The organism is Belliella kenyensis (assembly GCF_022549675.1).
In the GTDB taxonomy this organism is placed as follows: domain Bacteria; phylum Bacteroidota; class Bacteroidia; order Cytophagales; family Cyclobacteriaceae; genus Belliella; species Belliella kenyensis.
In genome coordinates this window covers 1-57,671 of the sequence record NZ_JAKZGR010000009.1, presented here as the reverse complement: position 1 = coordinate 57,671, position 57,671 = coordinate 1, and the positions used below count along the sequence as shown (strand labels likewise).

43 protein-coding genes (1 of these 43 running past the window's edge) are annotated in these 57,671 nt (G+C 38.3%); 13 read left to right on the top strand and 30 right to left on the bottom strand.

The window, feature by feature from the left end; translation table 11 throughout:
• Both nqrF and accD read right to left on the bottom strand, forming a co-directional pair.
• On the bottom strand, positions 1-1,274 hold the 5' portion of the coding sequence (gene nqrF, locus MM214_RS10725; protein ID WP_241295268.1) for an NADH:ubiquinone reductase (Na(+)-transporting) subunit F. Its footprint begins 31 nt before the window's first position; the window shows 1,274 of its 1,305 coding nt (coding positions 1-1,274); it begins with the start codon at positions 1,272-1,274; its stop codon lies off the left edge, out of view.
• Between the two features lie 144 nt (positions 1,275-1,418).
• Positions 1,419-2,261: an acetyl-CoA carboxylase, carboxyltransferase subunit beta gene (accD, locus tag MM214_RS10720; protein ID WP_241295265.1), complete on the bottom strand. Its 843-nt coding sequence runs from the start codon at positions 2,259-2,261 to the stop codon at positions 1,419-1,421.
• Between the two features lie 254 nt (positions 2,262-2,515).
• On the opposite strand from accD, the gene MM214_RS10715 reads away from it, so the two are divergent.
• Positions 2,516-4,144, top strand: coding sequence for a carbon starvation CstA family protein (locus MM214_RS10715; protein ID WP_241295262.1), 1,629 nt, complete (start codon positions 2,516-2,518; stop codon positions 4,142-4,144).
• Positions 4,145-4,406: 262 nt separating this feature from the next.
• Here MM214_RS10715 and MM214_RS10710 read toward each other — a convergent pair whose 3' ends face one another.
• From MM214_RS10710 to MM214_RS10670, 9 genes are all read right to left on the bottom strand, one after another.
• Positions 4,407-4,691: an addiction module antidote protein gene (locus MM214_RS10710; protein WP_241295259.1), complete on the bottom strand. Its 285-nt coding sequence runs from the start codon at positions 4,689-4,691 to the stop codon at positions 4,407-4,409.
• Positions 4,692-4,693: 2 nt separating this feature from the next.
• The gene (locus MM214_RS10705) at positions 4,694-4,993 is read right to left on the bottom strand and encodes a type II toxin-antitoxin system RelE/ParE family toxin (protein ID WP_241295256.1); all 300 of its coding nucleotides are present in this window, start codon (positions 4,991-4,993) and stop codon (positions 4,694-4,696) included.
• Between the two features lie 129 nt (positions 4,994-5,122).
• Entirely contained in the window at positions 5,123-6,238 is a 1,116-nt protein-coding gene (locus MM214_RS10700) for a hypothetical protein (protein WP_241295253.1), read from the bottom strand.
• Positions 6,239-6,791: 553 nt separating this feature from the next.
• Positions 6,792-7,331, bottom strand: a complete 540-nt coding sequence (locus tag MM214_RS10695; RefSeq protein WP_241295249.1) for a hypothetical protein — start codon at positions 7,329-7,331, stop codon at positions 6,792-6,794.
• 386 nt (positions 7,332-7,717) lie between these two features.
• Positions 7,718-8,872, bottom strand: a complete 1,155-nt coding sequence (locus MM214_RS10690) for a DUF4221 family protein (protein WP_241295246.1) — start codon at positions 8,870-8,872, stop codon at positions 7,718-7,720.
• A gap of 304 nt (positions 8,873-9,176) precedes the next feature.
• Complete coding sequence (locus MM214_RS10685; RefSeq protein WP_241295243.1) at positions 9,177-9,359, bottom strand: hypothetical protein; 183 nt, start codon at positions 9,357-9,359, stop codon at positions 9,177-9,179.
• 153 nt (positions 9,360-9,512) lie between these two features.
• Positions 9,513-12,563: a translation initiation factor IF-2 gene (gene infB, locus MM214_RS10680; protein ID WP_241295240.1), complete on the bottom strand. Its 3,051-nt coding sequence runs from the start codon at positions 12,561-12,563 to the stop codon at positions 9,513-9,515.
• Positions 12,564-12,630: 67 nt separating this feature from the next.
• Complete coding sequence (gene nusA, locus MM214_RS10675; RefSeq protein WP_241295237.1) at positions 12,631-13,878, bottom strand: transcription termination factor NusA; 1,248 nt, start codon at positions 13,876-13,878, stop codon at positions 12,631-12,633.
• Positions 13,879-13,883: 5 nt separating this feature from the next.
• Positions 13,884-14,354: a ribosome maturation factor RimP gene (locus MM214_RS10670; protein WP_241295234.1), complete on the bottom strand. Its 471-nt coding sequence runs from the start codon at positions 14,352-14,354 to the stop codon at positions 13,884-13,886.
• A gap of 418 nt (positions 14,355-14,772) precedes the next feature.
• Here MM214_RS10670 and MM214_RS10665 point away from each other — a divergent pair, with 418 nt between their 5' ends.
• Genes MM214_RS10665 through rodA form a run of 5 tightly spaced genes read left to right on the top strand, consistent with a single transcriptional unit; the run spans position 14,773 to position 20,231 of the window.
• Positions 14,773-15,801 carry a rod shape-determining protein gene (locus MM214_RS10665; protein ID WP_241295231.1) on the top strand — a complete coding sequence of 343 codons (1,029 nt, stop codon included), beginning with the start codon at positions 14,773-14,775 and terminating at the stop codon, positions 15,799-15,801.
• 7 nt (positions 15,802-15,808) lie between these two features.
• Complete coding sequence (gene mreC, locus MM214_RS10660; RefSeq protein ID WP_241295228.1) at positions 15,809-16,642, top strand: rod shape-determining protein MreC; 834 nt, start codon at positions 15,809-15,811, stop codon at positions 16,640-16,642.
• The gene (locus tag MM214_RS10655) at positions 16,635-17,156 is read left to right on the top strand and encodes a rod shape-determining protein MreD (RefSeq protein ID WP_241295225.1); all 522 of its coding nucleotides are present in this window, start codon (positions 16,635-16,637) and stop codon (positions 17,154-17,156) included. The genes mreC and MM214_RS10655 overlap by 8 nt, the downstream gene beginning before the upstream one ends.
• The gene (gene mrdA, locus MM214_RS10650; protein WP_241295222.1) at positions 17,156-18,955 is read left to right on the top strand and encodes a penicillin-binding protein 2; all 1,800 of its coding nucleotides are present in this window, start codon (positions 17,156-17,158) and stop codon (positions 18,953-18,955) included. The genes MM214_RS10655 and mrdA overlap by 1 nt, the downstream gene beginning before the upstream one ends.
• A 1-nt stretch (position 18,956) precedes the next feature.
• Positions 18,957-20,231, top strand: coding sequence for a rod shape-determining protein RodA (gene rodA / locus MM214_RS10645; RefSeq protein WP_241295219.1), 1,275 nt, complete (start codon positions 18,957-18,959; stop codon positions 20,229-20,231).
• Positions 20,232-20,286: 55 nt separating this feature from the next.
• On the opposite strand, the gene MM214_RS10640 is transcribed toward rodA, so the two are convergent.
• Genes MM214_RS10640 through MM214_RS10615 form a run of 6 tightly spaced genes read right to left on the bottom strand, consistent with a single transcriptional unit; the run spans position 20,287 to position 26,350 of the window.
• Positions 20,287-21,624, bottom strand: a complete 1,338-nt coding sequence (locus MM214_RS10640; RefSeq protein WP_241295216.1) for a DUF58 domain-containing protein — start codon at positions 21,622-21,624, stop codon at positions 20,287-20,289.
• Positions 21,624-22,625 carry an AAA family ATPase gene (locus MM214_RS10635; RefSeq protein ID WP_241295213.1) on the bottom strand — a complete coding sequence of 334 codons (1,002 nt, stop codon included), beginning with the start codon at positions 22,623-22,625 and terminating at the stop codon, positions 21,624-21,626. Before MM214_RS10635 ends, MM214_RS10640 begins: the two co-directional genes overlap by 1 nt.
• Positions 22,612-23,826 carry a DUF4350 domain-containing protein gene (locus MM214_RS10630; protein ID WP_241295210.1) on the bottom strand — a complete coding sequence of 405 codons (1,215 nt, stop codon included), beginning with the start codon at positions 23,824-23,826 and terminating at the stop codon, positions 22,612-22,614. The genes MM214_RS10635 and MM214_RS10630 overlap by 14 nt, the downstream gene beginning before the upstream one ends.
• Entirely contained in the window at positions 23,823-24,548 is a 726-nt protein-coding gene (locus MM214_RS10625; protein ID WP_241295207.1) for a DUF4129 domain-containing protein, read from the bottom strand. The genes MM214_RS10630 and MM214_RS10625 overlap by 4 nt, the downstream gene beginning before the upstream one ends.
• A gap of 1 nt (position 24,549) precedes the next feature.
• Positions 24,550-25,395 (bottom strand): hypothetical protein, encoded by an 846-nt coding sequence (locus MM214_RS10620; protein WP_241295204.1) that lies wholly within the window; start codon positions 25,393-25,395, stop codon positions 24,550-24,552.
• Positions 25,361-26,350, bottom strand: a complete 990-nt coding sequence (locus MM214_RS10615) for a stage II sporulation protein M (RefSeq protein WP_241295202.1) — start codon at positions 26,348-26,350, stop codon at positions 25,361-25,363. Before MM214_RS10615 ends, MM214_RS10620 begins: the two co-directional genes overlap by 35 nt.
• Before the next feature lie 33 nt (positions 26,351-26,383).
• Here MM214_RS10615 and MM214_RS10610 point away from each other — a divergent pair, with 33 nt between their 5' ends.
• Positions 26,384-27,100, top strand: a complete 717-nt coding sequence (locus MM214_RS10610; protein ID WP_241295199.1) for an RDD family protein — start codon at positions 26,384-26,386, stop codon at positions 27,098-27,100.
• A 123-nt stretch (positions 27,101-27,223) separates the two neighbouring features.
• Here MM214_RS10610 and MM214_RS19145 read toward each other — a convergent pair whose 3' ends face one another.
• The 6 genes from MM214_RS19145 to MM214_RS10585 form a co-directional block, all read right to left on the bottom strand.
• On the bottom strand, positions 27,224-27,370 hold the full coding sequence (locus MM214_RS19145; protein ID WP_353959780.1) for a DUF6625 family protein: 147 nt from the start codon (positions 27,368-27,370) through the stop codon (positions 27,224-27,226).
• A gap of 21 nt (positions 27,371-27,391) precedes the next feature.
• On the bottom strand, positions 27,392-28,543 hold the full coding sequence (locus tag MM214_RS10605) for a hypothetical protein (protein WP_241295196.1): 1,152 nt from the start codon (positions 28,541-28,543) through the stop codon (positions 27,392-27,394).
• Between the two features lie 201 nt (positions 28,544-28,744).
• Positions 28,745-31,489 carry a M14 family metallopeptidase gene (locus tag MM214_RS10600; protein ID WP_241295549.1) on the bottom strand — a complete coding sequence of 915 codons (2,745 nt, stop codon included), beginning with the start codon at positions 31,487-31,489 and terminating at the stop codon, positions 28,745-28,747.
• Between the two features lie 3 nt (positions 31,490-31,492).
• A complete protein-coding gene (locus MM214_RS10595) occupies positions 31,493-32,116 on the bottom strand; it encodes a hypothetical protein (protein WP_241295193.1) in 624 nt (207 codons plus the stop codon).
• 32 nt (positions 32,117-32,148) lie between these two features.
• Positions 32,149-33,735 carry a SusD/RagB family nutrient-binding outer membrane lipoprotein gene (locus tag MM214_RS10590; protein ID WP_241295190.1) on the bottom strand — a complete coding sequence of 529 codons (1,587 nt, stop codon included), beginning with the start codon at positions 33,733-33,735 and terminating at the stop codon, positions 32,149-32,151.
• A 12-nt stretch (positions 33,736-33,747) separates the two neighbouring features.
• Positions 33,748-36,930, bottom strand: a complete 3,183-nt coding sequence (locus MM214_RS10585) for a SusC/RagA family TonB-linked outer membrane protein (protein ID WP_241295186.1) — start codon at positions 36,928-36,930, stop codon at positions 33,748-33,750.
• Between the two features lie 501 nt (positions 36,931-37,431).
• Between MM214_RS10585 and MM214_RS10580 the strand changes: the two genes are divergently transcribed.
• The 3 genes from MM214_RS10580 to MM214_RS10570 all read left to right on the top strand — a co-directional run bounded on the left by MM214_RS10580 (position 37,432) and on the right by MM214_RS10570 (position 40,137).
• Positions 37,432-38,262, top strand: a complete 831-nt coding sequence (locus MM214_RS10580; RefSeq protein ID WP_241295182.1) for a universal stress protein — start codon at positions 37,432-37,434, stop codon at positions 38,260-38,262.
• Between the two features lie 10 nt (positions 38,263-38,272).
• A complete protein-coding gene (locus MM214_RS10575) occupies positions 38,273-39,517 on the top strand; it encodes a cation:proton antiporter (RefSeq protein WP_241295180.1) in 1,245 nt (414 codons plus the stop codon).
• A 125-nt stretch (positions 39,518-39,642) separates the two neighbouring features.
• On the top strand, positions 39,643-40,137 hold the full coding sequence (locus MM214_RS10570) for a DUF4168 domain-containing protein (RefSeq protein ID WP_241295177.1): 495 nt from the start codon (positions 39,643-39,645) through the stop codon (positions 40,135-40,137).
• Between the two features lie 170 nt (positions 40,138-40,307).
• On the opposite strand, the gene MM214_RS10565 is transcribed toward MM214_RS10570, so the two are convergent.
• The 3 genes from MM214_RS10565 to MM214_RS10555 all read right to left on the bottom strand — a co-directional run bounded on the left by MM214_RS10565 (position 40,308) and on the right by MM214_RS10555 (position 47,778).
• Positions 40,308-41,936 carry an LVIVD repeat-containing protein gene (locus MM214_RS10565; RefSeq protein WP_241295174.1) on the bottom strand — a complete coding sequence of 543 codons (1,629 nt, stop codon included), beginning with the start codon at positions 41,934-41,936 and terminating at the stop codon, positions 40,308-40,310.
• Positions 41,937-42,042: 106 nt separating this feature from the next.
• Entirely contained in the window at positions 42,043-44,316 is a 2,274-nt protein-coding gene (locus MM214_RS10560) for a glycine-rich domain-containing protein (RefSeq protein WP_241295172.1), read from the bottom strand.
• Positions 44,317-44,892: 576 nt separating this feature from the next.
• Positions 44,893-47,778, bottom strand: a complete 2,886-nt coding sequence (locus MM214_RS10555; protein WP_241295169.1) for a T9SS type A sorting domain-containing protein — start codon at positions 47,776-47,778, stop codon at positions 44,893-44,895.
• 508 nt (positions 47,779-48,286) lie between these two features.
• On the opposite strand from MM214_RS10555, the gene MM214_RS10550 reads away from it, so the two are divergent.
• The 3 genes from MM214_RS10550 to MM214_RS10540 are packed head-to-tail and all read left to right on the top strand — an operon-like array spanning position 48,287 to position 51,025.
• Positions 48,287-48,595: a helix-turn-helix domain-containing protein gene (locus tag MM214_RS10550; RefSeq protein ID WP_241295166.1), complete on the top strand. Its 309-nt coding sequence runs from the start codon at positions 48,287-48,289 to the stop codon at positions 48,593-48,595.
• A 2-nt stretch (positions 48,596-48,597) separates the two neighbouring features.
• Complete coding sequence (locus MM214_RS10545; protein ID WP_241295164.1) at positions 48,598-49,977, top strand: DNA cytosine methyltransferase; 1,380 nt, start codon at positions 48,598-48,600, stop codon at positions 49,975-49,977.
• The gene (locus MM214_RS10540) at positions 49,961-51,025 is read left to right on the top strand and encodes a hypothetical protein (protein ID WP_241295162.1); all 1,065 of its coding nucleotides are present in this window, start codon (positions 49,961-49,963) and stop codon (positions 51,023-51,025) included. The genes MM214_RS10545 and MM214_RS10540 overlap by 17 nt, the downstream gene beginning before the upstream one ends.
• 242 nt (positions 51,026-51,267) lie before the next feature.
• Here the strand turns inward: MM214_RS10540 and rho are convergent, their stop codons facing one another.
• The 4 genes from rho to MM214_RS10520 form a co-directional block, all read right to left on the bottom strand.
• Complete coding sequence (rho, locus tag MM214_RS10535; protein WP_241295160.1) at positions 51,268-53,169, bottom strand: transcription termination factor Rho; 1,902 nt, start codon at positions 53,167-53,169, stop codon at positions 51,268-51,270.
• Between the two features lie 190 nt (positions 53,170-53,359).
• Positions 53,360-54,049, bottom strand: a complete 690-nt coding sequence (recO, locus tag MM214_RS10530) for a DNA repair protein RecO (protein ID WP_241295157.1) — start codon at positions 54,047-54,049, stop codon at positions 53,360-53,362.
• Positions 54,049-56,259 carry a type IX secretion system anionic LPS delivery protein PorZ gene (porZ, locus tag MM214_RS10525; RefSeq protein WP_241295154.1) on the bottom strand — a complete coding sequence of 737 codons (2,211 nt, stop codon included), beginning with the start codon at positions 56,257-56,259 and terminating at the stop codon, positions 54,049-54,051. Before porZ ends, recO begins: the two co-directional genes overlap by 1 nt.
• A 32-nt stretch (positions 56,260-56,291) precedes the next feature.
• A complete protein-coding gene (locus MM214_RS10520) occupies positions 56,292-56,876 on the bottom strand; it encodes a thymidine kinase (protein ID WP_241295152.1) in 585 nt (194 codons plus the stop codon).
• Between the last annotated feature and the right edge of the window lie 795 nt (positions 56,877-57,671).

The following is a 57,671-nucleotide window of genomic DNA, read 5'->3' as shown; positions in this document are numbered from 1 at the left end:
TCTTGAGGAACACCCATATCATCTAGCAACTTCAATACTGCTGCGTTCATCAATGGAGGACCACATAAGTAGAATTCAACCTCGTCTGGCTCAGGGTGATCTTTCAGGTAGTTATCATACAATACTTGGTGTATAAATCCTACATAACCATCACCTTCTTTGTCCTCAAGCGACTTTTTAACCTTCCAGTTATCTTCAGGAAGTGGCTCAGAAAGACCAATGTGGAAGGCGAAATTAGGGAAATCTTCTTCAATCGCTCTGAAATGAGGCACGTAGAACAATTCCTTCTTAGATCTACCACCATACCAGTAAGACACCTTTCTGTCAGATTTCTCTGTGTGGAACAAGTGGAAGATATGAGATCTCAAAGGAGCCATCCCAGCACCACCACCGATATAAATCATCTCTCTATTTGTAGGATTGATGTGGAATTCCCCATAAGGCCCTGAAATAGTTACTTTGTCACCTGGCTTCTTAGAGAATACATAAGAAGAGCAAACACCAGGATTTACATCCATCCATTTGTTATTTGCACGATCCCACGGTGGAGTAGCAATCCTAATAGTAAGCATCACGATGTTACCTTCAGCAGGGTGGTTGGCCATGGAGTAAGCTCTGAATAGCTCCTCATCATTTTTCATTACCAAGTCCCATAGACCGAATTTATCCCAGTCGCTTTGATAAACGTCAGCTGGGTGACCCAACTCTGGATGTGGAGTGATATCCATATCCTTGAAATTCACTGTGACAGATGGAACATCTATCTGAATATAACCACCAGATTCGAAATCAAGAGTCTCACCCTCTGGAAGTTTTACTTTAAATTCTTTGATAAATGTAGACACGTTGTAGTTGGAAATAACTTCGCATTCCCACTTCTTAATTCCAAAAATTTCTTCTGGAACTCTGATTTTCATGTCTTGTTTTACTTTGACCTGGCAAGAAAGTCTGACCTTTCCTTGCTTCTCAGCTCTGCTCAAGTGACCTTCTTCTGTTGGAAGAACTTCACCACCACCGTCTTCGATCACACACTTACACATGGCGCAAGTACCTCCACCACCACAAGCTGATGGCAAGAAGATTTTTTTGTTACTCAAGGTGTTCAACAAGGTCGAACCTGCTGAAGTCACAATAGGATTGCTCTCATCACCATTGATGATGATCTTCACATCTCCAGATGAAACCAGCTTAGACTGAGCAAACAAAAGGATAAAAACGAGTAGCAGAATAATCAAAGTAAATGCTACTATCGAGGTAATAATTACTGAACCCATTTATTAGATTGATTTTTACTTTTTTATTTTTCAGTATTTCAGACCCACTTAGGGAATACAAATATATTTATTAATAGATAAAATCGACCATATTCGTAACGAATTTTGACTATTTATCTGGTATTTAGCTATAGGTACAACTGATTAGTTGTTCAAGAGGTTTAGCAAAGTAGTCAATCTGTTCTTCAACTGCCTCCTATCGATGATAAAATCCAAAAATCCATGTTCAAGTACAAATTCAGAACTTTGGAATCCTTTTGGTAAATCTTTACCGATAGTTTCTCTAATCACTCTTGGCCCTGCAAAACCTATCAATGCTCCTGGCTCAGCTATATTAAAATCACCTAACATGGCATATGAAGCGGTCACCCCTCCTGTAGTAGGATCGGTCAAAAGTGAAATGTATGGAATCCCTGCTTTTTCTAGCAAAGCTAGCTTGGCAGAAGTCTTAGCCATCTGCATCAAGCTGAATCCAGCTTCCATCATTCTGGCTCCACCTGATTTGGAAATCATCAAAAATGGTATTTTCTCTTTTAACGAATAGTCTATCGCTCTGCCTATCTTCTCTCCTACCACAGAACCCATCGACCCTCCAATAAAATTAAAGTCCATACATGCTACGACTAGGTCAATCCCATTCATTTTTCCTACCGCCGATCTGACTGCATCATTGAGTTCAGTCTTGCTTATAGTAGCATCAATTCTTGAGCTGTATGGCTTGGTATCCACGAATTTCAATGGATCACCTGACTTCATATTTGCATCTAGCTCTTTGAATTTATTACCATCAAACAATATCTCAAAGTACTCTTTAGAGCCTATTTTGACATGATAATCATCGTCAGGACATACATAAGAGTTTTGCTTAAGCTCTCTGGTATGAATGATATTTCCTTTTGGTGTTTTGAACCACAAGCCGTCAGGAGCATCCTTCTTTTCCTCCGTAGAGGTCTTTATTCCTTTATCTGTTCTTTTAAACCAAGCCATATATTTCTTTAAGTTTTCACCTTAAAATGAAATTCAAGGATTACAAATTTATAGGTAATATCCATTAAATAAAATCCCCAAGTCAAGTATGTACATCAAAACATCATTAAATTACTAAAAATCAACCTATTGAACTATCATCAAAGATTATTAAAACTGGAAGTAATTAATCAATACACAAGAACATTTTATTGAACTTTTGACAATTACCAAATAAAGGAGATATTCATATTCTAAATCACACCATTTTCTATATGAACAGTACACTTTCTTTACTTATAGTCTCGGGATCAATCTTACTGATTGCCTATTTTGTATATGGCAAGTATGTTTATAGAAAATTTGGACTGAACAACCAAAAGCCTTCTCCTGCTCATACCTTAAAAGACGGCATAGATTACATCCCAAGCAAACCCATTGTGGTGCTGGGACATCATTTCGCATCAATCGCTGGGGCAGGCCCAATCGTTGGGCCTATCATTGCATTGACTTTTGGCTGGATCCCCGCAGTGATTTGGATATTGGTGGGCGGCATATTCTTTGGGGCAGTGCACGACTTAGGAAGCATGGCTGCTTCTTTGAGAAATGAAGGAAAATCCATAGGTGTCATCATCCAAAATACGATAGGCTATAGAGGAAAGCAACTTTTCATTCTCTTTAGCTTCTCAACATTGATCCTGATTATTGGTGTGTTTGCAGATATCATTGCCAAAACCTTTGTCAGTAATCCAGGGGTCGCCTCAGCGTCTTTGCTATTTATCCTTCTGGCTGTAGCATTTGGAATAGTAAGCAAACTGATCGGTGACAAGAAGCTTGCATTTGTAGTGATTTCTGTAATCGGAATAGCTTTGATGTATTATTTTGTCTATTTAGGAATGCAAATCCCCATGGCTATAGATTATCAAATGTGGATATATATCCTCTTGGCGTATGCTTTTATCGCATCAGTGGCACCTGTATCTATGTTGCTTCAGCCTCGTGATTACTTGAATAGCTTCTTACTTTATGGACTGATCATCGCTGCAGTGGTAGGTGTAGTTATAGCAAATCCCGCAATAGTCATGGACTCAGAAGTGCATATCAGCTCAGAAAATCTTGGGTACATATTTCCTGTACTGTTTGTCACGATAGCTTGTGGCGCTATCAGTGGATTCCATTCACTGGTTGCTTCTGGCACGACTTCCAAGCAACTTGACAAAGAAAGTGATGCCAAAATAGTGGGTTTTGGAGGGATGTTGATAGAATCCTTTCTTGCCATTATCGCCATCGCAGCCGTGATTGTGTTATCAAGAGCAGAGTACTTGGAGAAAATAGAAACTTTAGGCCCTGTACCTTTATTTGCTAATGGCCTAGGCAATATTATTTCAAGCTTGGGCATCTCAGAAGACTTTGCAATTGGCTTTGTGGCATTGACAGTCTCTGCATTTGCACTGACAACCTTAGATACTTGTACCCGACTAGCAAGATTCACGCTGCAAGAATATTTTGAAGATATTAAGAATCCCATTGGGGCAAAGGTAGCCCAAAACAGGTATCTATCCACTTCAGTAGTTGTCACGCTTGCTGTTTTGCTATTGGGATCGGGAGGATTCAGCATCCTCTGGCCGATATTTGGATCTGCTAATCAGCTGCTCGCAGCTTTAGCCTTACTGACGATTTCAGTATGGTTGATGAAGCAAAAAACCAATGCCACATTTGTCTTGATTCCGATGTTTTTTATGTTCACGGTGACATTGACTTCTTTGGCATTGTTTGCTTGGAAAAATTATCAAGATCAGGTCTATGTACTCGCCGGAATTGCTATTGTGCTATTTCTACTTTCTTTTGCGCTTATTTTCCTGGCAGTGAAGAGTATAAGGAAGGAGATAGGTTTGAAAAGCTGATCATTCTTTCAAAAAATCACATTTTAGTATATTCAGAGGCTTGTCAAAAGAGATCGAAAAACCTAACACTTCGCCCTTTTAAGTAATATGTAAGAGAAAAACAACTAGAATAATCTCCAGACACTTTATATGAAACTACCACCTACATCTAGGAAAACTAAAGGGCGGTTTGTTATATAAAGCAAACCGCCCTTTAAAATTAAACTAGTGAACAAAACTTTTAAACTGACACTTATCCATTTATTTCAGATTCATCTCAACATCAACTTGTAGTTGGATGAACTTGAATTTGTCCGCCAATCGCTTTTAAAACTTTCATTATCGTAGCAAATTGCGGTTTTGCTCCATCAGATAATGCTTTGTATAAACTCGGTCTGCTCATTCCAGTTTCTTCGGCAATTTTTGTCATTCCGATTGCTTTTGCAATATGTCCAATTGCATTAATCACATCAGCGTTGTCCCCTTCTTCTAACACTGTGTTAAGATATTCCGCAATCATTTCCTTACTGTCTAAATAATCCGCTATTTCAAATTTTGAAGTTCCCATTTTTAACTATTTAATTTTCCCCAAATCGCTTTTGCTTTATTTATGTCATTTTGCTGAGTAGATTTATCTCCACCTAATAAGAGAATGATTATCTTTCCATTTTTTTCTTTAAAATACACTCGATAACCTTTTGCGAAATTCACTTTCAACTCTCGAATCCCATCTCCAACTGATTCGCAATCACCAAAATGTTCATCATTCTCTAATTTCTGAATTCTAAACAAAATCTTCGATTTTGCTTTGAGGTCTCTTACCTTCCTTAACCATTTGTCAAATTCAGTGGTTTTCTCAATAAAAAACATAACGATTGTATCTAATTGGATACAAATTTAAACTATTTCTCTGGATAAATTCAATTTGAATTGATATTTATTGCGGTATCAATTATAATACTCCATCACTCTGATTTTAATTTAGCGTTACACTGTAAATCAATCAACACTATTAAATACCCCTTTCACTCTCTTGGGAATCCTCCAAGCCAAATTTACATTGATCAGGTAATCTGCGAAGGCAGCATCTCCATGCCTGCGATTGTCTGGGGTAGAATCTGCTATATCTGTCAGGCTTCTGGTACGGTTTCTTACCAAAGCGATGGGGACATTGACTGTAGTAGTGAAGTTTCCAAGCATGTAGCTCACACCAGGCTCTACTGAAATGATGTATCCAGGCCTTCTAAATCCATCACTTGCTCCTAACAAATCTCTCACTGGCACACCTTCAGCTCTTCCCCCTAGAGAAAGTCCCAAGCCATGCGCAAAAGATATTGGCTTGAATACACCTGCTCTGAATGCGAATTGGTCAGGTACACTCATGATAGCTTCTGAAGCTCGAGCCCTATTTGTCTGGGTTCCATTCGTATTTCTTGGATTGAACATGTAGAAGCCATCATAGTACAAAAAGAAATTGGAAGGTAAATTCCAAATACCTTGGGTATCTACGATCAAGCCCCAGCCTCCATCACCAAGCTGAATGGACTGATCCACTGGCCTGACTTCTGGTGAACCTCCTGGGCCCACATTGTAGAAAGTACTTTGAGCATTATAATCTCCTGTTGGTAATTTGATCCCGAGGCCGATAGCTGTATTCCCTCTTTTAGCCTTTTCGCCAGGTAGCAACCAATAACCAGCCCCCACTCGCATATCAGCTAAGCCTTGAGAATAAGTCATGTGGCGAGAATTCCTTCCATGTTCATACAGTGAGCTTCTTTCATTGTAAGCAAAAGGTAATGAAACGACAGCATAAGCTCGATCTGTCAATGCATAGCTGATATTGAAATCCAGACCATGTGACCAGTTGATCACTTCTGTGTTGTTTGCAACCCTTTGAGGATGCTCTTCTCTTCCACTAAAGTGACGAAATGATCTGAAATATCGATAATTTGAACTGATGTTCCATTCGCCTTTCTCAAGAATATTCCCTTGACCGACAGCATTTCCAATGCCAGAAAATTGCCTGATTGCTACGCAGCCTTGAGCTTTAAGCTCAGAATGATATATTATAAGTATGGCTAATACTAATACGAGTGAATGTAATTTTTTTCTCATAAAATAAATATTGAATGTCAAATGGAGTAAAGCTTAGTGTGTATATCCGTAAAAAACACCAATGAAAAACTTAATCAAAGATTTTCAAAATACAGATACTGAATGAAAACATGTTCTGGTTTTCCAGAATAGATACAATCATAAGGTCAAATCTGCATGAAATCACTTCTCATTGGTGTAAATTCGGTTAATACCTAAAATCCACATGAGCATGTTGTAACCTATAAATTTATAGCAACAATAGACCTTCTAGGTTTCAATCGATTAATTCTAATAACTGATTGGTAGTCAATAAAAACTTTAAAGGTCTTTGGATTTCAGGTAATCATTAAAACATAGAATCATCCAAACCTATTTCAATAAAATCTACAGGACAATTCTTTTCGCCGAATCGAATAGAATTACCAATTGTATAAATGAATAGTACATGTAATATTACCTACAAAAAACAATGTCCAACAAACCCCTTTGATTAACATCATTCTAAGAAAGCATACACAAGTACAACCATACTTGAAGATTAGAAAGAAAATAGATTTGGATGATTAAAATGTCAAACTAACTCGGGAGGAGGAGTGATATTATTGATGTAAATCTGATAATCAGTTGAAAAAATGTAACCTATGAGAATCGTGATATCATCTAACCCAGCACTGAATGTATATGCATACTCAGGCTGTGTAAAATCTTTAACAAATAATTTCGACAAGGTGGAATTTCCATTTTCCGCCGGCACTTCATCAGTTATCAATGAAGCTACCCATTGCTTGACTACTGTGTCAAGCTTTTGCTTTGCAGTATCTGGGACATACACGATCTGCAGGGTATCATTTTGATATCTTTGCTTGATGGCTCGGTAATATTTACCATCTTTTTCAAATTTCGTATTGGTAGCTTGAAAATCAGCTTGATCAGCCATATAAGGAACCGACATGGGGACTTCCAGCATAGCCTCACCTTCTACCTCCGTATCAAAAATTTTATCCACCCAATGAGCTTCTAGAGAATGATTAAAAGAATAATAGAATCCATAATACCCAAAGTGGTACAACGAAAATACGCACAATAAAAATATGGCTATTACTTTTCTCAATTCGTAGGCATTTTTGGGTCACTAAATGTAGTGAACATTTTGTAAAAATTTATTGATGCAAAATTAAAATTTAAAAAAATCTTTAATTTCCATTTCTTGTTGAAATTGAGAAGACGGGGATAAAGGTTTAATTTTATCCTTAGGATGTAAACTATTATTTAAAAGTAATATGTATATACGGAACTTTGCCAGTAACATTGAGAAAATCCGATTTACCTAAATACCGATATTAATTGATATTTGATATTTGTGGATATTGACCATTAGCCACCGAATGAGTCAATAAATTGATTTACTGGCAAAGAAGCGTACAATCATAAAAAGTAAAATAGAAAGTTCACTTAAATTTCCTTCGACGAATGTCCATGTATAGTATTTTTTTGGTTCTAAAATCTTAAAAGGTAAAAATGAACTACATTTTCATCTGGATCTTCTTTACTAACATACAATCCTTCTTTTGCTATGAAATACATTGGAAATAAGTCCACTTCATTGATTTCAAAAATCACTTCCCCAATCTTTTTGTCATTTTCCAAATCATAAATAACTAACCCTTGTCTAACATTGTCTTTTATTTCTTTATAATTTGAAAACTGGTCTGGATTAATTGGGGGTATAACAGCTGCCCTATAGAGATATTTTTTATATAGATCTACGTAAACCCCTGTATATTTACCATTAGAATAAAGCATTTTATACCCATTGTCCGAGTTCACATCTGATTCTTTAACCTTACCTAAAGGCTTAACGAGTCTATGATTCACCCCAAAACTCTTAATTAATGAAAAATCTTTATCGTAAACATATACTTCTTCTTCTGAAGGAAAAGACTGATAAATATAATTATGCTTTACATCCTGAAAAAATTCTATTGCTGTAGAAAGATGAAAGTAATTGTTTCGATATTTTTCTGGAAAACCTATGCCGCTATTCACACTTCTATTTTGAAGATCAAGCTTTTGGGTGACTTTCATTTCATTATAATAATCCTTTTCATAAGGGTTTTTTTCACCTACTCCTTTAATGTAAAGTTGATCCCCTATCATTCCAGAAACACTCTTTGATGTGGGATGAGGTAAGATACTTAAACTTCCATTGGGGCTTTTTAGATCAAATCTATCAATTATTGAACCTGTTGAGTTGAGATGTAAAACCTTATATTGAAAACTGTTTACAATTAAAATGGTGTCTTCATTGATATAATGAAACCCATTCATACGTCCTATACCATTTGGCCCTTCAAGCTCAAATTCAATTTTATCAACCAAAGCTCCATTATTAATGTTAAAGAAAAATATCCTACCATTATTTTTTGCATCAGCAAATAGCAATAGCTCTTCATCATCCTTCTCATAAACTTGAAGGTTGCTTGAATAGGTAGAAGTTTCTTTTAAAGTAATTGTAAATTTGTAATCCAGTTTATATTTCAAGTATTCAAATGATTCATTTTTTTGATTTGAATCTGAATCTTCACTAATCTTGCTACCACATCCAATGCTAAATAATAAAACTAAGGAAATTGTAAAAATTAAGATCTTCATGTATTTGAAATTTGATTGAGAAGAAAAGAAAATCAAATTTAATTTCAAACTATTTTTATAATAAATTTTTCCCGTCTTATTTTCAATGATTTAAAAAAGTGTCATTTTATTCAATCTTTAAAAATCTAAGCTTAACATAACCTATTAAAACTTTCATAGCGGTAGCCAAAAACACTTATATTTTTAAGCCTTTGATGCAGTTTATAAAAAAATCGACCAATAACGATAATCTGCATGATTTTATTGGAAAATTCGCCTTTAGGTGTCATCGTGATTAATCATAATACCTAAAACCAACCTTAGCTTAGATAATCAAAATCAAGGCAATTAAAACAACCAAAGCCAAACCATACACCTTAATCACCTTCATCCGATTGAATCTATCCATGAACCAAAGAACCAATACAGGTCTATACAACCCTAGAATCAGAGATGCACCACTGTAAATGGCAAGTATAATTAGAAATATCCTTATTGCTTCTTTCATGAATCCAATTCATCATTTAGTTTAATATCGTAGCAAGATCCTATAAAAAATAATGCAAGTCCTTCTTGGTAGGAAAAGAGTTGACAAACTAGACCAAAAGTAAAAAAGGAACTTCCGAATGAAAGTTCCTTTTTGATATTTTTCAATTTATTATTATTTCTTTCTCTTGATTTCTTGCATCATGTAGCCTTCGATCGTATCGTCTATCAAGATATCGTTGAACTTCTTGATAGAAATACCACACTCATATCCTGCCTTCACTTCTGCTACATCATCTTTGAATCGCTTCAACTGATCGATCTCTCCATCATGTATAACGATACCATCTCTGATAACTCTGATTTTATTCTTACGTGTGATATATCCATCCGTCACATAAGAACCTGCTACAGTACCTACCTTAGAGATTTTGAACACTTCTCTCACCTGAATGTTACCAGTGATGACTTCTTCAAACTCAGGCTCAAGCATACCCTCGATAGCATCTTTGATCTGATTGATCGCATCGTAGATGATAGAGTAATGTCTGATTTCGATTTCTTCTTGTTCAGCAAGTCTCTTCGCATTGGAAGAAGGGCGCACTTGGAAGCCTAGGATGATCGCATCAGAAGCAGATGCCAAAAGAACATCTGACTCAGAGATCTGACCTACACCCTTATGGATGATATTGACAGACACTTCATCTTTAGACAACTTCAATAAGGAATCAGAAAGTGCTTCCACTGATCCATCCACGTCACCTTTGATGATGATGTTGAGCTCCTTGAAGCTACCGATTGCCAAACGACGACCGATTTCATCCAAGGTAATATGCTTCTTGGTTCGCATGCTTTGCTCACGAAGTATTTGTTCTCTTGAGTTAGCGATTTCTCTAGCTTCTCTTTCAGAGTCAAATACCTTGAAGGTATCACCAGCTTGAGGTGCACCAGCAAGACCGAGTACCTGTACTGGAGTAGAAGGCCCAGCTTCTTTCAGTCTTTTGCCTTTGTGATCAGTCATGGCTTTTACTTTACCATAATGCTGACCAGCAAGCATCACATCACCAACTCTCAAGGTACCTGCTTGTACCATAACAGTAGCTACATATCCACGCCCTTTATCCAAAGATGCTTCTACTACAGTACCTACAGCATTTTTGTTAGGGTTAGCTTTGAGTTCAAGAACTTCAGCTTCAAGCAATACCTTTTCGAGTAATTCGTCAATACCAGTTCCTACTTTGGCAGAGATATCTTGAGACTGGTATTTACCACCCCATTCTTCCACCAAAAGGTTCATATTCGCTAGCTGCTCCTTGATTTTGTTAGGATTAGCATTCGGTTTATCGATCTTATTGATAGCGAAAATCATCGGTACACCAGCTACTTGAGCGTGATTGATCGCTTCTTTGGTCTGTGGCATGATGTCATCATCAGCAGCTACCACAATGATTGCTACGTCAGTGATTTTGGCACCCCTAGCCCTCATCGCTGTAAAGGCTTCGTGACCTGGTGTATCCAAAAACGCAATTTTATCTCCATTGGTCGTAGTAACATCATAAGCACCGATGTGCTGTGTGATACCACCTGCCTCATCGCCTGTGATTTTTGATTTTCTGATATAATCAAGCAAAGACGTCTTACCGTGATCGACGTGACCCATGATCGTAACGATAGGTGCTCTATCCAATAGATCATCTGGGCTATCTACCTCTTCGATAGTGTTCTCTTCCTCATCCGGCTTGGTGAACTCTACCTCATAGTCAAATTCATCTGCAATGATGGTGATTGCCTCAGCGTCAAGCCTTTGATTGATAGATACGAACATTCCCAATGACATACAAGTTGAAATCACCTGATTCACAGATACATCCATTAGAGATGCAAGGTCATTCGCAGAGATAAACTCCGTTACTTTTAATATCTTGCCTTCTTCAAGTCCATCTTCAAATTCTCTATTTCTCTCGGCTTTCTTGTCCCTTCTGTTCTTTCCTTTTCCTCCAGATTTACCCCCACCTTGTAGTCTAGCAAGGGTTTGTTTGATCTGATCTTGAATTTCCTTTTGGGTAGGTTCTGCCTTTTGAACCCTATTTTGTTGAGGAGTACCTTTGCCACCTCTATTGCTTTGATTTCTTCTGTCACGAGGATTATTACCTCCTCCTTGTCCACCTTGACCACTTGGCGCACCTTGGCCACCGCCTTGACCAGCAGGTCTCGACTGTCCTCCATGCCCACCACTTTGAGGCTGACCAGGCTTATTTGGCTGTCCCTGTGGATTTTTATCTATTCTTTTACGAACCCTCTTCTTTTTGTCTTTATTTCTCTCATCGGAAGAAGCTACAGGTTTCCCCTTTTTCTTGGCTCTATCTACAGGAAGCTCGATTTTACCCAATACCGTAAGACCTTTCAGAGAATCTGCTTTAGCTTCAATCAATTGATTTGCTTCTGGAGCCGGCTTATCAAGTTTCTCTGCCTTTTCTTGAGGCTTTTCTTCAGCCTTCACTTGAGGTGGAGACTGAGGCTTAGGCTGTGGGTTAGGATTTGGTTTTTGAAAATCCTGTTTCGGCTTTGGTCTATCTTTTGGCGTATTTGCGTCAGTCGAAGTGGGAGTAGAAGCAGGTTTTTGTGATTTAGCGTTGTCGTGATGCTGAGGCTTCACAGCCTGAGGTTTGTTTTCTACTTTTTCTTCGACTTTCTCCGTAGAGATAGGTTTTTCTGTCATTTCCTTTGCCACAGGCTTAGGAGCTGGTTCTTCTTTCTTTACAGGCTCAGGCTTAATCTCCTTTTTAGGATTCAGATCAATCTTACCCAATACCTTAATTCCTGGAAGTTTTGGAGCTTCGACAGATTGCTTTGGCTCATCTTCCACTTTAGCAACTGGAGGCTCTGGCTTTGCAGGCTGCGGTGTTACTTCTTTCTTCTCCTCTTTGACTGGCTCTACCTTTTTGGCAGGCTCCGCCTTTGGCTCTTCCCGAGCCTCCGACTCAGCCTCGATTGTAAAAGTCTCATGGTGTCTTTTACCTATCGATAGATGAGAAGCCTCTTCCTTTTCTTGGGCAGAGGATTTGAATTCCTTCGCCAACATGTTGAATTGATCCATGTTGATTTTGGAATTTGGATTATTTTCGACTTCAAAGCCCTTTTTTGCCATAGAATCCACCAATGTAGAAATTCCTACATTGAGTTTTCTGGCAACTTGGCCAAGTCTCATCATTCTTTCTTCTGACATACGCTAAAAACCTATTTCTAATTCTTTGGCAAATATAAGACCTATATTTGGGTATTTAGGTCTTTATTTATTGTTCAAACTCTTGTTTTAATATTTTGAAGACCTCATCAATGGTCTCCTCCTCAAGTTCAGTCCTTCTCAAAAGGTCATCTTTGGTTAAAGAAAGTACACTTTTGGCTGTGTCCAAACCAGTTTTTTTCAATTCGTCAATGATCCATCCATCGATTTCATCTACGAATTCGTCTAATACTACATCCTCTTCATCTTCGATATCGTTCAGTTCTCTGAACACATCGATCTCATACCCCACCAATCTACTTGCAAGTCTGATGTTGAAACCACCTTTACCAATAGCCATGGATACTTGGTCTGGTTTCAAAAACACAGAAAGTCTCTTACGGTCGTGATCAGCACTGATAGAGGTTACTTTAGCTGGACTAAGTGCTCTTGATACGTAAAGCTCTAAGTTGTCCGTATAATTGATAACGTCAATATTCTCATTCTGTAGCTCACGCACTACTGCATGAATTCTACTTCCTTTCATCCCTACACAAGCACCTACTGGATCTATTCTGTCGTCATAGGACTCTACTGCGACCTTAGCCCTTTCTCCAGGCTCTCTCACAATTTTCTTGATGGTAATCAAACCATCGTAAACCTCTGGCACTTCATTTTCGAATAACCTCTCCAAGAAAATTGGAGATGTACGAGAAAGGATGATTCTTGGGTTACCATTTACCATTTCCACTTTGTGGACGATAGACCTCACGGTATCTCCTTTTCTGAATCGATCCTTGGGTATTTGCTCTCCTTTGGGAAGGATCAGCTCATTACCTTCGCCATCCATCAAAAGTACTTCTCTACCCAATATTTGGTACACTTCAGCTGCAATAATCTCACCTACAAGCTCTTCGTATTGATTGAAAAGTAGGTCTTTTTCTAGATCTTTGATTTTTTGGATCAAAGTCTGTCTAGCCATCATCACTGCTCTTCTACCGAATTCGATCAATTCGATCTTTTCATAGACCTCTTCACCAACTTCAAAGTCAGGTTCGATCTTACGAGCATCTGTCAAGCTGATTTTGTCAAAATCCCAAATATCCTCTGAGTTGTCGTCTACAATCTCTCTGATTCTTAGAATTTCGAGATCACCTTTGTCTGCATTGATCGTTACGTCAAAGTTTTCATCGGTCTCATATTTCTTGCGAATCATCGCTCTAAACACATCTTCCAGAATACGGATCATGGTAGGACGATCCACATTTTTTGATCTTGCAAATTCTGCAAATGACTCTATAAGAACTTTAGCATCCATTTTTTTTACTTAAAAGAGACTAGTACAATTGATTTCTTGATTTCTTCTAAAGAAATTTCCACTTCCTCTGTAGTGACTTTCTTTCCTTTTTCTTTCTTTTTGACGCTCAATTTGATCGTCGTGGGTTCTACTCCAAGAAGCTCTCCTTCGGCTTCTCTTCCATCTGTAAAGGTAACTTTCAAGTTCCTTCCAATATTTTTTTGGTATTGTCTACGTGAGCTAAGGGGATAATCTACACCAGGAGAGGACACCTCTAGCACATAAGCTGCATCGAGCAACTCCTTAGCCTCAATTTCTTCTCCCACTTGCCTGCTGACAAAAGCACAAGTATCAATCTGTATACCTTGATCAGCATCCAGTAAAATCTTGACTTGAGGTTTTCCTTTTCCTTCAATCACTTGAACATCTACGATGAAATGCTTTTCATCAGGCAGATGCTTTTCGACAATCTCCTCTATGGTTTGTTTTATGCTCATATTTTAGTGCTTACCATAATGAAAGAGGGGACTGTCGTCCCCTCCATATATTCGGCTAATACGTCACAAAGTTAATAAAAAAAATCCCATAAAAAAAAGAGTATTAAATTAGTAGGGTTTTGATGGCATTTTTTTTTGCTTATCAGCAAGGATTCATTCATTTTGAAAATACTGACAATCATTTAAAGAATCAGTTTTGCATAACCGAGCATTTAAGTTGATTCTGATAGACTTTGACACTCAAAAAACCCTCACTCATCCCAACTAATAGGCATACTGCAACAATGTTTTAAAAAAAATCAAGTTAATGATAAGAAATTGCAATTAAGATAATAATTTTGCTGTCCCACGTTTCATGTTATGCACCGATAGTGCTAACTTTAAACAAATTCTCAATTAAAATTCAATCAATCAAATAATGGGATTATTCGATTTTTTTTCCAGTGACATTGCTATAGATTTAGGTACCGCAAATACGCTAATCATACATAAAGATAAGATCGTCGTAGACGAGCCGTCTATAATTGCTATAGATAGAACTACCAATCGGGTATTGGCAGTGGGCAAGGATGCTATGAACATGCACGAAAAAACGCATGAAAACATCAAAACAATCAGACCACTGAAAGACGGGGTGATTGCGGACTTCTATGCCGCAGAGCAAATGATTAGAGGATTGATCAAAATGATCCCTGGTCATAAGAAAGGCATGTTTCCTCAATCTCACCGAATGGTCATCTGTATTCCTTCGGGCATCACCGAAGTAGAGAAAAGAGCTGTAAGAGATTCTGCGGAGCACGCAGGAGCTAAAGAGGTCTATATGGTGTATGAGCCCATTGCTGCTGCAATAGGAATAGGGATCGATATAGAGAAGCCAATGGGATCAATGATCGTAGATATCGGAGGTGGTACTACTGAAATCGCTCTGATTGCGCTATCAGGTATAGTAGCCGACCAATCGATAAGAGTGGCCGGTGATACCTTCACCAAAGACATCCTTGACTATATGAGAAGACAACATAACCTTCTTATAGGTGAAAGGTCTGCAGAAAAGGTCAAAATAGCCATTGGATCAGCACTTACAGAACTAGATGATGCTCCAGAAGATTATGAAATCAGAGGGAGAGATTTGATGACAGGCATACCAAAGGTCATCAAAGTATCCTACTCTGAAATTGCATTTGCTCTTGATAAATCAGTTTCTAAAATTGAAGAAGCCGTACTCAAAGCACTAGAGATTGCTCCACCAGAATTGTCTGCTGATATCTATGACAATGGTATTCATCTCACGGGCGGTGGTGCATTGCTCAAAGGACTTGACAAAAGATTACATCAAAAAACCAAGCTCCCAATTCATATTGCAGAAGACCCACTAAGGGCTGTAGTAAGAGGAACAGGAACCGCCTTGAAAAATATTTCCAATTTCAGAACCGTTTTGATGACTTAATGACTGAATGCAGCGCATTTTATTATTCTTATACAGTTTAAGGGCATTTCTATTATTTGTTTTATTGGAGGCAGTTGCCATTTGGTTAATTGTCTCCTTCAATTCACAGCAAGGGTCTGCATTTTTCAATAGCTCCAACAAGTTTAGTGGCAAGGTCTTGACTGCTCAAAAAAATGTGTCCGAGTATTTTTCCTTGGCCGATGTGAATGCACGATTGCTAGATACCAATGCAGAGCTACTTACTGAGCTTGAAATCTTAAGAAAACCTGCAGATAGCGCATATGTCTTTGTAGATAGTGTACTGGCTGCAAACTTTGAATTCAAAGGCGCAAAAGTAATAAACAACTCTATAAGGCTAAGTCAAAATCACTTGACTATCAACAAAGGGTCCAAACATGGTATAAAGCCTGGAATGGGCGTCTTCAATGGTGAAGGAGTGGTCGGAAGGGTCAAAGGTGTATCTACCAATTTTGCGACAGTGATTTCACTTTTGCATACAGAACTACTGATATCCTCAAAAGTAGATTCTTCTGAGGTTTTTGGTTCTATCAAGTGGGATGGTGTGAGTCCTCGCTATGCTAAAATGCTTTACGTTCCTAGACATGTGAAAGTAGCAGAAGGAGACAATATTGTGACCTCTGGGTACAACGCTATTTTTCCTGAAGGAATCAAAGTGGGCGTGATATCTGAGGTAAAACAAGGCTCAGACACCAACTACCTTGACATTATAGTAGAATTAGCAACTGACTTCACTAAAATATCTTATGTGTATCTCGTAGAAAATACCGTAGAGGCAGAATTAGATTCATTATACAAAAGTTCCGGGATCAGCAATGAATAGTAGTAGGGTTTTAGTATTGACAATAAGTTTTATTTTATTTTCATTGGTACAAATCATTGTTCTGAAGAACCTTGTGTTGTTTGGCATGGCCTTTTGTTTTCTACATGTTTTGTTTTTGCTTTTACTGCCTATAGAAACCAAAACCATCCCGAGTCTCTTCATTGGGTTCGTACTTGGATTATTTGTAGATTTATTTTATGATACTGTAGGTATACATACTGCTTCGATGCTAGTCATTGCATATTTGAGAAGTCCTTGGATCAAAGTACTTACTCCTACTGGCGGCTATGATGACAACATGCGACCTACGATTCTAAATGTTGGTATTGGCTGGTTTTCGACGTACAGTTTGCCTTTGTTTTTGATTTACAATTTAGTTTTCTTTTTTATCGAAAATTTAGGCACTGAATTATTCCTCCCTGTCGTTCAAAAGATCATAGCGAGTACTATTTTTGTATTCGTATTGAGTATAATTGTTCAACTGTTGTTTTACAGGCGAAGAAGGGGGATATAATGAACGAAAAAAGGCCCATTGTACTGATCATTGTTGTAGCATTGATTGGTGTCATTTTATTGACCAAATTATTTTTGATCCAAGTAGCAGATGACAGCTTTCTCAAAAGAGCTGAAAGAAACGCTGTGCAAAGACTTGTAGACCACCCTTACAGAGGATTGATATATGATCGTACTGGAAAAATTTTGGTGTACAACAATCCATTGTTTGACCTAATGATCATACCAAAGGAATTTTCTGTAAAAGATACCACCAGATTTTGTGAGATATTCAATATCACCAAGGAGCACCTTATCGAAAGCTACACAGCGGCTAGAAAATACTCTTCAGTGAAACCTTCTCCACTGATCAAGCAAATTTCTACAACTGAATTTGCAAAAATCCAAGACTTCTTGATTGATTACCCGGGGCTTTTTGTAACGACAAGATCAGTAAGGTCATACCCGCAGCCAGTAGCTGCGAATGCACTTGGCTATATCGGTGAGATCAGCGGTAGACAGCTGGAAAGAGATACAGCAAAATATTACAGGCAGGGAGATTTTGTTGGCTTGGCAGGACTTGAAGGCTTCTATGAGAAGGAGCTTCGAGGAGTCAAAGGAGTCAAGTACAAAATGGTAAATGTACGAGGTGTAGACAAAGGATCTTTTAAAAACGGGGATTATGATACGACCTCCGTCGCAGGAATCAACCTTACTTCTACTATTGATTTGGAACTTCAGAGGTATGGTGAAATGCTCATGGCTGGCAAAGTAGGGTCTGTAGTAGCTATCGAGCCAAAAACAGGTGAGATTTTAGCCATGATTTCGGCACCTACTTATGATCCAAATTTACTTACCGGCTCTAAGTTTGGTACAAATTACCTTGCTTTGAACAGAGATGACAAGCTTCCATTGTACAATAGACCCATCATGGCTACATACCCTCCCGGGTCAATCTTTAAGATAGTACAATCTCTAATTGGTCTTCAAATGGGTATTTTAACACCCAATACCACATACGCCTGTAACAGATCTCTAGTGGCTTGTCACAACCATCCTAGTCCAGTGAATCTATTTGGAGCAATAAGAAACTCATGCAACCCTTATTACCATCAGGCATATCGAGCCATGATCAATAGAGAGGTGTCATCTAATACCTTCAAAGACACGAAAATAGGTCTGGATGAATGGAGAGAGAAAGTATTGGCATTTGGTCTCGGGGGTAGCTTAGGACTAGATATGTACAATGAAAAATCGGGAAGTATCCCATCATCAAGCTACTATGATAGGGTCTATGGTGAGGGTAGGTGGAAATACTCTACCATTTACTCCCTATCTATTGGTCAAGGAGAAATGATGGTCACTCCTATACAAATGGCAAATCTGGCCGCTATATTTGCAAATAAGGGTTATTATTATCCTCCTCATTTGATCAAAGCCATCGATGGAGACCCCAACAAGATCAAATCAGAATTTCGCACACGCAAGGATGTGGGTGTGGATGCACATCACTTTGACTTGATCCAAGATGCAATGGCCGAAGCGATATATGGTACCGCTGCTAGAGCAGCGATACCCGACATTAAAATTGCTGGTAAAACAGGTACTGCACAAAATCCTCATGGAGAAGATCACTCTGTATTTGTAGCATTTGCGCCAAAAGATGACCCAAAAATAGCAATTGCAGTATATGTGGAAAATGCTGGATGGGGAGGAAGAGCTGCCGCAAGCACAGCTAGCTTGATGATAGAGAAATATATTAGGGGTGAGATCACTAGACCTGCATTGGAAGAGTATGTTTTAGCAGGAAAATTCATGTAGATTGAGACAGGACGATTTATATATCAACAAAATTGATTGGCTTACCATTTTCATCTATGCAGCACTTGTCTGCATAGGGTGGTTCAATATATATGCTGCCGTATATGACGAGCAAGCAGCAAAGAGTATTTTTGATTTTTCTATCAATTCGGGTAAACAGTTGGTTTGGATAGGTACAGCTGTAGTGCTGATTACCCTGATCATGGTAGCGGACTATAGACTATTCGAAAACCTCTCCTTGATTCTCTATGGTATTTTCTTATTTCTAATTCTGATCACTCCCTACGTAGGTAAAGAAGTAAATGGTCAAATCCTTTCCATAGGTTTTGGCAATTTCAGAATACAGCCTGCGGAATTTGCCAAATTTGCTACCGCACTTACCTTGGCCAAATACATGGAAAGACCAAGTGTGGATTTGAGCCAACCGAAATATCAAATGCAGGTATTACTCATCATCATGATTCCTGTGATCCTGATTTGTCTTCAACCCGACTACGGAAGTGCAATGATCTATTCGGCATTTTTCATCATGTTGTATAGAGAGGGAATGCCCCAAAAATATTATGCATTGGCTCTTACAATGATCGCCATTTCTTTGCTTGCTTTAGGAATTGAAAACAACCTCTATTTGGTAGGAGGAATTGTTTTAGTGATAGTCCTTATCATCTTTTTAGGGAAAAAGAACATTGGAAGGATTATCAGCCTTTGCTTGATTGGTCTGTTTGCCATTGCTTATAGCTACAGCTTAGATTATGTAGTTTCTAAACTTCCTCAACATCATCAGAACCGAATCATGGTTCTTTTCAATCCTGACTTAGATCCTCTCGGAGTTGGTTGGAATGTAACTCAATCCAAAATAGCCATTGGCTCTGGAGGATTTTTAGGAAAGGGCTACTTGGAAGGTACACAAACGAAATTTGACTTTGTTCCGGAGCAGCATACAGATTTTATCTTTTGTACCCTAGGTGAAGAGTTTGGCTGGGTTGGTAGCATGGTAGTCATATTTCTATTCTGTGCATTGCTCATAAGGCTAATCATGCTTGCAGAAAGACAAAAAAATCGATTCTCAAGAGTATATGGATATTGTGTGGTATCTATTCTTATGTTTCACTTCACCATCAATATTGCAATGACCATTGGATTATTTCCAGTGATTGGAATTCCACTCCCCTTCTTTAGTTATGGAGGCTCTTCCTTATGGTCATTTACCATCCTTTTGTTCATCTTCATCAAGCTGGACTCTCATAGAATTCAGCTTTTGGGAAGGATGAATTAGTCATGAATGACTGGTTTTTTAGTTAATCATTTCATCTTGACCTTTGGCTATCAGATCATATCAGACCTCTAGCTTTCAATTCCAAGTATTTATTGATCGTGTTGATACTTAATTCGGCCGGTTTTGTCAATATAGTTTGAATACCATGTCGATTGAGCTCTTTAGCCATCAGCCGTTTATCGTACATAAATTTCCCCGCTACAGTCTGCTTGTACACTTCTGAAATCTTGTCTGGCACTTGCTCAGTTAGGCTCTCTAAAAGTGTGTTTTCGAACATAACCACCACGAGCAAATGCTGTCTTGCAATTGCCTTGAGGTAGGGCAATTGCCTCTGAAGAGCGGTCTGATGTTCGAAATTTGTGAAAATCAGAAGCATACTTCTTTGACTTACTTTTCTCTTCAGCCAGTTATAAAGCAAGCCAAAATCTGTATCTAGAAAATCAGTATCCAAGCCATACAACATCTCCAAAATCCCTAAAAGGTGAGATTTTCGACTACTTGCTTGCATAGACTTTTGCATGCGATGCGAAAACGTAATTACACCAGCTTTATCTCCCTTTTTGATAGCCACATTGGAGAATGCCAGGCAACTATTGATCGCATAGTCTAGTAGACTGAGCCCATTGAACGGCATTTGCATGACCCTACCCATATCTAAAATGGAATATATAGGTTGGGACTTTTCATCTTGGAACTGATTGACCATCAAGTCAGCTGATTTGGCTGTTGCTTTCCAATTGATAGATCTGATATCATCTCCGGGGATGTAATTTTTGATCTGCTCGAACTCCATCGTGTGACCGATTCTCCTGATCTTTTTAAAGCCATAATCAAACCTTCGGATATTAGTCGCCAGAAAATCAAATTGCTGCATTTGGATAAATGAGGGGTAAACCTTGACCATTTGTCCCTTTTGAAAACTAAACCTCCTCTTCACCAGACCAATTCTACTTAATACAAATACATGAAGATCACCAAAAATATACTCACCTCGCTCCAATGGGGTCAGTGAATAAAAGACCTCTTTCTTTTCTTTGCCTTCCAACTGATCAAAAATCTCAAAATCTCGCATCTGAAACTGGGCAGGTACCTCATCTATTAAGGTGACTTTCACAGCAAACCTATACCTATTTTCCAGCGAAATCAACACTTGATTGGCGTCTGAATTTGAAAACCTCTCTGGAAGTACCCTATTGGCAACCAGCCCATTGCCTTGTCTAAATAGAAAAACAGTATCTAAAAGGAAGAAAAAACCTAGTGTATAAAGCAAAATCACGCCAAGTGTAAACAATGCCGTAAACCAATAAGACGCCAGAAAAGTCAAGCAAATAGCCACCAATGCAGCATAAAGCCTTTTCCCTAAAAAAAACTGTATAAAAAATCGCTTTATCATCACCTTGGGATTTCTACAGATTGGATGATTCCTTCTATCACCGTATCAGTCGTCAATCCTTCCATCTCTCGATCGGGATTTAGGATGATCCTATGGCGGAGTGCTGGTACAATTACCCGCTTTACATCCTCTGGCGTGACAAAATCCCTACCATTGACCGCAGCCATCGCTTTGGAAGCATGCATCACCGCCAAACTTGCTCGAGGTGAGGCACCAAGATACAGGCTAGGATGATTCCTCGTCTTCACAACTACTTGAGAGATGTACCTTAGAATCTTTTCTTCTACGCTTACGGATGAGGAAATCGCCTGAAAAGAAACCACATCAGCGGGGCTTAATATGCCAACTACCTGCTCCAGTGCTTCTTCAGATTTTCTCAGATGCTGGCGCTGAAGAATATCAAACTCCTCCTCAAGATTAGGATAATCCAACTTAATCTTGAATAAGAATCGATCTAATTGTGCCTCTGGAAGGTTGTATGTACCTTCTTGCTCGACAGGATTCTGAGTAGCCAAAACCATAAATGGTGCAGCCATCTCATATCGCTTCCCATCTATGGTAACTTGACGCTCTTCCATCACCTCAAACAGTGCCGATTGGGTCTTTGCAGGAGCTCTATTGATCTCATCTATCAGTATCATATTTGAGAATATGGGTCCTCTCTTAAACTCAAATACCCCTTGCTGCATATTCAAAATCGAAGTACCTAGTACATCACTTGGCATCAAATCAGGTGTAAATTGTATCCTACTGAAATCGACTTTAATAGTCTTCGCAAAAAGCTTGGCAGAAATCGTCTTGGCAATACCTGGCACTCCTTCGATCAATATGTGACCTTTTGACAAGAGTCCAATCACGAGCAAGTCAATCATCTCTTCTTGCCCCACGATTACTTTGCTGATTTCGGCTTTGATCCGAGCTACCGATTCACAAAGCTCCTGCAGTGGCAACCTACTTTCAAACTCCATCCCACCTGTGGGCATAGTATTATTTTCTTCCATGATTGTAACTTTTAAATTCGTGGATTTTCTTATTCAATTGCAAAACCTGGCTTTCATTATGAGAAGTTTGCTTCAACAACTGATTGATCATATCAAACAATTCCTCTGTTTCTCCAGTTGGACATCCAGAACGAGATGATAGCTTTGTGACTGTCTCCTCATCCATCACTTGAATATCTACTCGATACTGATTACGACAGTACTCATTGAACAGCAAGATTTGTTGGTTTATATTCTCTGAATAGGCTTTCTTTTCCAAATACATTCCTGAAATTGTCTCTGCAAAAGCCACCGTTTGGTTTTCCAGAGGCACTATTACAGGGATGACTCTCTGTTTCCTTCTTCCTTCGAACACTACCCATAAGCCCACTGCAACTAAAAAAACGTAGTATGCCATTTTCAGGTATACATTGGAGAGAAAAAGGTAAAGCGGAGAATCGTATACTCTCCTACCTATTTTATTATAATTATCATAATACAGATTCCCTTTTCGAGGAAAGTAAGCCAATATTCCCTCTGTGTATCTCTTTCTGTCTTTATCCAAAAGGAAGTAATTCGAAAATGCTAAAGGAAAAGTATGCAATAAAAACTTTCCCTCCCCAAAATCTACCTGAATAAAATTAGGTTGAGATTCATTATTTGACGCTTTATACTTGTTTTTCCCCAACACCTTGATATCTAATGAATCGCTAAAGGTGAAATATTCTAAGCTAGAAGAATGGTTGAAAAGGATTTCATCCTGATTTAGAAGGGTTTTATTTTCCAGACTTAAAATAGCCTCACCTCTTAGATCATTCGCTGCGAATATCAAATGCCGCTTTACACCAAGTGTATCTAAGAGCTCCCGTCTAATGGCCCTTGCAGAAATGAAAGCTGTATTCCCTTGGCTTACCCAATTCAAAAGCCTCTCTTGTGTCTCTTGGTCAACAGAAAAATTAAGGTTAAAAACCAAAAGTGCTCCATCGTCAGGATTTCTTCTCAACCACTCATAAGTAGATAGGTCGATTTCCTCTACTGGACGATCAGGGTCAATACTCGTAAATAAATCATGAAATACACGACCACCATAAGGTGAACTGTCTGATTTATCATAGCTCTCTAGCCAGCTCGTACCCTGTCTGCTCTGGGTCTGTAAGAACAAAAGGAACAGAATCAGAGACACAAGTACACCTATGAGTATTTTAAACTTTTTTTGCCTCATAGCTCCTTTTTTAACTCTCCAAAGACAGCATTCACACGATCAAAGCCTTCTTTATCTACATCAAACCCACCATACCAAATATAATCGTAGATTCTAGTCAAAGCTGCAAAGCTGGCCTTAAGACTCCCACTTGGCAGCTCTTTCATGTAATCATGGTTGGTTTTTTGTATTCCCCAATCGATCAGAGACTTGTCCATCATGGATTTCAAAACAGATAAATAAGAGTATCGCACAGCCATCCTATAGTCTCCATCCGCTATGGCCGATGCAATCAAGCTATTGATATCTTCTTGTGCCAATACATCCAAATTCTCACTTTGTGCTACAGCAAAGCCTTCATTTTTTCTATCAGAACCCTCATCATCATATTTCATCACGGCCCAAACCAGTATGATCAAAAGAATAAAAACAGCCAAGTAAGGCAAAGATTGCATTAAAAACTGTGCGACTTTCCCAAACTCCCTATCACCAATCAACCAATAAAAAAACCTGTCTACTAATTGAAAAAACTTCTTTTGCAGTCTGTCAATCCAAGACTCTTCTCGTGACTCTTCAATATACAAAAAATCCGGGTCAGCACTATAGCGGTCGATGTAGGCATCTCCAAAGTCTACTGGCGCTATAGTCGTTTCAGAACCAGTAGAGGATGTTGATTCCTCTTGCATTGCATAAATGCCGCAAGAAATCATCAATAGCAAAAAAGTAAAGAAGTATTTATACATATTAAGCATCTAGCTCATCTATTTTCTGTCTAAGTCCAGTTCTATTTTTCTCTTCATCCAAATCAAAATAGATAAACCCTAGCGCTATCAGCAAAACTACGGAAAGCAAATTGCTACCAGCTGAAGCTATAGCATTCAAGAGTAGAGCAATGAAATCCTGTGACCCTATACCTGGTGTCAAGTCCCCAGACTGTGATATAGACACCATAGATTTGACCATGGTATATACCAGAGAAGGAACAGAAAATGCAAAAGACATAATTCCAATCACAACAACAGTCACTATCAATGTCCCAAAAGTCACCCACCAGTAATCTTTTATCAATCGAAAACTTTCACCTACTGAACTGAAAATACTCATCTCTTTAAATAAAACTATCGGGAAAAACATGGCTATGGGCACCAAGAAATAAATACCTGGAATAACAAAGAATATCAATCCAAAAACCAGCATCAGGTATGCCAATAAGGATAATCCTATCATGTTTCCATAGTTGCTTTTAGCTTCGTCCAAAATATAGTTATGATCAAGCTCTATCCCTTTGCAAGTTTCATATTCCTTGATGTAGCTGAACACCGTAGAAGAAGAGGTAGCAAAAAATAGCAGAGAGGTAATCCCCATAGCACCAATTCCAATAATAAAATCAATACTAGCCAACCTAGAAAGATCGGAAACGACATATTGATAATATACTGAAGCCAACACCACCAAAATATAGGGGATCAAAGACGTCTTGATCAAGACTGCTATCAAAGGCTTGTAGTTTTGACGTGCAAAAGAAAAAGTATCTGAAAGGATTTCACCTAGTTCTCTACGCTTCTTGAATTGAATGTATCCGTTTATCATGAGTTTGATTTTTGTGCAGCTTGATAGGTAATATAACGTAATAGTAAATGATCAAAAACAGCGAAGATGTGATGATCGCTATGTTAAAGATATCGGGAAAATCTGTAATTCTCGTGATAAAACCTTCCAAAAATCCAGCGATGATAAAGAAAGGTATGGTGCTGATGAGAATCTTCAATCCTGCTTTTGCACCTCTCTGGAAAGAAACCAGTCGGCTGTAAGTACCTGGAAATAAAATACTGTTGCCTAGGACAATCCCAGCGCAACCAGCTATGATAATCACCGAAATCTCAATCGTCCCATGAATCCAGATTGTCCTAGCAGACTCCCAAAACAGACCCTGATCATAAAAAAAGTATTGAAATGAACCTAGCATGATAGCATTTCTCATCAATACGAACAATGTCCCAACACTCAGCAACACACCTAGAGAGAAAGCCGTCAATGCTACCCTGATATTGTTCACAGTGATCCCTAGAAACATGTCAACTTTGTTCATATCTTTATATACCGCCATAGGATCTCCTTTGGAAATATTCTCCAAGGTCATATTGACATAACTATCCCCTAGAATGCTCCTTACAAACGCTCCATCTGTAGCAGCTGAATAGACTCCGACCAGCGTGAATAGCATAAAAGTCCCAAAGGCTACGGCCAGCTGAGGCAAATATTGATAGAACATGGCAGGAAATTCTTCCAAATAAAATTTCCTAAACCTACCTTGGGATTCTTTCTTAGTTTTGTAGATCTTTTGGTGGGCTTTGGAAGCAAGCTGATTCAAATAGATATGCGTGTTGCTGTCGGCATAAAATGTCTGCGCATAGCTAAGATCATCTGTCACTTCAATGTACAAATCTCCAAGTTCAGAAGGAGTATATTGGACATTGTTGTTAAGAACGTTTTCAAACTTGGTCCATTTATCTTTATTTCGTTTTATAAAAGTTGCTTCACGCATTTATAACTTCAATTTTACCAAAGAAAACAATAAATGAAAGAATTTCAAATCAAGACTGCCCAAAATATTAGTATAAGTCAAAATGCTGCTAATGTAGGCACCCGAATTGGGGCGTACCTGATTGATAGTTTGATTATTTTCTTTTATATCATTTTTGCGATCTTTGCCATAGCGGGAAGTGTCAGGAGCATGGATTATTTGTGGTCACTTTACACTTTACTATCACTTCCAGTATTACTGTATCACCTACTTTTTGAAATTTTCATGAATGGACAGTCTCCAGGTAAAATGGCACTGAAAATCCGAGTGGTTAAGTTGGATGGGTCGAAACCAACGATGAGCAATTATTTCATCCGATGGCTGACAAGATTGATCGATATTACTTTCACATCTGGAGGATTGGCGATATTATGGATACTTATCTCTGGCAAAGGACAGAGAATTGGTGATTTGGCTGCTGGTACTACGGTGATTTCGGAACAATCCCCGATAGGTCTTAGGCATACTTTACTTCAAGAAGTAGCTGAGGATTATGTGCCAAAATACCCCCAAGTAATGTCTCTTACAGATAGACAGATACAAAACATCAAGCAAATCAAATTCGAAGCATTGAGAAGTGGAGACTTTGACCTTATCGACAAGCTTGCTAAAAAAACAGCCTCAATGATGCAAGTAGAACCCGAGGAGAAAAACATGAGCTTTCTGGAAAGAGTCATCACTGATTACAATTACTATACGCAAAAGGGGTAACTCATTTAAACGAGCTCAGAAAACTTAAGACAGTCTCAAGAAATTGTTTTGGCTTTTCATAATGAATATTATGCCCTGTGTTTTCGAAAATTGTATGATTCACTAATTTAGGGTGAAGGTTTTTCAGCTCTGCATTCGCTTGCTCAAAAGGGAATAAATTTTAAAATCAATAGTAGGATTAAATCTGCAGGATTTTAAAAACAGGGGGAAGTACCAAGAGAATTCCCCAAAGAAGCAAGTGATTAATAGTATTCTTTTTTGATCAGCCATTATAATCAGTTTATTTGAAAGTTATTTTTTTACAACTTCGTATATTACGTATTGAATAAAATCCTCTTCCACTTCTGAATCTACTATTTGAAACAAAAGTCGATTCCCCGGTAAGGCTGTCATTAATTTATTATTTACTGGAAGTTCAATATCTTCACTCACTTGTTTAGTGCCATCAAACACTATAAGTCTATGATAGTTTGGGTCTTGAAAATGATGGTAAGTGGGGTTTTCAGCAATCTTTTTCTCATAGATGCCGAAGGGAATTTCTCTTATGTAATCCAAAACTATTTTTCCTCCATCCAGAAGAAAAATTTTATGGTTTCTTGAGCTTAAGTTGATCCTTCCTTTATAGGAGGGTAAACTTGATAATGAAATACGCTCACTATTGAGCAATTTAAATTCACCATGTTGAATTTTCAATCTAAGCTCCAATTTGTGGGAATTTAAATCATATATTATGATTTCATCATCTAATGAAGTAGTCAAAAAAAGTTTATTATTTGATTTATCTATTTTATATATCGGAAAATAAATTGAGCCAATAGATTTATCAAGTCGTTCAAATTTATTTCTTTCGGAAACTGAGGCTAATTCAAACAACTTTCCTCTTTTAAGATCAAGAAATTCAATCAAATGACTTGTGATAAAATCCCTACCATCTAAATATCTACTGGTACCACTAGGAATAGTAGAAAAAATGAAACTTGAAGAAGTATTTTGAGAATAATAATATTCAAAATATTCCATCCTTCCGTATATTTGAACATTAGTCCCCGGCTGGTACTTTGTTCTAGCTTTAATATCTAGCTTTTGATCAAACAATACAATTTCAGTGGGGGACTGTACCCAAATTTCCCCTTCCTTCGAAAATGCCATACTGTTACTTGCAGTTGCTATCTGATTAGGGCCTTCTCCAACCAGCACTTTTTGAACAATTATTTTGCCCTCGTGATTAACAAGGCATACTTTAAGACCATCAGGAGTTCTTAGATATCCTAAATAGAGTCGAGTTTTGGGATAGTAGTCAAGGATTTCAATAGGGTATAGAGAATTGATTATAAATTCTTCTGTTTTTTCTAACTTATATTGGGAATGTGCATAGAAAGGAAAGGTGATAAAGAAAATATTTAGAACGACACTAGAAAGTAACCTTTTTGATATTAAAAACATAGTTTATCGGAGTATTTTATACAATTTAAAAAAATAATATTGATTTATAATTTCATTATGCTAAAAAACCAACTTTTTTCTAAAATATCACTAGCTAAAAAACCATTCCTTTTCTCACTCCTCTCTAACAAAAAATCCCAACCTAACCACACTTTAGAATAGCATGATTAGGTTGGGGTTGATGACTTTTGATTTTCAGAATTAATTCTTATAAAGCTGATTGAATAGCAACTTGAACGTGCCGTGAGATTGAGCTCTGTAGGTGATCTCTGGGGTGTAGACGATCAGGGTCCCCTTCCCTACTGGTGCAGAGAAACCCGTGATTCCATCCTCCAAATAAGCCTCTCCCCATGCCCAGCCACTCTTCAGCGGTGCTGCGGTATCAAACCAACTCAATATTTCTAATCCTTGGAGCTTGGCTTCTGGCTTAAACTTGAACACTGGGTTATTGTTGAATAGCACATCTGCATAATCTGACAAGCCATACGTCGCGGCCAGATTGGTATTGATTTTTGTTTTCAATACGCTACCAGGCACATAGTACTGCTCACCTGCAAGCGATTTTTCAGACCCATCCCTTTGGATTTCTACCAGTGCATTCTTCACAGGCAACTCTAAATGATGCGCCAAAACCGCTGCCGAACCTACCGTTACAATTTTACCCCCATTCTCAAGGAATTTTTTCAATTGTGGGATTGACTTGTCTTTCGAAACAGCACCTACCATGTGCTTGTATTCATTGGGAACATCTGCCTCATCTATACCTCTAAAACCTCCACCGGAGCTTTCAAAAGATGGGATCCCACCACTGATAAAGAGAATTGCATCATACTTGGAATTTAGATTCCCTTGATCGATTTCTTTGGCAAAGATGAGTTGAAAATCAAAGTTGTACTGCTCCAAAATCCACCTCACCCAACCACTTGGCATGGAACCTCCATAGTTATCATAAAGGGCTATTTTGGAAGGTTTGATATAAGCCAATGATTGCGGTACACTAGAAGCGGCTACGATAGGTAAGCCATACTGCTGACCAAAAGAAGAAAGCACACTTTGACCATCTGAAGGAATATAAAAAGAACCCGCAGGCATCCCTGCCGAAGCCTCTGTAAGTCGAGCGACTTTCACACCTTTTTTCAATAGCTCATTGACTATCGAAAATGCATCATTGTGTACACTGCTAATCAAGTATCCTGACTTGGAAGCTTTGATTGTACTTTCTGGCAACTTTTCCAATACCCCATACGCTAATGTCTCGAATGGACCATCAAAACCTTCTAGGATTCTATCAAACTTGACATCCATCTGATAGGCCAACGTCCATCCTGCTGCATCATAAGGTCTGATCGGAGGACCTCCCGGATATTGAAAATCATTGGGATAATCTTGTGGCTCAAACATATCAATGATATGTGGCCTGAAAGCTTGGTCTGTTTTGACTACATAAGAATCTTTGGGGTAAGTTTTCCCTCCTACGCTGAAAGATGATTTTGCTTTTTCAATTCTAATCCCCGTTTTGATCAAGGCATTTACATACTTGACAGCTGTAGCGAAATCCTTTTGATCTGAAGGAATGATAAAGCCTCTCGGATCTCTTTTTTCAGGTGCTTGATAAATGCTATCATAAAATACCGAAGGAATACCCCATCTCATATTTGAACTCCTTTGTCCTTCTTTTTGTGTACTTTCATAGGCAGTTTTGATGGCCTCCACTTTTTTAGGGAATGGCGTCCAATAGTCTTTGCTTCCCCTGTCTATGGAAGCTTTACCCATTACGTATATGTTATAAAGTAAATGGTCTCTATTTCGTGCAGCGTAATCCAATACAGCATAATTCATAGAAACTGAATAGTCAATGGATTGCTGGAATCTCCAGTCTTCTTGAGGAGTGACAGGAAAAGGCGTATTAGAATCGGGTATAAGTCTATCAGGAACCAATGGAATTGCTTCGGGATTTGGACCACCGATGATTTCAGTCAATATTCCTATCATATTGTGATAATGGGTGGTAGTTCGAAGTCCACCATTGTACCAAGTGGAGAAAGAAGATCCATCCATTCTGGTAAAACCAGGCTTATTTTCTGCATTCAGTCTGTTGTACATGGCAGCACCTACAGCGTCGATACCTGTCACCATCATTGGATCAAACACATAGTTGAAAGGATCTCTGTACGGAGGACCTGCCAAAACTGAACCAGCTGGCCCTCTTTGGTGATGGTTATACATCACTTGAGGAATCCATTCTACAAATAGCTGATAACCCAGATTTGCGGATTCTTTCATATTTTGAATGTAAAAATCCCTGTTATTGTCATGTCCAATGTACTTTTGATACAGTACTGGAAGACCAGAAAGGCTTCTTTCCTCAGGAACAGATTTTCTCATATACCAATCACCGATTTTTTCATGCCCATCTGGATTGGCATGTACGAATAGCGTGATCACATTATCTAAAATTCTTTGGTTCTCTTTATCTTCACGAGTAAGAATCTGATAAAGTGTCTCTGTAAGCTGGTGAATACCTACGGTCTCTGTAGAGTGCAATCCACCATCTATCCATACGACTGCTCTTCCCTCTTCTGCTAGGTCTCTGGCTTCTTGCTCGGTCAATTCTTCGGCACGAGCCATTTTCACAGAGATTTCTTTGAATCTATCAAGTTGTTTGTGATTTTCAGGTGAAGTGACGATGATCATCCACTGCTCCCTACCCTCTTCGGTTTTTCCAATGGAGACCAATTTTGCTTTATCCGACAGTTCTGTCAATTTCTTGAAATATGCCTCTGTCTGGGTGTAGTTAGAAATATGATAATCATCCCCCATTCCAAAGCCAAAATGTTCCTTGGGCGTGGGGATAGTCTGGGCGCTCAGTCCATGAAGTCCCGTGATTAAGACACCAAGGAGTAGCAATACCCCTTGGTTGAATGTTGATTTCAGTTTGTTTTGCATCATTTAAGGTATGTTTTTGAATCTTACGCCTACTCTGCAATCACAAAGCTCACCTCTAGACTCATCGCAAGAGTTGTCATTGTATTGCACTATCCTCGTTCCATCCTCCATGATAACAATAAATTTGAAGAGAAAATAATCATTTACAGCAACGGTCGATAAGTTGGTGCTAGTTAACGCTGCAAGCTCTGAAGGGGTGAAGCTAAAAGACTTCGGGAACTCAGTGACTCTTTCTACCAATCTATCATTGGCTCTAATTACACTAGGTAGTGGAAACTGTCTTTCGGTAGGGTGAACTTGAGCCAATGAAAGTACGATAGGATATACTGGAGGCACGCCTTCTCTTCTATTGAACCCCACATACACCTCTATGGCTTCTACCCCTGCTCTGCCTTGTGCATCATAATAGTCCAAAGTCCACTTGAATGTCTGTGCAGTCGCATAGTCTGGTCTTGCCAAATTAAAGAAAGACACTTTAGCAGAAGCGAAAGTCGGAAGTGCAGAACTTTCCACATCCAAAGTGACTTTTGGAGTGGGAGCATATTTGAAATTTTCCCACTCATAATCTACGGTCTTGCATGCTGATACAAAGCCTATTAACAAGCAAAATATTATTATTCTTTTCATAGGTAATTATCTCTTGATTACTATTTGATTTATTATCTCCTCCAAAATACTGGGGTGATTTGCTGGTTTCTCTGTAATTGCTCTCTGATTTCTACCACAGTCTCATTAGATGTGAGCTCAGTCTCAGAAAAGAAAAATCGCTCAGGAAAATCATCTAAAGGAGAGATCAATTCGACTAAAGCTGGCAAACCAGTTCGTCTATAATCGTTGTATGACTCGATACCATTACCATACATAGCTATCCACTTTTGCATCATCACCAATTCAAGTCGCTGCTCAGAAGTGGCAGCTTGATACTGAGCTAAAAGCCTAGTATTGAAGGCATTGATCGTACTCGAACTGATTGGAAAAGCGGGAGATAAAGCGCTGATAGCTTGCATATTTGCAGCTACTGCTTGAGTAAGTAATGCTCCAGCATCTTCCCCAGTATTCAGTGTAAGTGCTGCTTCTGCCCTATAGAATTTCATCATCACATTGGTTAGCAGTGGCTGTATACCTGCTCCAGTACCATCACCATTTGCAAACAAAACCAGCCTGAAGGAGTTGGCTGTAGAGCCTGTCGTAGCTCCAATGTTATTGAGTAAGCCGTCATTATTTGGAAGTGAAGGAATCATTCCATTATCATACACTCCTCCACAAGGATAGATACCTACTATTGCTCTAGTCTGTTGATCAGCTGGGGAAGCAGCCCCGTCACCTGGATACCTACCATAATATCCCTCACCTACTTGGGAATTTGCTAGACCAGCTCTTTCATTCAATCGGAAAATATAATATCTCAGCCGTGGATCATCTTGTTCTCTGAGTCTATCATGGACAACCATACTTACATATCCATCTCTTGAAGGAGAGTAAGCTGTGGTATACCAAGGATGTCTCGTCTCAGGTGCTGGACTTGATCCAAACAAAAATGTAAAATCTTCAGAATTGCTGTTGATCATGTTGTTTTCAGCAAGCAATGCATTGATCCCTTGAGCTGAAGCAGATGGATTTACTTTTCTTGTTTGAATGTACAGTTTGAATTTTAGAGAGTTGGCAAACTTGATCCACTTGTCTCTAGAACCTTGATAAAACAAATCAGCAGATGGAACTACGGCAAAAGACCTATTTAAGTCAGCCTTTGCTTCATCGATCAATGCAAACAAAGAATTGTATATCTCTTCACCAGAATCGAATTTAGGGTTTGCAACTTTGGCAGCCTCTGTATAGGGAAGATCTCCCCATACATCCACCATAGTACTATAAAGAAACGCTTTCTGAAGCTTGGCAATACCTACATAGCCCCAAGCACCTTCCTCTGTTCCTGTAGCGATCATTTGTTCCAAATCAGGAATTGCTTGGGTATAATATCCCAGCCAAGTACTTTGGAATGTTGTACCTGTCTGATCCCATCTATTCAAAGATCCCGCAGCTCTATGTTGGATCACATTTGAGGCACCCCTGTTGATAGTATTGAAATTTCCCACTATCGAAAGTTGAGTCGCTGGGAGCAATAGTGCCAATTGTGGATCTGTAGGGTTATTAGGATCAGCATTGATATCTATAAAAGATTCGCAGCTAAAGAGACCCAAACCAAAACAGGCCAAAAGTATTAGAATATGTATTTTTGAATTTCTCATGACTTTATTCGATTAGAAAGTAAACCTTAAGTTGACACCATATCTCTTTGTAGGAGGTACACCTAGCTGATCATAACCCAAGTTATTAGCTCCTGCAGTACTTACCTCTGGATCGTAGTTCATAGCTGCTGGAGTGTTTGGGGCTTTATACCAAAGATTTCTTCCACTGAGTGAGAAAAAGACAGAACCAAAAGGTGTTTTGCTCAACATCTGTCTTGGCAATTGATACCCCAAAGAAATCTCTCTCAACCTGAATACGGTGGCATCAAAAATTGCAGCTTCATTGATGTATCCAGCTGAAGGACCGCTAGGACCAAATCCACTCCCAAAGAAATAATCATTGTAATTTAATGCTGTATTGTTTGGAATTTTATTTCCATTTTCATCTAGGAGCGGGGTACGTGTATTTACATCACCCATCACACCAGTACCTATTCTGAAAGAATCTCTGTCTTCAGTATCCCTAAGCACACCTCTAGCATAAGTCTCTCCTATGGTAGTAGATAAGATATCCCCTCCTTGTTTCCAATCAAACAAAACGTCTAAGGTGACACCTCTAAAAGAGAAGGTATTGCTCAATCCAGCAAAAAAATCTGGGTTGGGATCTCCTATTGGCCCGTTGGTAGCAGCGGTAATTGGCTTTGCAGTAAGTGGATTGACAAGGATATTCCCTTCATCATCTCTTGCATATCGAGAACCGAATATCATCCCATAAGGATAGCCTTCTATATGGACATTTCCTCCATAAGTCAGCTGTGCAAAATCTCCTAAGTCTTCTACCCTGTTTCTATTACGAGTAAAATTAGCACTAATCGACCAGTTCAATCCGCGATCTGACATTAATGGATTGGCGGTCAAGCCTATTTCTATACCCTTGTTTGATGTCTCTCCTAGGTTGATAATTCTAGTCAAGAAACCCGAAGAAGGAGCGGAGTTGACCACAAATATCTGAGAGGTACTCATTTTATTGTAATAGGTCAAATCCAAAGAAAATAAATTTTGCAAAAAGCTTAGCTGAGTACCGATTTCAAATTCAGTAATAAACTCAGGCTTGAGTTGGTTATTGCTAAAGCTATTGGATAAAGTTTGAGTACTAACACCAGAGCCATTGGCATTGGTAAACGGTGACCCAATCCCACCAAAAGAAGCATTGGCATTGAAAACATTGATGGTCTGATAAGGAGAAGCTTCATTACCTACTTTGGTATATCCAGCTCTGATTGTACCATTATTCAGTATTCTTGAGTTCAACTTCAAAGCCTCAGTAAATACCAAAGAACCATTGACACCTCCATACAAATAGCTTCTGTTATCAGCAGGGAGGGTAGACGACACATCATTTCTTCCTACAAAATTCAAGGACGCATAGCTTTTGTAATCAAATGTCAAATCCCCAAAGAAAGCATAAAAACGCTGCTTAACTAAGGCTTGATTGTTTGGTATTCCTCCCAAGGTAATGGTGGTAGTATTTCTAATGTCATTAAGCCCTGCGACGATAATTCCATCACCTGAAAATGCTGACCTTCGTGTCATTCTTTGGTTGATATTATTTCCAAGAATCAACCTGGCGCTAATGTCTTCCGTAAGCTTAGTATTGATAGTAGCCAAGAGCACATTATCCAATTCCTCACGATAAATGTTATCAGTATTGATCGTACCATTAGCATATACACTTGAACCCTTACCAAGGACGCTGACACGATCATCCACGAAGCTATTGAAACCAAAAGTATTCTGAACAGTCAGCCAAGGCGTGATATCCTTTCCAATGACAAAGCTACCAAAAGTTCTATCCACATTACTTGTCGCTGGGCTATGCTTTACAGACCAATATGGATTGTCCAACGCTCTGTAGTATACATTCTCTCCAGTCACAGGATTCTCAAAAGGATAATTGGTCAAATCGTAACTGGTAGGCATAAAAAGGAGGTTTCCCATAACAGATCCCGACCCGCCTATAGGTGGACTCGTCTGATTTGTCTTGACATAATTCAACGTACCTCTGACAAAAAAGCCATTATCAAGCTTGGCACTACCACCGAGGTTAAAGGAAGTTCTGGTGATGCTGTTGCCTGGAACTACACCATCATTGCTCGTACGAGTGAAACCTGCTGTTAGGCTACTTTTCTCATTCCCTCCATTGATCATGATCGAGTTTTCGAACAAGTTGCCATTTCTGAAGAAATTGTCAATATTTTCTTTGATATATGATCTGTAAGGCACTTGGACAGGAGTCACGCCATCAGCTTCATAAAACTCTGGAAATTGAGAAGAAGGATTGGAGCTCAATGCTAGAGGATGAGGAATAGTAGGTCTACTTGAAAAAGGTGAGCCATAAGAACCATATACACCAGCTCTATAATCTCCATTGGTACCTTGACCATACAAAGTTTGGAATTCAGGAACACCCGATACTTGCTCATTTGAATAAGAAGTATTGTAAGTGATTTCCATTCCTTTTCTACCCTTTTTGGAGCCAGTCTTTGTGGTAATGATGATAGCACCATTTGCAGCTCTAGAACCATAAAGTGCTGATGCAGCCGCACCTTTGAGGACCGTTAAATTCTCTATATTGTTAGGATCTATGTCAAAGGCTCTGCTTGAAGTCGATTGACTACTTTGCGTTTGTCTCGTACCTCCTGATTCGAATGTAGAATTATCGAATGGAACACCATCCACGACAAATAATGGCTGGTTATTATTTCCCAAAGATGAGTTACCCCTTATCGTAATGTTGGTAGCACCACCTGCTACTCCACCACCACCTTGGATATTGACCCCTGCGATCTTACCTGTAAGCGCTCTCACAGGATCTGGCTCATTCCTTTGACTTAGCTTCTCGCTATCCAAAGTAGAAACAGAATAGCCAAGGGTATTGGTATTTCTCTCAATACCAGCGGCAGTCACAATAACCTCAGACAACTGCACGCTATCTGAAAGCTTGACAGTGATTTGACTTTGATTGGCAACATTGATTTCTACTTTTTCAAAACCAATATAAGACACCACGATGATAGTTTCAGTCGGATTGAGATCCAAAACAAAAACCCCATCCAAATCAGTCACAGCACCCTTCCCCGTTCCTTTTACTAGAACATTGGCACCCGGAATAGGCTCTCCTTTATCATCGACAACTTTCCCTGTGACACTTCGCTGCTGCCCATAGCCTATATGACTCAATAGCAACATGATCATTAACAATGACAGCTTCAAAATGCGCCGTGCATGGTCTAATGAATAAAATTTCGTAAATCTTTCCTGCATAGGATTTTAATTTGTTTGGTAATTTGACATAATTATTCCATCCCAATAAAATTGAGTATATGGCTAGGTTAATAATAGTTACTCTGGGATATAGATTATATTAGAAAATATTACATATTGCGCATTAAAAATTACGTAATAAAATTCTTTTGAAAATTTAAGTAAAAAGATTTTCTACACAAATTAAAAATGACTTTTTTTTAAAAACAGATTATATAAACGGTTGATTTCATATGTAATTATGTAAAATTGTCAATATTCGGTTCATTTTTAAGCTTAAAAACTAGATTTTTATGTAATTTATTTATTTATAAGTTAATTTTTGAATTTCATAATAAACATTATTAACATGAGCAAAATAAAAGAGAATGGCATTTTTACTTAGGAGAAAGTGGCATTTTTTGCTATTTTACAGATTCTATTACAAATGACATGTTTAAAAAAATAGCATTAGCACTGGCATTTTCCCCAAGAATGGAAGCTCTTATCTGTGAATCAAAACGTCTCAAAGACCTGTTTGGAGCTGAATTGATATTGATTCATGTGGGAGAAAAAACCGAGTCATTAGAGCAAAATCTTTTGATAATTCTTGAAAAACATCAAGTCAACTTACAAAAAGTGAAGATGATTTGGGAAGATGGGAAACCCGCCAAAAAAATCATTCAAATCTGTAACCAAGAAGGAGTAGATCTTTTGGTCTCTGGAGCATTGAAAACTGAGGGGTTTTTCAATTACTATATCGGGTCTATAGCAAGAAAAATCATTAGAAAATCTAAATGCTCAGTGCTTACTCTTGTAGAACCTATGCTTGACCCGACTCCATTTGATAAAGTAGTGATCAATGGAACCCAGCAAGATCAAACACCCCATGTAATAGAAAGAGGTATAAACTGGTGCAAGCTGGATCAAGCAAAGCAAGTATATGTCGTAAATGAAATCAAAATGTACGGAATACAAATGGCTACTGCCGGCGAAGGAGGCGAACAAGAAATCTCTAACACAAGAAGAAAACTTGTAGGTGAAGAAGTAGCCTATGTGGAAAACATACTCAAAGACATAGACAAAGGTAACTTAAGAGTAAACGTGAAAATAACCTGTGGAAAATGGGCTGTAGAATTGGCTCGATTTTCTAATGATTTTGGTGCTGACCTACTGATAGTAGGCGATGAAGGTAATTTGGGCTTTTTAGACAGACTTTTCCCCCATGACTTAGAAGACATCTTGAGTGATCTTCCTTGTAACTTACTGATCATCAAAAAATAGGAGGCTACAAATGGAAAGTTTAACACATCAAGATGTAGTCAATCTATTTCTTCAACTTGCAGCTATGCTCTTGCTCGCAAGGGTCTTTGCTGAGATTGCACAAAAATTCAAGCAACCCGCAGTAGTAGGTGAATTGCTAGCCGGTATAATTTTAGGCCCAACAATATTGGGCACCTTTTTTCCAGGAGCTTTTGATTTTCTTTTTGCAAGTAATCCCAGCGCTAATCTAGCCCTGGATGGCTTCGTCCAAATCGCTGTCGTCCTGCTCCTTTTTATAGCAGGCCTCGAAGTAGAACTTCACCTGGTGTGGTCCCAAGGAAAATCTGCATTAAGCATAAGCTTGCTAGGCTTGGTAGTTCCATTTATTTTAGGTTTTATATTCCCATACTACTTCTCCACATTTTTTGGTTTAGCAGATGGAGATCGTTTACTTTTCTCACTATTTATGGGTACTGCGATGTCGATCACAGCCTTACCTGTAGTGGTTAGAATATTGATGGATATGAACTTGTTCAAAACCCGCATGGGTATGCTGATTGTAGCTTCAGCCATGGTGAATGATATCATTGGATGGTTGATATTCTCGGTAATTCTTTCCTTCATGGGCAAGGGTAGCTCACTTTCACTTGCACAGACGATAGGTGTGACATTGCTATTTACTTTCTTTATGCTGACTTTGGGCAAGCTCATCATCAATAGGGTATTGCCATGGGTAAACAAAAAGCTAGCATGGCCAGGTGGAGTACTATCCTTATCTATGGCCTTTTGCTTTATGGCAGCAGCATTTACAGAATGGCTAGGGATTCACTCTATCTTTGGTGCTTTCCTATTGGGGGTTGCACTGGGAGATTCTGAGCACATGTCAGAAAGAGCCAAAGAGATCGTTCACCAATTTATCAACAATATCTTTGCACCCCTATTCTTTGTATCAATAGGCCTGAAAATCAACTTTGTTGCCAACTTCGATTTGATGCTCACTTTGGCTGTACTGGCTATTTCATTTGCAGGAAAGATTGTAGGCAGTGGTTTTGGCGCTTATCGTGGCGGCTTCAATGTCAAAGAATCGCTGGCTGTGGGGTTTGGTATGAATGCCAGAGGAGCTATGGAGATCATCTTAGGGCTGATTGCCCTGGATAACGGACTGATTGACGAAAAGCTCTTTGTCGCATTGGTCATCATGGCCATAGTGACAAGTATGAGTAGTGGCCCTTTGATGAAGTGGTCACTCAAAACAAATACCGTCCAAAAATTGTAACCTCACGATAAAAGTATAATTATTCAAATATTCATTTGTTAATAAACTTAAAATTAGTAGCTGACAATAGTATATTGGTAAGGATTTTGATATTTAATCAATATCTTAAACTAAATCCAATCAATATGAATTGTACCAAAATTATGCACTCGAAAGTATTCACTTTGCTATCTATATTTACTTTGTTCAGCTTTGGGTTGATGGCGCAGCAAATGCCACCAGCCCAAATGGAAGTAAAAGAGGACTTTAAGGATGATGAATTGAAAGAGTTTGTGAAAATAAACAAAGAGTTGATGCCTATACAAGAAAAGTCACAAGAAAAAATGATAGGTGCTATAGAAGATAGTGGCCTCAGTGTAGAGAGGTTTCAAGCATTGGCCCAAGCGCAGCAGGCTGGATCTTTGACCGACGTAGCTGAGGGACCTGAAGAAATGGCTCAATTCAATGAAGCTGGCCAGAAGGTCATGGGAATGCAGGAGGAGCTTCAGTCTGGAATTCAAAAGGTAATCAATGATAGCAAATTATCAGAAACAGAATTTCAACAGATGTACATGGCATACACCCAAAGTCCGAAGGTAAAGGAGAAGGTGGATAAATTAATGGAAAAAAGTAAGGAATAATTCAAATATCCTAATTAAAAAAGGTCAAACTTCAACAGTTTGACCTTTTTTTGATATGTAAGAGCGTGTGAAAAATCAATTTCATCTTTTCCTTCTATTTTTACCAGCCCTTGAGGGGTTGATTTTCTTCTAAAAGAAATCCATAAGTAAGCCCCAAAGGAAGCAGAAAATTATTTCAATTTACCTTCCGTATCCTTGAAATCTCCAATTACAGTAGCCCCATTGTTTTTGGTAACTCGACCATAGACAGTGATGCTGTTATTTTCACCTACAAACTCCAGCTTAGCATTAGAGTTCATCACAAGATCACCATAGATTACCGCAGAACCGTTGAGCTTTATGTGACCATTGATGATCATTCTAGAGTTTGAATTTCTCCCATGAGCAAGGCTACCTGACATCTCAAATAGACCTTGACTATTGATATTGAACTGATCCCAGATAGCCACTGATCCGCAAAAAGTAAGCGACCCATTGACGTTGACATTTGACAAAGCTGCTGAACCAGTATATCTCATATTGTCATTTGAATTCACATTTAAGTTAGAACTCCCTGTATAAGGTGAAGTGTTTTCACAATTGATCACTGGCACAGCTGGAGCAGGAATATCTTCCTTTCTCATCAACTCCAATATTTGCAAACCTCCGGCCCCAGAAGCTACAAAAAGATGCTTTCCTTTGATCTTGACAAAATTTGAAGACCCTTCAAGACCAATGAGACCAAGCATTTCCAAGGATTGATTATCACTCACTTCAACGACAGAGACTCCAGCCCCACCATTGGCCATCATTAATAATCCCTTATCATATGATACTGCGTTGGTGACGATATCTTCCGCATCTACACCTTCTGGATTAAGAACTATAGGAATCCTTTCTACTAGAGTACCTGCTGGAAGAGTATATACCCCTGCACCATTTGCACCCTCAGAAGTAAAAAGCAACCCTTCCCCCATGTCAAGTGTACGCTTAGACTCAGGTGAGTCTTGATCCAGAGAGATTTTACCAATAGCACTGAGATTAGAGGGACTCCATAGAGAAACACCTTCTTTTCCACTTAAGGTAGCCACGATGCTGTTTCCGTAGGTTACATCCCTAAGATCCTGAATAGGTACAGTAATGATTGTCTCTTGATTTGAATCAAACAAAGCAAGTACACCATCACTTCCAGAAGCAACAGCAGCACGATCAGCAGTCATTGTCACCCCTACACTAGCCGAACCAGCAATATTGGCGTTTACAAAGCCCGAAGTAAAATTACCATTTGCCACAGACACACTCAGGTATTGAGCGGCAGTTTGTACAGTAGGCTCGGCATCTGTATCATATGCAGCTGCTATATGCAATCTCCCCTGACTAAATTTGACAGCATTGATATCCGCAGTAGTGAATATCGCTTGTGCGGTGATCTTAGGCTTGGTGGGCTCTGAGATATCAAAAATCTCAATAGCTCCCAGAAAATCAGCACCTTCTTTATTATAACTCACATAGGCATAGTCACCATCAATATCGATATGAGTTGCACGCAAGGACTTTTCATGGTATCTCGGCGGAAGAGCTTGTGCCACCAGTGCCATAGGAACTTTTCCAGAGGGAATTTCATCCTCAGAAATTCTCCCTCCTACTAAAGCAGGGTTGACAATCTGGACCACCCCAGCATTATTTCTATGAATCCTAGCAGAAAGTTGATCACTATCAATATTCAAAATGATATTGTTCTTATCGATGGGATTCTCTCTGCTATTGTCACAGGAAAAAGCGATGAAAACAAGAAAAATGAGACCGTAGATTTTTCTCATGGTAGATTTTGTTTTTTAGATATTTTTATTTGTAATTCAAAACAAACGGAAAGTTATGAGCTTGAAATTAAAATAAAATTCTAAAACTATGGATATATTTTTTCTATTATTTTCTTAAAACTTTCAAATGCTCAACATTTTGCCCCCAAAGAACTTCTACTACAAATACACCCTTTGGGACATTTGGAAGGAGTAAAGCCAGTTGATCATTCATTTCCTGTTCAGATTTTGCAGAGAATGTTGGCGACATGTAGGTAGGATGCACAAGTCTAAACGAGAGCGGTTCGTCATGATATTGATGGCCGTTGATCAGGGAGATTTTCAAAGATTCACCTACAGTAGGATTCGGATAAGCCCTCCAAGTACCTTTTGGATTGGCTACATCCGCAATTCTGACGGCCACAGTTTTGCTATAAGCATAGGATCCGGAGAAGTCCACTTGTTTCAATCTGTAATAGATTGTGGCTCCTAGGAGTGGTAGGTTTTTATCCACAAATTTGTAATCGGACCTATCGTCAGCATATCCTACACCTTCTACTTCTGCGATCTTTTCGAAATTAGCTACATTGTTGATTGACCTTTCCACTTCAAAATGTGAATTCTCCCATTCTTTGGCTGTAGCCCAAGAGATAATAGCAGCCCTGTCATTTTGGATATAGGATGCTGTGACTTCTAGGAATTCTACGGGGAGGATACGGAAGGATTGTCTAATAATTACAATACCATTGGCTCCGCCTCCTCCAGCTGATGACCCAGCACCGCCTGCTGAACCTGGTGTGCTTCCATTGCCGCCAGGACCGTTGTTATTACCATTACCTCCAACTCCTGAGCCTCCAATTCCTGCAACTTCTTGACCTGTACCTCCACCTCCACCAGAAAAAAAAATATTTGAACCAGATATCCCATTTAAGATTCCAATTCCGCCATTACCACCAGGGTTGTTATTTCCATTACTTGGAGATTGGCCACTTCCACCAGCCCCTCCACCTCCACCTCCAGATCTATTGCTTCCACCTGAATCATTTCCATTACCCCCACTACTTCCTTGATCAAGTGTTCTCCCCCCCCCACTTCCATTTGAGTTAGCACCACCTCCTCCGGATCCACCGCTACCACCAGCTCTCTCGTTACCGTTCGAACCACCACCACCACCACCTACTGCAGTATATGAAAGAAAACGAGAAATAGATCCTTGACCTCCCCTATTATTTGCATTACTAGAACCTTCACCTCCAATACCCACTATAACTGGAACTTCTGTCCCAAAAGGTAATGCATCAGAAGCAACATATATAAGCCCTCCAGCACCGCCACCACCAGCACTCGTTCCTCTTCCACCTCCTCCACCGCCAGCTACGATAAGAATTTCTGCCTCATCAAATGGCTCTACTCCATCACTAGAACCTGGTATTGTCCATCCAGTACTACAAGTAAATATATATATTCTTTCAAAAGTTTCTGAACCTGTAGATCGATCAATTACCTGAAGGCAGCCAGATTCTAAACCAATGAAGACCTCTCCATTCCTACAGCCTCCGCTTGAAGATGAGAATTTATTTGAAAATAAGATTCCGTTGGAACCACTAAGACATCCTGCACCAGTCATGTCTCCATTTACAAATAAATAATTAAATTGATCACTGTCACCTGCAGAAATATTTGCCCCACTATTCATATTTAGGTTTCCTTGAATATTGAGCGAACCGTAAATGTTAATGTTACCATTATTAGTAACATTTCCTCCTATAGAGCCAGAAGCTACGCTAAAAACACCACTTCCATTATTAGTCAAATTACCAACAATGCTAATTTCTCCATCAGCTGAGTTAGTTTGACCATTACTCTGATAATTCCCACCGACAGATACACTACCTGAGTTGTCTACTCGACCACTGCCATTAACAGTCATATTACCACTAATTGACGAAATTCCTGAAGAATTCAAAGTACCATTTATCGTAAAATTTCCAGTTCTAGTTAATGTTCCAGAGTTATTTATGGTTTTGTCCGAATTAAGACTCTCAAAATTTAAAGTTAAAAAACCCGAATTATTAATCGTCCAACTGCCATTATAACTTGCCCGAGCGGTAAAATTCCCAAAATTATTAATTGTTGAAAGTCCCGATAGGTTATTAAAATCCGCATTTAATGAAGCTCCATCTGCGATGCAAATAGTAACATTATTAGCATTATTGAAACTGATCGCACTCGTTCTATTACCTTGAATACAAACGACATTTCCATTTTGGATTAAGCTATGAGTATTGTTACCATTAATAGTAACATTACATCCTGTACATTGCCCTACCACCTCTGAAAAAAGGCCTAAGCATAATATAATAAAGAGGAATATTGAGCTGAAGTAAAAGTTTACTCTCATAAAACTTGATACAAAGGGGGGTGATTTTTTGGGTGTCTAGCAGCGAGAAAAGGGGGATTCTGAATTCCTTGGAAACAGTCTTTTAACTCACTGATTTTAACGCCACAAAGATAACATAATTTAAAATTAACTTGCAAGTAAAATAATTTAAAATGCATTTTTTTGTATTTATAAATTACCATCACCGCAAAATCAATAATTTATATTTCAATATATTTTGTATTATTCCATATGAACAAATTATACATTCGCTTTTGATCAGTAAATCAAAATAAAAAATCCGTTAAAATCATTTAAATAAATTAATTCGCAACCAATTTATTCACCAACAACTACGAACTACATCATACAATTGGATGATGCCTTGTGGAAAAAAAATTACCATCTGATATAAATTTTGGGGAAACAATCTAACGTTCAAAAAACTCTTTGCAATTAATAACTATTATCTACCTTAAAGGACTCCAAGGAGTCGCTATGGGGACTGAGCAATAAAAGAAACTACTCATTATTTCTTGCGTACCGCTGCGAAAAACTTTAAACTCTTCGCGGTTTAACTTTTTTAACCGCTAAGAGTTACTTTTTCAGTTTGTAAACATGGCTTTCGTCTCCTCTTTGGAGTCTTAGGTAATATAACCCCGGGTGCAGGTTCTTGGTGACAAAATGAAACTCTTGTTGAGCTGTATCACCAGCTTTATAAAAGATAGTCTTACCAAAGTAGTCGAGCAAGGTCAAAGAAATATTTCCCAAATCTTTGGTTTGGATATAAATATCATTCTCAAATGGATTTGGGAACACCCTTAATGCAAAATTTGGATCAAAATCAACTCTAATAACTTTTGAGTAGCTTCTTGATCCATCAAGATCAATTTGCTCCAATCTGTAATAATTGCTACCAAAAAATGGACGCTCATCTGTAAAATCATAATCAGTCACCAAATCAGTGAAGCCCTGAGCCTCGAGGACGCCAATATTTGACCAACTATCAATACTTTTTGATCTCTGTATGTTAAAGTGACTACTCTCCCACTCTTTCGCTGTGGTCCAATGCAAGATGACTCTGCTGTCTTCTAACTTTCCATTGAAGCTCAACCATTCTACTGGAAGTTTTGAAATTGGCTCTGTAGTTTGACTATCCGTGTTATTGGAAAAGTCTGTTTCGGGAATTCCTGAATTACTAGATACAGTAACAACATTTTCATAATCATCGATATTCAAGATGTGTACTGTAAGCCGCAACTCTACTTCTTGCCAAGGCTCAAGATCCCCAATATCCCAAATGGCAGGACTCGAATTGAAATCGAATGACCCTTGCGTTACCTCATGACTAACATAACTGTAGCCACTTGGTAAATTTTCCTCAAGAACTACACCTGTGGCTTTGCTATACCCATTATTCTCTACCGTTATCAAGAAAACAATATTCTGACCTACATCAGGCTTTATGGCATTGGTAGTTTTTCTCGCAATTAAGTCATATTCAATCGGTCTTATTCCAAAGTTGGCGTTTTCAATAGATGAGTTATTAACCTCTATATTCTGAATCCTGCTATCTACTAGCCCATCACTTCCATCACCAATACCTAAATATTCTCCTGTAGACTCATAATAATTTGGCAAACTTAAATCTGGAGCAAGCTGTCCAATTGTCGGAAGGTTGGTTGTAATCATTAGGCTAAAGATACCATTGGGGACCTCATTTATTCTAAAAGTTCCATCTGGCTGAATTGTGGCAAAACTGACTACATTATTAAGATCATTGATAAGAACAGCATAAAAACTATCTATATCTACTCCCGTACCATCCACTCTGTTGTTTGATAACGCATCGAGGTCTTCATAGACATTACCAGAGACAGACAGATAACTGAATCCACTGGTTCTTTCTTCCAACCTAAAAAAGGATGCTGTCCAAGTATTGATGGTGTGATTATTTGAGAAACCATTATCACCGGTCGCCCACCAAATATGATCTGGGCTCAAGACACCAGTAACATTCACTTCTATAGACTGAGGGCTGTCGGGTGGTGTTAAGCCCGTCCTAGGAATCAATGAGTCATCCCAAAAAATAAAATCCTTCTGATTCTCAACACCTGGTCTAATATTCAATACCTCTACACCCAAACATTGCTCCAAATCAAAAATGGGGAAATGAACCGGGAAAAATGAAACTGATGCAATAAAATTGACTTCTCCACCACTAGGCAATTCAATACCATTGGCATCCTTACCATCCCAATAGATAGCGTAGGCACCTGGTTGCTCAAAGATTTGTGATAAAATGATATCTCTTCCACTATCAAACTCACCATTTCCATCAATATCGATCAATATATCCACTATTGCAGGTAGGCTTATTTCTAAATTAACATTGGCCTCTCCCCCTGTGGCTGGTGCAGTTTTTTCCCTGTAAGTGACAGAAAGCTCCGCTTCTGGAGGAGTGGTAGTTTTCCAAATTGTAGGATCAGGATCATTGATAAAAAGTGGGTATTGATCATTATTTGAAGTAGATCTGATAGATTTACGGTTTTCCTCATAACTTAAGTTGTTTCTAGGCCCATCTTGATTTGCGAAAAAATTAGTCCAACCTCCAGAAGACCCCGGGAACTTGATGTGTTTCACAAAATAATCATCAGACTCAACTGTATACGTATTGTCTATAGGTACATAAAAGCCAAAATCATCGTGAAAAGAATAGGCATCTGGCAATCCTTTGTTGACAATCCTCAAATCATTTTGAGCAGCATTTGATCTGGAATTTGCAATACTCCAAAATTTACAATAAACTCTTCCTTTATGTTCAATATAACTTCCAGACGTACCTGAGGCAACCGTAATGTCCCAGAAATTAATGTTAAAACCACTTGAAATGATATTCCCATTATTTGTATTGCCTATTTCTACCCAAAAAGCACGATCAGCACCAGTATTATTGGTAAATGAATAACCTGAATATCCTTTCCCAGTAACTTGTGATGGACCAAGCTGAGCAGCTAAGCCATCTTCAGGCCTTCCCAGCGCCGCTCCAGCTGTCGAAGGATCATATTCTTGACTAATGTATTCTCGCCTACTATTGCCTGAAGTTCCTACAGGAAAAATACCCGAAGTGGTACCATCATAGAACCACCTTACTCTTATATTTCCTGTAGTGCCTGATCTCCTAAATCCCCAAAAAACAGTCTCTCCCTGCTTTACATAAACATACAATCTATGCCTTGGATTGTATCCGTTCGAACCCGTGGGCACCATCATAGACCCTCTCCTAGTTAGACCAGATGTTTGGTCAGTTCCTGGCACCCACAACATACTTTGTCTATTTGTAGCAGCTCCCCAATCTCCTGAACCTTCGGCAAAGACTTGGTAGAAATTAGAAAAAGTAAGGAATAGCAACACCAACCACAAGATCACATAGTAATCTTTGCCAAAGAATTGATCTTTAGAGTGAGTGGAATAGTCTGCCATTTTCATAGAGTTTTTGCAAAGCGGGTTATACATTTGAAAAGCTAAAATCTAGTGACTTTCAACTATTTCTATGTTGCTTAAAACAAATATCTGACTCAATGAAAAATAAAACAACAGCTTAGTTTACAAAGCGAAATTCAATATTTGAAGTTCATTTATTTATAAGTTTTTGATCAACTAATTTACCAGTAATTTGAAAATCAATAGTAGAACTCATCAGCAAAAAAGCATTAAATTATGATACATAACATGTAAATCAGGTTTAGAACAGCCCACCCCCAAAAAGACCGACTCAACTAACAGAAAACACCAATACTTTGCAAAAAAATAAAGCGGCAATTTTCCTATTGCACTTGCCGACAAATAAACAGTAAATTTATTATCTCCCAACGTCGCCCAAGCCCACTTGATACAAAAACTATACTATTAATAAATATTCTGCTAAGTAATTGTGAAAATCAAATTGACAGATTAAATTTGACAAATGATGTCAAGTAAAATATTTCATATGGAGACCGTTGGACAAATTATCAGAGCAAAAAGAGAAAGTTTAGGCTTACTCCTTAGACAGGTAGCATCTCATCTCGATATAGACCAAGCTATTTTAAGCAAAATCGAAAGAAATGAACGTAAGCCATCTAAGGACAACATTATAAAACTTGCTGAAATACTTAAACTTGACAAAGAGGACTTGTTAGTTCAATTTATGAGTGAAAAAATTGCTTACGAAATTGTTGATGAAGATTGTGCTAGTAAGGTTTTGAAAGCAGCAGAGCAAAAAGTAAAATACTTGAAGTCTAATCTTATAAAACATTAACTATGCGAACTGGAACAACAGAATCAGAAGCAAGCGTAGTAGAAGAACCGCAATTGGATATTTTATACTATCCAAAAACTTCTTTAAAAACCTCTAAACAAGACAAGAAAGAAACATTAAATGTGCTTTCTCTTTTTTCAGGCTGTGGCGGAATGGATTTAGGTTTTGAAGGAGGCTTTTCAGTTTTGCAATCATCAGTAAATGAAATTCTAACACCTCATTTTGTTGACAAGAAACTCAAAAATGGTTTTGCTCAACTAAAAAAAACAAAATTTAAAACTGTTTTTGCAAATGATATATTTACCGATGCTCGAAATGCTTGGGTAAACTACTTTTCAAAAAGAGGTCATAATGCAGCTGATTTTCATAAAGAAAGTATTGTTGACCTTGTAAAAATGTATCGTAACGGAGTAAATGTATTCCCTGATGATGTGGACGTTGTAACAGGTGGATTTCCTTGTCAAGACTTTAGTGTTGCAGGAAAACGTAACGGATTTAATTCACATAAAAATCATAAAGGGGAATTGATTGAAACTAAAACAGCTTCAATTGAAACAAGAGGACAGCTTTATATGTGGATGAAAGAAGTTATTGAAATAACTCAACCCAAAATATTTATTGCAGAAAACGTGAAAGGTTTAGTTAACCTTGGAGATGTAAAATCAATTATCCAAAATGACTTTTCATCGGCAAACGGTAATGGGTACATTGTCCTTGACCCGCAAGTTTTACACTCTGCGGATTTTGGTGTTCCTCAATCACGAGAAAGAGTAATTTTTATTGGCATAAAAAAATCTGCCTTAAAAAAATCTGCTTTAGCGGAATTGGAAAAAGAAACGATTTCAGAGCAATATAATCCTTATCCAAATCCGACACATTCATATACAGTTGAAGGCGAGAATTTAAAGCATTTTGTTCAACTAAAAGATGTATTCAAACATTTAGATGAACCTGAAAACACACAAGACTTATCTCAAAGATTTTACTCAAAAGCAAAATTTATGGGTAAACATTGTCAAGGACAAACAGAGATAAAACTTTCAAGTATATCGCCTACTATACGTTCTGAACACCACGGAAACATTGAGTTTAGGCGACTATCTAAAACGAATGGCGGACAAATTGAAAATGAATTAAACAAAGGATTAAAAGAAAGGAGATTAACAGTAAGAGAATGTGCTTTAATTCAGACTTTCCCACCCGATTACGATTTTGTAATAGAAAACAAAAACGGAAGAAAAGGTTCTTTCTTAGTTAGCCCTTCACAAGCATATAAAATTATTGGTAACGCAGTTCCACCACTTTTAGCTTACAATTTGGCAAAACGAATTGAAGAAGTTTGGGACTTATATTTTAAAAGTAATAATGATAGTTTCAGTTAATCCAGACCCTCAAAGGAAAGAATTTGATTTGTTGCTCAACTCAACAATTTCAGAATTAAATGTTCACGCTAAAAATTCGTCTAAAAAAGTAGCAACACTCTTAGGTAGAAATCTTGAACCTTATGTAAAGGACGTGATGACTGATTTAGCTGTCGGAACAGCTTTTGAAAATTCAATAGAACTTATCGGTGGTCAGAAGTTTCCCGATATAGTTGCAAAAAAATACTACGGTATCGAGGTAAAAACAACAACACAAAATCATTGGAAAACAACAGGAAACAGCGTTTTAGAAAGTACAAGAGTTGATGATGTTGAAAGAATTTTTATGTTATTTGCTAAGTTGGCAAGCCCAATAGAATTTCGTTGCCGACCATATGAAGAAGTTTTGTCGGAAGTTGTAGTAACACATTCTCCACGCTATTTGATTGATATGAATTTGGAAGAAGGAAAAACCATTTTCGATAAAATCAAAATGCCCTATGACACTATACGAAAAAAGGACAACCCAATCAGACCTATTGTTGATTATTACAAAAGTAAGCTAAAACCAGGCGAAGAACTTTGGTGGATGGATGCTGAAAACAATAGTAAGCCTAGTAGTATTGTCATCAGAATTTGGAATAATTTATCGCTTAAAGAAAAGCAAGAACTGAAAAATAGAGCAATGACTTATTTCCCTGAACTCTTCGGAAATAGTAGTGATAAATTCGGACGACTTGCAATATGGTTAGTTACTCGTGAAGCAGTTGTTTGTCCTAATGTTCGTGACTTATTTACAGCAGGAGGAAAAAGTGATTATTTAATTGGTAAAAAGACATATAAAAAAGTCCCGAGAATATTTCTGAACTTATTCGACAATGTTCCAAGTATCGTTGAGACTATTATTAATACATCTGCCTTTGAACTATCAGAATATTGGGAAACAAAGACTACTGAGAAAAATAAACTTTTTGATTGGATTGAATTAGTGGCTGAACATTCGAAGAAAATCCAAAACGCAAAACATTTAAACATTAAGCAAATTTTAACAGACATCGCCCTAAAATAGGCTACTCTTTTGGTGGCACATTTGTTAAACCGCAATCCGATATCAATAACTCCATATCACACCAAGTGAATTTGAGATTCAAAAATCAAAGTTGAATCAGCTGCACTTGTAGCCAATTTACTTTTGAAAGTAATCTATGAATTTTAGGACACAATTCTATTGGTGGATATTCATAAAATAAAAAAAAAGGGCTGCATAGAAACAACCCCTTTCGAATATAATATCACAAATATTAGCGTGTATTAGCCATTCATGCTAATCAAGAACTCTACATTGTCTCTTGTGCCTCTCATTCTTTGAAGCAAGAACTCCATAGCCTCTTGAGAGTTCATATCGGACATCAATTTGCGCAGAATCCACACCCTTTGCATTTCTTCTTTGTCCATCAATAGGTCCTCTCTTCTAGTACCTGACCCTGGCACATCTATAGCTGGATAAATTCTTCTGTTGGACAGTTTTCTATCCAATGCAAGTTCCATGTTACCAGTTCCTTTGAATTCTTCGAAGATCACTTCATCCATTTTTGACCCTGTCTCTACCAGCGCAGTTGCGATGATGGTAAGTGAGCCTCCGTTTTCTACATTTCTAGCTGCACCAAAGAATCTCTTCGGCTTGTGCAATGCATTGGCATCTACACCACCAGATAGGATCTTACCAGAAGATGGCACTACTGTATTGTAAGCCCTAGCAAGTCTTGTGATAGAATCGAGTAGAATAACTACATCATGACCACACTCTACCATCCGCTTGGCTTTTTCCAATACAATAGACGCAACTTTCACATGGCGCTCTGCTTGTTCATCAAAAGTAGAAGATATTACTTCTGCTTTTACAGATCTTGCCATATCAGTCACCTCTTCCGGTCTCTCATCAATCAAAAGGATCATCAAGTGTACTTCTGGATGGTTTTCAGAAATGGCGTTGGCAATCTGCTGAAGAAGCACAGTCTTACCGGTCTTAGGTTGAGCCACTATCATACCTCTTTGACCCTTCCCAATTGGTGCAAATAGGTCAAGTATTCTGGTTGAGTAGTTGTCAGATTTAGTAGTAAGGTTCAATCTCTCCTCTGGAAAAAGTGGAGTCAAATACTCAAAAGGCACCCTATCCCTTATTTCTTCACTTGTCTTACCATTGACAGTGATCACTTTGAGTAATGCAAAATATTTTTCTCCTTCTTTAGGAGGTCTTATAGAGCCTTTGATATGGTCTCCGGTTTTCAATCCAAAAAGCTTGATTTGCGAAGGAGAGACATAAATATCATCTGGGGATGCTAGGTAATTGTAATCCAATGACCTCAAAAATCCATATCCCTCCGTCATAATTTCGAGTACTCCCTCATTCTCTATAATGCCTTCAAATTCTTTAGGGCTAACATAAGGCTTTCTTTTACCTGAGACTACCTCCGCTGCTGGAATATGTGCTTCCTCTGCATCTCTGATGTTCTTTCTTTTTGGTAATTCTACTTCAACTTCTTGGGTTGTTGCTTTTGGTTTTTCTATTTCTGACTCTTCTACCACACGTCTTCTTGGACGGATAAATTTTGGTTTTTCAGAATCAGAAGTATCTTCTTGCTTTTTATCTTGAACAGGCTCTGACTTTTGAGAAGCCTTTTCATCGACTTTTACAGGCTCTGCTTGTTTTCTTTCAGGCAATGATCCTGCTTTTGGTTTTTCACCCTTGTTCTCAGCTTTTGGTTCAGGTTTTTTTTCTACCTTTTGCTCAGGTTTACTTTCAGCTTTTCTCTCTGGCTTACTATCAGATTTCCTTTCAGATTTATTCTCTGGGTTTGCCTCAGGAGATTTCTTAGACTTATCTTTTTCTGCTTTTGGCTCATCCTGATTGGTTTTGCTCTCGGCAGTTACTTCTGTGACGTTTTGTCTTTTGAATTTTGGTTTTGCAGGCTCTTCTTCCTTTGAAGTACTTGAAGCAGGGGATGCTTTCTCTTCAGTTTTTGCTTGCTCCATTTCTGCGCTCGCAGGTTTCTTTTTTGGAAGTGCTTTCTCTGGGGTGATCGCTTGTTGATCGAGAATGGCGTAGACTAGATCATCCTTTTTTAGTGTTTTGAAGTTCTTGACTCCCAACTCCTCTGCGATTTCTTTCAATTCAGAAAGAAGCCTGACTCTTAATTCTTCTATGTTATACATAAAAAGCTTATGAAATTAATAATTTTTTCTAAGATGTGTAATTGATTTACTTGTATTGAGTATTACTGCACTGAATTAAAAATATATTCAGGATAGTATAAAATCCACGGGGAGAGGATTTTGAAATACTGTGACAGCACAATATTACAGCTTACATTCTGAATAAGCAAATTTTTACCCTAATGATCTATTATAAAATCATTTGTCTTAAAACTTTTACCGAATTCCATGGGCTATGATCGTCCAAGTGCAGTGAATAAAAAACCAACAAATGATCTAAAAGTGCCCTTCTAATAGCAGAAGAGATTTGAAGTCCTTCGTCAAACGGCTCTCTGAGTAGCAAATTCATCGCTTCCATTTCGACATGGAGCGTATGTGGTGTCTTGACTTTAAGATCCAATTCTTCAAAAAAAGACCTACTATCCTCTGGCGCAAAACCTAAAAATCTAGACATTTCTAAAAGAAAACTTATAGGAAAATTGCTTCTCTTTACTGACGGACTATCCAAATGAATCAAAGCTGACTCCAGAAAATCAAATAGGGAAACATTGCTGTAGTTTTCGTAAATGGATTTATTGATAGCCTCGGCTACAAACATGGCGATTCCAGATTTGATAAAATCAAAAGGGATTGTTCTATATGGATAGGATAGCTTTGCTTCGGAAATCCTATTTAGATTACTACTCTCTTTATCATACAAAACTAGCTCTAACAAAGTCAAAGGCTGATAGAGAGCCATTTTACTCTTTGACTTAGCACTTCTGACACCATTCACAATGTATGACTTCAATCCCACTTCCCTTGTGAAAATTTTCACAATGATGGAGGTCTCTTTGTATCGAATATAAGAGATTACTATGCCTTTGGTTTTTTTCAGCATTATAATACAACTACTTTTCCAGTGGCGCGCTCATTGCCATTTTCATCAAAAGCAAAAATCAAATATATACCAGCCACGGGTCTTCGACCTGAACTGTCACGGATATTCCATGTAATACTTCCACCGGCTACCTGCTGCGAATATACTACTCTACCCGCTGATGTCGTGATTCGAACTTCTGCATAATCCGTTAGACCTTCTATAGTGAGCAAGCCATTGAAGTCAGGATAGACTGGATTTGGGTAGACTTTGAGCGCTTGCAGTTCATTATAAGGCGAGACGATACCAGTTTTGTGACTAATTGCACCCGACGGAGTGACTACGAATAATTCTCCATCGAGATCTTTGTAATACAAATTTTGAATACGATTACTATGCAGTGGACTATTGAAGCGTGTGAAATGTGAAATAAGCACCGTGCCTACTTCTGAAAAATGAAATAGACCGTTGGATGCTGTCCCTATCCAAATACTTCTATCGGGAGATATAGCTATCGCTCTAACAGATTCTCCATTCATCAGAGGAAGGTTATTGTATAGGGGCTGTATGGCGTTGATCGCTGTGTTGTTTTGAATAGAGTTTATGTTTGGGATGTAAAAAACCCCATTTGCACTTGCTATCCAAAGCCTGAATTCACCATCAATAGCAAAATCTTGAATGTTAGAATTCGGCAATCCGCCCATATTTGATTGAGAAGTAATTGATCTATTCAAGCCAGTGCTCTCATTAAAAATGGTCAAAGAGGTGACACCTATCTGATTGGATTGTAGTATGTATAAATTTCCTCGTCTATCCATAATCAACTTATATGGAAAAGACATATTACCAATAGGCACTTGAATAATTTGTTGATCAGTGGTGATTTTGAGGAGTCTGGCTTGATTGTCTTCTAGCCCTATCCATAGTTGCCCTAAGTGATCAACTTCCATTAGCCTGATTTTAGTAGTATTTGGAACATTTGGCAGAATCAATCTCTCTACCTGACCATTTTCTAGTAGCCATATCCCAGTACTTCGAGTGGCTATATAGGTCTTGTTAGAAAGGCTATGGATTGAAATGATTTCTTCGAAAGATGAGATTGGACTCCAATTGCCAGCCAAAAGTTCACTAGACTGACCACTCTCAGAAGTGAAAAGATCCCCTTCGATAGAACGAAATACTGGCAATGCGAAGGTACTCTCCCCCGATGAAGCAAAAGCTTGGATTTTAGTAATCGGACCATTTGGGGCATAGGCTTCAGCTATATTCGTATCTATTAAACCATTCCCAATTTGAGCAATATAAAATACTTTCTCAGCTAAATGAAAATCCGTGAAATCCTTCTCCCATGAAAACACTTCTTCATAAGAACCATTTGAGTGGATTTGAAATATACTTCGACCCGATTTAAAAAAAAGCATATCATCCTTTCTTTTGATAAATTCCACAGGCGCAAGTGTAAAAATCTCTTGTAAGCCCTGCTCTTCCCAAAGGTAAAGTTGCCCAGAAACAGATCTCAAGTAGAATTTTCCATCTAGGTGTTCTATTTGAGTCGCTTGGATATGCTCAGTATTTGTGACAAGTTGCCAATTACGAAAATCTTTTAGATTTGTGGATTTCAGACCTTTGAAGATACCCATTTCCCCTGCCAAATAAAAGGCTTGCTGATCCTCAGAGATATCCAGTACTTTCAAAGTACTCCCCAAAGGTCCAATGTTTAGAAATACATCTATAAATTGAGCGTTTTGTGTATTGATGACTGCAACACCAAAATCAGCGGCCAAATATGCTGCATTCGAAAGTATCTTGATCTTGTTAATGCTTTTTGTTTGGATCTCTTCGTTATCTCTCAACGCCGCTAAACTTCTGATCCTATCTTCGCCGATTATATCTAGCATCCCATCAGGATAAGCAAGTATTAGTCTTTTATTTGCCTCCTCATACGCGCTAGTAGAAAATTCATTCCCGTACAAGCCATCAGACTTTGTAAGTGCAAAGCTTTTTTTCTCTAAAACAGAAAAATAAAACAGCCCAAACCTACCTTGATGAAAAATAGTCCGATCACTGCCCGCCAACCTTCCATCGTCAAGGTAGGAATTATGAATCTCCCAAGCACCTGTAGCAATCAATGATTGGGATAAAGTCTGACCACTTATCCAAAAGCAAAGCCACAGCGGATATTTCATCAATACTTTAAGGATAATTGGAGAAATTTTCAGCTGCACCTTCATCGAAATTTAAAGAAATTATGTTTTTGATCAGTTCACTTTTTGTCCTCAAAGTAGCACTTTCTACACCTTGCTTCATAGCTTTCTTTTTCACCCAGGACAACTTTTTCCTTTGCATCCGAAAGCCTAAAAGAATAGGATGCTAAGTCACCGCATTTCATACAGATAGCATGTACTTTTGTCACATATTCTGCGATAGCCAACAGCTGAGGCATTGGCTCAAAAGCCTTTCCCTCAAAATCCATATCCAACCCAGCAAGTATGACTCTTTTCCCTGAATTAGCTAAGATGTTTGCTACTTCAATGATCCTATTATCGAAAAACTGTACTTCATCTATCCCTACCACATCACAATTGCCCGCCAAAAGCAAGATATCTTCTGCAAACTGCACTGGAGTAGACCGGATAGCGTTTTCGTTGTGCGACACTACATCAAACTCATGATATCGCTTATCAATGGATGGTTTGAAAATTTCCACTTTTTGCTTCGCAATAAAGGCACGATTTAACCTTCTAATCAGCTCTTCTGTTTTGCCCGAAAACATTGACCCACAAATCACCTCGATGTGGCCTTTTTTTTCAGATTTATTTTTGGTCCCTATATACGGTTCTATGAACATTACTTTTCAAATTTACTAAAATTAGTCACACTTGCTCTTGATCATCGTGAGTTGGATAGCACTACCCCAGCCAAGTCAATTGATAAGCAAAACTTTAGAATCAAGAATTAAGACTCAAGATGTAAGATACAAGACATAAGATTCAAGACACAAGATACAAGACACAAGATACAAGACATAAGATGTAAACGAGAGGCGAGAGACGAAGATAGCTTAACCCAATATTTTTGAAACTGTTCACTTATGTGTGTCGGCTAACTTTACAAAAGATGAACAAGAGAAAGCCTTTTTCGCCGAACCTGTCTACCCATAGGTAGTGGCATATTTTCAACTTTATTTCGCCCAAGCATATTTCATCTCAAATCGCTCTTATTTCTTATTTCTTGCATCTTGTTTCTAATCAAAGATTCAAGATACAAGACATAAGATGTAAACGAGAGGCGAGAGACGAAGATAGCTTAACCCAATATTTTTGAAACTGTTCACTTATGTGTGTCGGCTAACTTTACAAAAGATGAACATGAGAAAGCCTTTTTCGCCGAACCTGTCTACCCATAGGTAGTGGCATATTTTCAACTTTATTTCGCCCCAGCATATTTCATCTCAAATCGCTCTTATTTCTTATTTCTTGCATCTTGTTTCTAATCAAAGATTCAAGACACAAGACACAAGATACAAGACATAAGATGTAAACGAGAGGCGAGAGGCGAAGATAGCTCAACCCAATATTTTTGAAACTGTTCACTTATGTGTGTCGGCTAACTTTACAAAAGATGAACATGAGAAAGCCTTTTT

Bases quoted from the DNA above. Each gene is read 5' to 3' on its own strand.
- accD (WP_241295265.1), bottom strand. From the start codon at position 2,261: ATGGCTTGGTTTAAAAGAACAGATAAAGGAATAAAGACCTCTACGGAG.
- MM214_RS10715 (WP_241295262.1), top strand. From the start codon at position 2,516: ATGAACAGTACACTTTCTTTACTTATAGTCTCGGGATCAATCTTACTG.
- MM214_RS10710 (WP_241295259.1), bottom strand. From the start codon at position 4,691: ATGGGAACTTCAAAATTTGAAATAGCGGATTATTTAGACAGTAAGGAA.
- MM214_RS10705 (WP_241295256.1), bottom strand. From the start codon at position 4,993: ATGTTTTTTATTGAGAAAACCACTGAATTTGACAAATGGTTAAGGAAG.
- MM214_RS10700 (WP_241295253.1), bottom strand. From the start codon at position 6,238: ATGAGAAAAAAATTACATTCACTCGTATTAGTATTAGCCATACTTATA.
- MM214_RS10690 (WP_241295246.1), bottom strand. From the start codon at position 8,872: ATGAAGATCTTAATTTTTACAATTTCCTTAGTTTTATTATTTAGCATT.
- MM214_RS10685 (WP_241295243.1), bottom strand. From the start codon at position 9,359: ATGAAAGAAGCAATAAGGATATTTCTAATTATACTTGCCATTTACAGT.
- infB (WP_241295240.1), bottom strand. From the start codon at position 12,563: ATGTCAGAAGAAAGAATGATGAGACTTGGCCAAGTTGCCAGAAAACTC.
- nusA (WP_241295237.1), bottom strand. From the start codon at position 13,878: ATGGATGCTAAAGTTCTTATAGAGTCATTTGCAGAATTTGCAAGATCA.
- MM214_RS10670 (WP_241295234.1), bottom strand. From the start codon at position 14,354: ATGAGCATAAAACAAACCATAGAGGAGATTGTCGAAAAGCATCTGCCT.
- MM214_RS10665 (WP_241295231.1), top strand. From the start codon at position 14,773: ATGGGATTATTCGATTTTTTTTCCAGTGACATTGCTATAGATTTAGGT.
- mreC (WP_241295228.1), top strand. From the start codon at position 15,809: ATGCAGCGCATTTTATTATTCTTATACAGTTTAAGGGCATTTCTATTA.
- MM214_RS10655 (WP_241295225.1), top strand. From the start codon at position 16,635: ATGAATAGTAGTAGGGTTTTAGTATTGACAATAAGTTTTATTTTATTT.
- mrdA (WP_241295222.1), top strand. From the start codon at position 17,156: ATGAACGAAAAAAGGCCCATTGTACTGATCATTGTTGTAGCATTGATT.
- MM214_RS10640 (WP_241295216.1), bottom strand. From the start codon at position 21,624: ATGATAAAGCGATTTTTTATACAGTTTTTTTTAGGGAAAAGGCTTTAT.
- MM214_RS10635 (WP_241295213.1), bottom strand. From the start codon at position 22,625: ATGGAAGAAAATAATACTATGCCCACAGGTGGGATGGAGTTTGAAAGT.
- MM214_RS10630 (WP_241295210.1), bottom strand. From the start codon at position 23,826: ATGAGGCAAAAAAAGTTTAAAATACTCATAGGTGTACTTGTGTCTCTG.
- MM214_RS10625 (WP_241295207.1), bottom strand. From the start codon at position 24,548: ATGTATAAATACTTCTTTACTTTTTTGCTATTGATGATTTCTTGCGGC.
- MM214_RS10620 (WP_241295204.1), bottom strand. From the start codon at position 25,395: ATGATAAACGGATACATTCAATTCAAGAAGCGTAGAGAACTAGGTGAA.
- MM214_RS10615 (WP_241295202.1), bottom strand. From the start codon at position 26,350: ATGCGTGAAGCAACTTTTATAAAACGAAATAAAGATAAATGGACCAAG.
- MM214_RS10610 (WP_241295199.1), top strand. From the start codon at position 26,384: ATGAAAGAATTTCAAATCAAGACTGCCCAAAATATTAGTATAAGTCAA.
- MM214_RS19145 (WP_353959780.1), bottom strand. From the start codon at position 27,370: ATGGCTGATCAAAAAAGAATACTATTAATCACTTGCTTCTTTGGGGAA.
- MM214_RS10605 (WP_241295196.1), bottom strand. From the start codon at position 28,543: ATGTTTTTAATATCAAAAAGGTTACTTTCTAGTGTCGTTCTAAATATT.
- MM214_RS10600 (WP_241295549.1), bottom strand. From the start codon at position 31,489: ATGCAAAACAAACTGAAATCAACATTCAACCAAGGGGTATTGCTACTC.
- MM214_RS10595 (WP_241295193.1), bottom strand. From the start codon at position 32,116: ATGAAAAGAATAATAATATTTTGCTTGTTAATAGGCTTTGTATCAGCA.
- MM214_RS10590 (WP_241295190.1), bottom strand. From the start codon at position 33,735: ATGAGAAATTCAAAAATACATATTCTAATACTTTTGGCCTGTTTTGGT.
- MM214_RS10585 (WP_241295186.1), bottom strand. From the start codon at position 36,930: ATGATCATGTTGCTATTGAGTCATATAGGCTATGGGCAGCAGCGAAGT.
- MM214_RS10580 (WP_241295182.1), top strand. From the start codon at position 37,432: ATGTTTAAAAAAATAGCATTAGCACTGGCATTTTCCCCAAGAATGGAA.
- MM214_RS10575 (WP_241295180.1), top strand. From the start codon at position 38,273: ATGGAAAGTTTAACACATCAAGATGTAGTCAATCTATTTCTTCAACTT.
- MM214_RS10570 (WP_241295177.1), top strand. From the start codon at position 39,643: ATGAATTGTACCAAAATTATGCACTCGAAAGTATTCACTTTGCTATCT.
- MM214_RS10565 (WP_241295174.1), bottom strand. From the start codon at position 41,936: ATGAGAAAAATCTACGGTCTCATTTTTCTTGTTTTCATCGCTTTTTCC.
- MM214_RS10560 (WP_241295172.1), bottom strand. From the start codon at position 44,316: ATGAGAGTAAACTTTTACTTCAGCTCAATATTCCTCTTTATTATATTA.
- MM214_RS10555 (WP_241295169.1), bottom strand. From the start codon at position 47,778: ATGGCAGACTATTCCACTCACTCTAAAGATCAATTCTTTGGCAAAGAT.
- MM214_RS10550 (WP_241295166.1), top strand. From the start codon at position 48,287: ATGGAGACCGTTGGACAAATTATCAGAGCAAAAAGAGAAAGTTTAGGC.
- MM214_RS10545 (WP_241295164.1), top strand. From the start codon at position 48,598: ATGCGAACTGGAACAACAGAATCAGAAGCAAGCGTAGTAGAAGAACCG.
- MM214_RS10540 (WP_241295162.1), top strand. From the start codon at position 49,961: ATGATAGTTTCAGTTAATCCAGACCCTCAAAGGAAAGAATTTGATTTG.
- rho (WP_241295160.1), bottom strand. From the start codon at position 53,169: ATGTATAACATAGAAGAATTAAGAGTCAGGCTTCTTTCTGAATTGAAA.
- recO (WP_241295157.1), bottom strand. From the start codon at position 54,049: ATGCTGAAAAAAACCAAAGGCATAGTAATCTCTTATATTCGATACAAA.
- porZ (WP_241295154.1), bottom strand. From the start codon at position 56,259: ATGAAGGTGCAGCTGAAAATTTCTCCAATTATCCTTAAAGTATTGATG.
- MM214_RS10520 (WP_241295152.1), bottom strand. From the start codon at position 56,876: ATGTTCATAGAACCGTATATAGGGACCAAAAATAAATCTGAAAAAAAA.